This window comes from Psychrobacter sp. 16-MNA-CIBAN-0192 (assembly GCF_040309565.1).
GTDB lineage: Bacteria > Pseudomonadota > Gammaproteobacteria > Pseudomonadales > Moraxellaceae > Psychrobacter.
The window spans coordinates 1-57,671 of sequence record NZ_JBEOOX010000007.1; the positions used below are offsets into that span (position 1 = coordinate 1).

At 42.0% G+C, this 57,671-nt stretch carries 46 protein-coding genes, 1 tRNA gene, 2 pseudogenes and 2 riboswitches (1 of these 51 running past the window's edge); of the genes and pseudogenes, 29 read left to right on the plus strand and 20 right to left on the minus strand.

The window, feature by feature from the left end; translation table 11 throughout:
- Positions 1-77, plus strand: a tRNA-Asp gene (locus AAEY78_RS07415).
- A 154-nt stretch (positions 78-231) separates the two neighbouring features.
- Entirely contained in the window at positions 232-1,323 is a 1,092-nt protein-coding gene (locus AAEY78_RS07420; RefSeq protein ID WP_352338610.1) for an endonuclease domain-containing protein, read from the plus strand.
- A 180-nt stretch (positions 1,324-1,503) separates the two neighbouring features.
- Here AAEY78_RS07420 and AAEY78_RS07425 read toward each other — a convergent pair whose 3' ends face one another.
- Both AAEY78_RS07425 and AAEY78_RS07430 read right to left on the minus strand, forming a co-directional pair.
- Positions 1,504-2,820 carry a lytic murein transglycosylase gene (locus AAEY78_RS07425; protein ID WP_502943719.1) on the minus strand — a complete coding sequence of 439 codons (1,317 nt, stop codon included), beginning with the start codon at positions 2,818-2,820 and terminating at the stop codon, positions 1,504-1,506.
- Between the two features lie 294 nt (positions 2,821-3,114).
- Positions 3,115-4,323, minus strand: coding sequence for a globin domain-containing protein (locus AAEY78_RS07430; RefSeq protein ID WP_352338614.1), 1,209 nt, complete (start codon positions 4,321-4,323; stop codon positions 3,115-3,117).
- 405 nt (positions 4,324-4,728) lie between these two features.
- Between AAEY78_RS07430 and AAEY78_RS15310 the strand changes: the two are divergent.
- Together AAEY78_RS15310 and AAEY78_RS07435 are read left to right on the plus strand one after the other, a co-directional pair.
- Positions 4,729-5,214, plus strand: a pseudogene (locus AAEY78_RS15310) (glycine zipper domain-containing protein); the annotation flags it as partial.
- Between the two features lie 54 nt (positions 5,215-5,268).
- Positions 5,269-5,454 (plus strand): annotated as a pseudogene (locus AAEY78_RS07435) (glycine zipper domain-containing protein); the annotation flags it as partial.
- Between the two features lie 743 nt (positions 5,455-6,197).
- Here the strand turns inward: AAEY78_RS07435 and AAEY78_RS07445 are convergent.
- From AAEY78_RS07445 to AAEY78_RS07460, 4 genes are all read right to left on the minus strand, one after another.
- Entirely contained in the window at positions 6,198-7,433 is a 1,236-nt protein-coding gene (locus AAEY78_RS07445) for a vWA domain-containing protein (RefSeq protein WP_352338616.1), read from the minus strand.
- Between the two features lie 81 nt (positions 7,434-7,514).
- A complete protein-coding gene (locus AAEY78_RS07450) occupies positions 7,515-8,372 on the minus strand; it encodes an AAA family ATPase (protein ID WP_352338617.1) in 858 nt (285 codons plus the stop codon).
- 226 nt (positions 8,373-8,598) lie between these two features.
- Positions 8,599-9,516, minus strand: a complete 918-nt coding sequence (locus AAEY78_RS07455) for a hypothetical protein (RefSeq protein WP_352338619.1) — start codon at positions 9,514-9,516, stop codon at positions 8,599-8,601.
- Between the two features lie 236 nt (positions 9,517-9,752).
- Positions 9,753-10,073, minus strand: a complete 321-nt coding sequence (locus AAEY78_RS07460; protein WP_352338621.1) for a YcgL domain-containing protein — start codon at positions 10,071-10,073, stop codon at positions 9,753-9,755.
- Between the two features lie 358 nt (positions 10,074-10,431).
- Positions 10,432-10,560, plus strand: a riboswitch (glycine riboswitch).
- Between the two features lie 56 nt (positions 10,561-10,616).
- Positions 10,617-10,784: riboswitch (glycine riboswitch) on the plus strand.
- 170 nt (positions 10,785-10,954) lie between these two features.
- On the opposite strand from AAEY78_RS07460, the gene gcvT reads away from it, so the two are divergent.
- The 5 genes from gcvT to AAEY78_RS07485 all read left to right on the plus strand — a co-directional run bounded on the left by gcvT (position 10,955) and on the right by AAEY78_RS07485 (position 17,687).
- Positions 10,955-12,115: a glycine cleavage system aminomethyltransferase GcvT gene (gcvT, locus tag AAEY78_RS07465; protein ID WP_352338622.1), complete on the plus strand. Its 1,161-nt coding sequence runs from the start codon at positions 10,955-10,957 to the stop codon at positions 12,113-12,115.
- A gap of 135 nt (positions 12,116-12,250) precedes the next feature.
- The gene (gene gcvH / locus AAEY78_RS07470) at positions 12,251-12,631 is read left to right on the plus strand and encodes a glycine cleavage system protein GcvH (protein ID WP_352338624.1); all 381 of its coding nucleotides are present in this window, start codon (positions 12,251-12,253) and stop codon (positions 12,629-12,631) included.
- Between the two features lie 459 nt (positions 12,632-13,090).
- The gene (locus AAEY78_RS07475) at positions 13,091-13,843 is read left to right on the plus strand and encodes a nitroreductase family protein (RefSeq protein WP_352338766.1); all 753 of its coding nucleotides are present in this window, start codon (positions 13,091-13,093) and stop codon (positions 13,841-13,843) included.
- Between the two features lie 129 nt (positions 13,844-13,972).
- On the plus strand, positions 13,973-16,870 hold the full coding sequence (gene gcvP, locus AAEY78_RS07480; protein WP_352338625.1) for an aminomethyl-transferring glycine dehydrogenase: 2,898 nt from the start codon (positions 13,973-13,975) through the stop codon (positions 16,868-16,870).
- A 142-nt stretch (positions 16,871-17,012) separates the two neighbouring features.
- Positions 17,013-17,687: an esterase/lipase family protein gene (locus tag AAEY78_RS07485; protein WP_352338626.1), complete on the plus strand. Its 675-nt coding sequence runs from the start codon at positions 17,013-17,015 to the stop codon at positions 17,685-17,687.
- Here the strand turns inward: AAEY78_RS07485 and AAEY78_RS07490 are convergent.
- From AAEY78_RS07490 to AAEY78_RS07510, 5 genes are all read right to left on the minus strand, one after another.
- Positions 17,677-18,987 (minus strand): ribonuclease D, encoded by a 1,311-nt coding sequence (locus AAEY78_RS07490; RefSeq protein ID WP_352338628.1) that lies wholly within the window; start codon positions 18,985-18,987, stop codon positions 17,677-17,679. The genes AAEY78_RS07485 and AAEY78_RS07490 overlap by 11 nt on opposite strands.
- 124 nt (positions 18,988-19,111) lie before the next feature.
- A complete protein-coding gene (recR, locus tag AAEY78_RS07495; protein WP_352338629.1) occupies positions 19,112-19,705 on the minus strand; it encodes a recombination mediator RecR in 594 nt (197 codons plus the stop codon).
- Positions 19,686-19,853 (minus strand): hypothetical protein, encoded by a 168-nt coding sequence (locus tag AAEY78_RS07500; RefSeq protein ID WP_352338631.1) that lies wholly within the window; start codon positions 19,851-19,853, stop codon positions 19,686-19,688. Before AAEY78_RS07500 ends, recR begins: the two co-directional genes overlap by 20 nt.
- A 62-nt stretch (positions 19,854-19,915) precedes the next feature.
- Positions 19,916-20,245: a YbaB/EbfC family nucleoid-associated protein gene (locus AAEY78_RS07505; protein ID WP_352338633.1), complete on the minus strand. Its 330-nt coding sequence runs from the start codon at positions 20,243-20,245 to the stop codon at positions 19,916-19,918.
- A gap of 116 nt (positions 20,246-20,361) precedes the next feature.
- Positions 20,362-21,654 (minus strand): O-succinylhomoserine sulfhydrylase, encoded by a 1,293-nt coding sequence (locus AAEY78_RS07510; protein ID WP_352338634.1) that lies wholly within the window; start codon positions 21,652-21,654, stop codon positions 20,362-20,364.
- A gap of 573 nt (positions 21,655-22,227) precedes the next feature.
- Here AAEY78_RS07510 and AAEY78_RS07515 point away from each other — a divergent pair.
- From AAEY78_RS07515 to dusA, 3 genes are all read left to right on the plus strand, one after another.
- Positions 22,228-23,886: a phospholipase D family protein gene (locus AAEY78_RS07515; protein WP_502943720.1), complete on the plus strand. Its 1,659-nt coding sequence runs from the start codon at positions 22,228-22,230 to the stop codon at positions 23,884-23,886.
- Between the two features lie 214 nt (positions 23,887-24,100).
- Entirely contained in the window at positions 24,101-25,402 is a 1,302-nt protein-coding gene (locus AAEY78_RS07520; protein WP_352338638.1) for an MFS transporter, read from the plus strand.
- A gap of 123 nt (positions 25,403-25,525) precedes the next feature.
- Positions 25,526-26,488, plus strand: coding sequence for a tRNA dihydrouridine(20/20a) synthase DusA (dusA, locus tag AAEY78_RS07525; protein ID WP_352338640.1), 963 nt, complete (start codon positions 25,526-25,528; stop codon positions 26,486-26,488).
- Between the two features lie 21 nt (positions 26,489-26,509).
- On the opposite strand, the gene AAEY78_RS07530 is transcribed toward dusA, so the two are convergent.
- The 4 genes from AAEY78_RS07530 to AAEY78_RS07545 form a co-directional block, all read right to left on the minus strand.
- Positions 26,510-27,286, minus strand: coding sequence for a CPBP family intramembrane glutamic endopeptidase (locus tag AAEY78_RS07530; RefSeq protein WP_352338642.1), 777 nt, complete (start codon positions 27,284-27,286; stop codon positions 26,510-26,512).
- A 94-nt stretch (positions 27,287-27,380) separates the two neighbouring features.
- Positions 27,381-28,262 (minus strand): alpha/beta fold hydrolase, encoded by an 882-nt coding sequence (locus AAEY78_RS07535; RefSeq protein WP_352338644.1) that lies wholly within the window; start codon positions 28,260-28,262, stop codon positions 27,381-27,383.
- Between the two features lie 167 nt (positions 28,263-28,429).
- A complete protein-coding gene (gene sppA / locus AAEY78_RS07540; RefSeq protein WP_352338646.1) occupies positions 28,430-29,488 on the minus strand; it encodes a signal peptide peptidase SppA in 1,059 nt (352 codons plus the stop codon).
- Between the two features lie 279 nt (positions 29,489-29,767).
- A complete protein-coding gene (locus AAEY78_RS07545) occupies positions 29,768-32,746 on the minus strand; it encodes a ComEC/Rec2 family competence protein (protein WP_352338648.1) in 2,979 nt (992 codons plus the stop codon).
- 382 nt (positions 32,747-33,128) lie between these two features.
- Between AAEY78_RS07545 and AAEY78_RS07550 the strand changes: the two genes are divergently transcribed.
- On the plus strand, positions 33,129-33,743 hold the full coding sequence (locus tag AAEY78_RS07550) for a DUF2062 domain-containing protein (protein WP_352338650.1): 615 nt from the start codon (positions 33,129-33,131) through the stop codon (positions 33,741-33,743).
- 64 nt (positions 33,744-33,807) lie between these two features.
- Here the strand turns inward: AAEY78_RS07550 and lolD are convergent, their stop codons facing one another.
- Entirely contained in the window at positions 33,808-34,488 is a 681-nt protein-coding gene (lolD, locus tag AAEY78_RS07555; protein ID WP_352338652.1) for a lipoprotein-releasing ABC transporter ATP-binding protein LolD, read from the minus strand.
- A gap of 164 nt (positions 34,489-34,652) precedes the next feature.
- A complete protein-coding gene (locus AAEY78_RS07560) occupies positions 34,653-35,891 on the minus strand; it encodes a lipoprotein-releasing ABC transporter permease subunit (RefSeq protein ID WP_352338654.1) in 1,239 nt (412 codons plus the stop codon).
- A gap of 496 nt (positions 35,892-36,387) precedes the next feature.
- Here AAEY78_RS07560 and AAEY78_RS07565 point away from each other — a divergent pair, with 496 nt between their 5' ends.
- Entirely contained in the window at positions 36,388-37,368 is a 981-nt protein-coding gene (locus AAEY78_RS07565) for a hypothetical protein (RefSeq protein WP_352338656.1), read from the plus strand.
- A 161-nt stretch (positions 37,369-37,529) separates the two neighbouring features.
- On the opposite strand, the gene AAEY78_RS07570 is transcribed toward AAEY78_RS07565, so the two are convergent.
- Complete coding sequence (locus tag AAEY78_RS07570) at positions 37,530-37,919, minus strand: SCP2 sterol-binding domain-containing protein (RefSeq protein ID WP_352338658.1); 390 nt, start codon at positions 37,917-37,919, stop codon at positions 37,530-37,532.
- Positions 37,920-39,215: 1,296 nt separating this feature from the next.
- On the opposite strand from AAEY78_RS07570, the gene ccoN reads away from it, so the two are divergent.
- The 6 genes from ccoN to AAEY78_RS07600 all read left to right on the plus strand — a co-directional run bounded on the left by ccoN (position 39,216) and on the right by AAEY78_RS07600 (position 45,428).
- The gene (gene ccoN, locus AAEY78_RS07575; RefSeq protein WP_352338660.1) at positions 39,216-40,697 is read left to right on the plus strand and encodes a cytochrome-c oxidase, cbb3-type subunit I; all 1,482 of its coding nucleotides are present in this window, start codon (positions 39,216-39,218) and stop codon (positions 40,695-40,697) included.
- A 9-nt stretch (positions 40,698-40,706) separates the two neighbouring features.
- Positions 40,707-41,345, plus strand: coding sequence for a cytochrome-c oxidase, cbb3-type subunit II (gene ccoO, locus AAEY78_RS07580; protein WP_352338662.1), 639 nt, complete (start codon positions 40,707-40,709; stop codon positions 41,343-41,345).
- Positions 41,345-41,527 carry a cbb3-type cytochrome oxidase subunit 3 gene (locus AAEY78_RS07585; RefSeq protein WP_352338664.1) on the plus strand — a complete coding sequence of 61 codons (183 nt, stop codon included), beginning with the start codon at positions 41,345-41,347 and terminating at the stop codon, positions 41,525-41,527. The genes ccoO and AAEY78_RS07585 overlap by 1 nt, the downstream gene beginning before the upstream one ends.
- A complete protein-coding gene (gene ccoP / locus AAEY78_RS07590; RefSeq protein ID WP_352338665.1) occupies positions 41,524-42,657 on the plus strand; it encodes a cytochrome-c oxidase, cbb3-type subunit III in 1,134 nt (377 codons plus the stop codon). The genes AAEY78_RS07585 and ccoP overlap by 4 nt, the downstream gene beginning before the upstream one ends.
- 501 nt (positions 42,658-43,158) lie before the next feature.
- Entirely contained in the window at positions 43,159-44,568 is a 1,410-nt protein-coding gene (ccoG, locus tag AAEY78_RS07595) for a cytochrome c oxidase accessory protein CcoG (RefSeq protein ID WP_352338667.1), read from the plus strand.
- Positions 44,569-44,840: 272 nt separating this feature from the next.
- Positions 44,841-45,428: a FixH family protein gene (locus AAEY78_RS07600; RefSeq protein WP_352338668.1), complete on the plus strand. Its 588-nt coding sequence runs from the start codon at positions 44,841-44,843 to the stop codon at positions 45,426-45,428.
- Between the two features lie 120 nt (positions 45,429-45,548).
- Here the strand turns inward: AAEY78_RS07600 and ttcA are convergent, their stop codons facing one another.
- Together ttcA and AAEY78_RS07610 are read right to left on the minus strand one after the other, a co-directional pair.
- On the minus strand, positions 45,549-46,577 hold the full coding sequence (gene ttcA / locus AAEY78_RS07605; RefSeq protein WP_352338768.1) for a tRNA 2-thiocytidine(32) synthetase TtcA: 1,029 nt from the start codon (positions 46,575-46,577) through the stop codon (positions 45,549-45,551).
- 314 nt (positions 46,578-46,891) lie between these two features.
- On the minus strand, positions 46,892-47,056 hold the full coding sequence (locus AAEY78_RS07610; protein ID WP_352338670.1) for a hypothetical protein: 165 nt from the start codon (positions 47,054-47,056) through the stop codon (positions 46,892-46,894).
- Positions 47,057-47,095: 39 nt separating this feature from the next.
- Here AAEY78_RS07610 and queC point away from each other — a divergent pair, with 39 nt between their 5' ends.
- The 9 genes from queC to AAEY78_RS07655 form a co-directional block, all read left to right on the plus strand.
- Positions 47,096-47,836 (plus strand): 7-cyano-7-deazaguanine synthase QueC, encoded by a 741-nt coding sequence (queC, locus tag AAEY78_RS07615; RefSeq protein ID WP_352338672.1) that lies wholly within the window; start codon positions 47,096-47,098, stop codon positions 47,834-47,836.
- A 321-nt stretch (positions 47,837-48,157) separates the two neighbouring features.
- On the plus strand, positions 48,158-48,487 hold the full coding sequence (locus tag AAEY78_RS07620) for a hypothetical protein (RefSeq protein WP_352338674.1): 330 nt from the start codon (positions 48,158-48,160) through the stop codon (positions 48,485-48,487).
- Positions 48,488-48,687: 200 nt separating this feature from the next.
- On the plus strand, positions 48,688-49,191 hold the full coding sequence (locus AAEY78_RS07625) for a peroxiredoxin (RefSeq protein ID WP_352338676.1): 504 nt from the start codon (positions 48,688-48,690) through the stop codon (positions 49,189-49,191).
- Positions 49,192-49,224: 33 nt separating this feature from the next.
- Positions 49,225-50,727: a dihydrolipoyl dehydrogenase gene (locus tag AAEY78_RS07630; RefSeq protein ID WP_352338678.1), complete on the plus strand. Its 1,503-nt coding sequence runs from the start codon at positions 49,225-49,227 to the stop codon at positions 50,725-50,727.
- 60 nt (positions 50,728-50,787) lie between these two features.
- Complete coding sequence (locus AAEY78_RS07635; protein WP_352338679.1) at positions 50,788-51,987, plus strand: mechanosensitive ion channel family protein; 1,200 nt, start codon at positions 50,788-50,790, stop codon at positions 51,985-51,987.
- A gap of 132 nt (positions 51,988-52,119) precedes the next feature.
- Positions 52,120-54,414: a bifunctional 23S rRNA (guanine(2069)-N(7))-methyltransferase RlmK/23S rRNA (guanine(2445)-N(2))-methyltransferase RlmL gene (rlmKL, locus tag AAEY78_RS07640; protein ID WP_352338681.1), complete on the plus strand. Its 2,295-nt coding sequence runs from the start codon at positions 52,120-52,122 to the stop codon at positions 54,412-54,414.
- A gap of 266 nt (positions 54,415-54,680) precedes the next feature.
- A complete protein-coding gene (locus AAEY78_RS07645; RefSeq protein ID WP_352338683.1) occupies positions 54,681-55,256 on the plus strand; it encodes a TerD family protein in 576 nt (191 codons plus the stop codon).
- Positions 55,257-55,553: 297 nt separating this feature from the next.
- On the plus strand, positions 55,554-56,654 hold the full coding sequence (locus AAEY78_RS07650) for a DUF475 domain-containing protein (RefSeq protein ID WP_352338684.1): 1,101 nt from the start codon (positions 55,554-55,556) through the stop codon (positions 56,652-56,654).
- A 308-nt stretch (positions 56,655-56,962) separates the two neighbouring features.
- Positions 56,963-57,671 carry the 5' portion of a cation:dicarboxylate symporter family transporter gene (locus tag AAEY78_RS07655; RefSeq protein ID WP_502943709.1) on the plus strand. It continues 680 nt past the right edge of the window, so 709 of the gene's 1,389 nt are visible here — the first part of the coding sequence; the start codon lies at positions 56,963-56,965; its stop codon lies beyond the right edge, outside the window.

Sequence of the window (57,671 nt, forward strand, 5' to 3'; positions counted from 1 at the left end):
GCAGCGGTAGTTCAGTTGGTTAGAATACCGGCCTGTCACGCCGGGGGTCGCGGGTTCGAGTCCCGTCCGCTGCGCCATATTTAAAACTTAGTTAACTTTTTAAGTTTAAGCGAAGTTTCAGCCCCAAGTATTTATGTACTTGGGGTTTTTTTGTGTCTGTATGCTTTATTTAAAATATTCATTTATATAACGTATTTCCCATTAATATAAACTTATAACTAAAAGATAATTATGCCTATTATTAGTAATGATATTGAAAATAGACCTGAAGAATTACGGGGCTTACCACATTACAGTTGTTTACCTGAAAGAGCGTTTGAAATTGATCTCAAAGGAGCGATTGGAGAATTTCTAGCAAATGATATTTTTGATCTAGATGGTATTCAACCCATCGAAAATACAATAGTTGGACTCTCAAAAAAATTATTTAATAGTCTTCCTGTTATTGGAGTGAACCCTTCTGAAGAAGCTACTAAGTTTTATGAGGTTCGAGGAGATCAATTTCAAATGGTTAATATTGTCATTTGTTGTTATGGATTCGAAGAGGTAGATGGTCAACTTTATGGTTTACCCTATCATATATCTCTACGACCAGCTCAAAAAAGAGGTCAACCCTCAAGTATAGGAGTTGAATGGTTCAACAATATAAATCTTGAAAAAATTCTAGAAGGCTCTCCACGTTATATGGGATTTAATCCTTTTACTAACGCATTTGGCTTTTATACATCTGGAGACGTGCATTTGAATGGAGCCATATGTTCTGATGTTATCGGCTTCGTTTCTAATACGTATTTTTTAGCTAATAAATATGATAAAAATGATGTAGCATACCCTGGAATATGTACAAATCTACTAGGTGAAAACAGATCTGCTTGGAGTGATTATAGGAAGTTTCGTTTTTCTCGTTACTTCAAACCATTTACAAATATCACACCAGTAAAAATATGGGGTTGTGATTCGCCAATTGAACTATTTCTTTTACAAGCAATGAATAGCTTACATTTAAGACCAAAAATACAGATGATTATCTTTTCTGACGGAACACTGTTTCCTTCTTTACAGTCAATGTGGGAGAATGGAAAGAGGACAAAAACATTATCTAAGATGATATCTGAAGCTGATTTCTATTTTGAAGAGCAAAGGGTCGCTATATTTTGTGACTCTGTAGCGCATCACTCATCAAGCGAAGCGATAGCAAAAGACAATGTAATAGATCAAAAACTTGAAGAAATAGGTATACGTAGTATTCGTATATCAGGCTCAGATATTGTGGCTTCACCTTTAGAGTGTGCCAGAAGAATCCGCAACTTTATCAGAATATAAGTTTAACTCATTATTATCGTATTAAAATCTTAGATAATTCACAGTTTTAAAACAATCAGCGATTATTCTTTAATAAAAAAGCACCCAATATTGAGTGCTTTTTTTATTTTGTTATCTTAGATTACGATTTATCAGCTGCTGCCAATAGTCACTCGCAAAGAATGGCAAGGTTAAGTCATTTCACCATGCAGTCAACGATGTAGCACTGCGCTGAGTGATAAATCCATCCGGCGTTTGCCCATTATCTGCCTGCCAGCGCTGAAATGCTTTACGGGTATTGGTACCAATCACTCCGTCCGCGCCTTGAGTATCATAGCCTGCACGAGTTAAGCGTTGTTGCAAATTAGTCACTTGTGTGGTAGACAGCGGACGCTCATAGCGTGGCCACGATTGTTGCAGACCGCCTTGACGTGCAATGGCTTTACCCAACAAGCTCACACCAAGCGCATAGCTGTTCGAGTTGTTATACACCTTGATAGCATCAAAGTTTTTACTGAGTAATAGCGCAGGACCGTCTTTACCCGCAGGTAGCCACAGCTCCATCGGTGTATTCGCGTTTAATGAAACGTCAGCAATGGTATCAATACCCAGCGCTGCCCACTGAGCAACAGATTGCTTAGTGCCAACTGCATTATAATTAAAACCAGCAGGCAATCTGACTTCATAAAATGGCGCTAAGCCACGTACCCAACCGGCATTGCTCAAATAACTGGCCGTTGATGCCAAAGCATCTGCCGTTGACCATGGATTTTTATGTCCATTATTATCGCCATCAACCCCTTCTTTGAGCCAAGTTGTCGGTATAAATTGTGTCTGCCCCATGCCGCCTGCCCAAGAACCGTCAAGCTGTGACCATGATACATCACCGCGTTGCAACAGCGTGATTAACGACAACAGCTGAGACTCTGCAAAGGCTTGGCGACGACCATCATAAGCAAGGCTTGCTAGCGCACTGGGCAAATAGCTATTGCCTGTCACTACACCATATGCCGACTCCATACCCCAAATTGCCGCGATTATCTCAGCATTCACGCCATATCGTGATTCTAGCGTCGATAAATAAGCGCGCTGTTCCGCAAATTTACTGCGTCCTGTATTGACCCGTGCATCAGATACCGCAGAGTCTGCATAATCCCAAGGCATCTTAGAGAATTCAGGCTGCCCAGAATCCAATGAAATCACTTGTTGATTTAAAGATGCCGAACCCATTAATCGCTGAACATCTGAGCTATTGTAGCCCGATGCAATGGCACGCGTAGTAAAGTCTGCTTTCCAATCGGCAAAGCTACTGTAGCTTGCTTTTGGCGCTGGTGCGGGCTTTACCACCTTATTTGGCGGTACGATAACAGGCGCTGGTCGCACAATGGTTGTACTTTCAGTAACTTGCACATTGCCATGGCGCACCGGTTTATTCGTCTGCGTTTGGGTTGCACAACTGGCTAAAAACAGCACCGGTAACACAGCTGGCACTAAAGCAAAATGGCGCTTTATCGACATCATAAAAACCTCTAATCATAAAAGTAAGCAAAAAATAAGGCAAATTTATTACAAAGTTAGGCAAATAACAGGACTGATAGTGGTAAAGTCGAGGCTCAACCATGGCTAAGTTATTCATCTCTTAACCTATCAGCTGCACTGTTTCCATATAAAAAACACTGTAACAATAATCAGGGCTAAAGTCGACAGAACCTTTACAGCAAATACAGACATGAAAAAGGCAAAGTTATCGGATAACTTTGCCTTTTCAATATCATGATATTGTTTTAACGCGATTTAAATATTTAAAAATGACTAGCTTGCTTTGATATCCAAACTCATCTTTGGACCAAATGGCTCATAATGAACGTGATCACCGCTATGCTCAAGAACCGTTAAGCCCTCAATGATACACTCCATAAACGGCATAGAACCACAAACATAAATATCAGCCGGTTTTGGCAATGAAGCAAGCCAAGTCTGGTCTAATATCTGCCCTTTATCAAAATAGAAGATATGTTTTGCAACCGTTTCTGCGCGAGCAAGTAATGCAGTAACTTCAGCATTAAAAGCATGATGTTCCTCATTCTGACAGGCATATACCCAAATAATAGGACGTTGAGGATTGCTCGTGACTTGTTCTTCTAACATCGATAAAACGGGTGTTACCCCAACCCCTGCACTAATGAATACTAATGGTATCTCGTTTTGTTTCATAAGCTCTTTATCTAGAGCAAAATCACCAGCAGGCGCTGACAACCATAGCGAATCCCCAACTTGTAATTGGTCATGTAAATAATTAGACACTAAACCATGATGCGCGTTGCGGTTATCGCGTCTGACCGCAAACTGAATACCTGTATCCGTATTAGCAGAATATAGCGAATAATGACGTAAGGCGACATGTTCGCCGTCTTTAGGTTCAACCTTTACCGTAATATATTGCCCAGCGGTTAGCTTGAGCTTATTTAGGTCAATAGCTGACTTGTTATCTGCTGAGCCAGCATTAGCAGGAACTACCGTAAATGCGGCAATATCTGTTGCCGTTGCTACCTTTTCAGCGACTGTAAATTCGGCAAAACCATCCCACATCGCTTCTTCATACATGCCATGTTCAATCTGGATAAATATCGATGCAATCTCATCGTACGCTTCTGTCCACGCGGTAATAATATCGTCATTTGCCGCCTCGCCTAACACTTCTTTGATCGCGCCAATTAAATGCTTACCAACGATTGGATAATGCTCCGGCAAAATCTGTAAAGCACGGTGCTTATGACTGATTTGGGTCACTTGCGGCAATAAAACTGCTAAATGCTCAAGATGCTTAGCAGCTGCTAACACCGTGGTTGCCAATGCCGTTTGCTGGCGACCTAGCTTTTGATTGGTCTCATTAAAAATATCTAATAGTTCTGGATGCTCAGCGAACATATTTTTATAAAAAACGGTAGTAATTGCATTGCCGTGTTCCTCAAGTACAGGAACCGTTGCTTTTACGATTGCGAGTGTTTGTGCAGTAGCCATGATATGTCTCTTGTCGGGTGGATACAGGAATTAACGGATACTTATTAGGCGAAAATCACTAAACTCTATAAGCCACGTTATAAAATCGTCTTTTAGGGTCATTTAAAGTAAAAACTGCTATAAAGATTCATTTTAAATGAATGTTAACAGATTTTTTCCAAAATGCCAATATTTGCGTTGCTATTTATTTAACCTAATTGCAGTTTAGAGCTTACTTTCAGTTTATTGATAGGCGCTAATTAACATGAATAGCTATTTGGGCAATATCATTTACTCAACTACTGTAGAGTTATCATCTATTCACTACATACGAGGTTCGCGCTCTAAGATATAGTACCCAGCGACTCATCAGTGCTTTACCCTTTTCCATAACTCATACAATAATAGTCAGAAGGATTCCCGCTCATGAATAATACTAATCATAATATAAATAACCGTGTAAATGACAATGCCGACCCTATTACAGGCGAGCCAGGCTCACACCCAATCGGTACTGCCGTTGGTGGTACGGGCGGTGCCGCAGCAGGCGCGGCTATTGGTGCCATTGGTGGACCACTAGGTATGCTGATTGGTGGTGCTATTGGTGCTATCGTGGGCGGCGTCGCTGGTAGCTCAGTTGGTGAAATGTTAGATCCAACGGTTGAATATGACTATTGGCAAGAGGTGCATACTGATCGCCCTTATTATGTGGCAGATTATGACTACGAAACGGATTATCACCCTGCTTACGCCGTTGGTTATGCAACCCGCGCACAGTATCCAACTGCAGCGCGTTTTGAAGATTATGAATCTGAGCTTGAACAACGCTGGAATGAAGTTAAAGGCGCGTCACGTATGACTTGGCTACAAGCGAGAGGCGCGGTACGTGATGGTTGGGACAAAACTCATGCACGTATGAATGGTGAGGTTTATGAGCCAAAAGCTTATGCTCATCATGCTGGTCAGGGCGAGGACAAGCCGCATCCAGTAGCCACTGGTACTGGTGCTCTTGGTGGCGCAGCTGCTGGGGCGGCTGTCGGTACGGCAGTTGGTGGTCCAGTTGGTACCGTTATCGGCGGCGCTGTTGGGGCGATTGCTGGCAGTAAAGTTGGTCATGAGACTGGTGAGCTGGTTAACCCAACTGACAGTCAAGAAGCTCATGAAAAACCGCATCCTATCGCTAGCGGAACAGGCGCATTAGGCGGTGCAGCGGCAGGCGCGGCTGTCGGTACAGCCGTTGGTGGTCCAGTTGGTACCGTAATTGGCGGCTTAGCAGGTGCAGTTGCTGGTGGTGCTGGCGGTCAAGAAGTTGGTGAAGCTATTAACCCTACTGACCAAAATGAAGTACAACGCGAAGCCAATCCTGTGAGTAGTGGCACAGGTATGGTTGGCGGTGCAGCAGCAGGTGCCGCTATCGGCGCGGTAGGTGGTCCAGTTGGTTCAGTCGTCGGCGGTGCCGTTGGTGCAGTCGTTGGTGCTACAGCGGGTAACGCGGTTGCTAATGCCTTTGAAGGTAATATGGAAGAAGACACCTATTGGCGTACTCAGCATGTGACCACTGGTTATTATAATCCGCAATACGATTATGATACTGACTATCGTAATGCTTACGGTTATGGCTACGCACAGCGTAAACATTACGGTCACAATCAGTCGTTTGATGTGGTAGAGCAAGACTTGCAGCGTGATTGGGTAAATTCACGTGGTAACTCACGCTTAGAATGGGTAGATGCTAAGCATGCGGTACGTGATGCGTGGAATCGCCCTTTGGTGTAATGGATAATACTAAGGCACTACTTACCTTTTATAAATAACTAAAGCGTTATAAAAACAGCCTCTATTTGATATAGAGGCTGTTTTTTATTTTGATTTAAAACCCTAAAACCACGGCAATACTAGCGCGCCATATAATTGGTCATATCTTCTACGCCATGTAAGGTCATGGGATACATTTTATTATCAAACAGTTTTTTAATCTCAACGATGGTTTGAGTGTATTGCCAATAGCTAGGGTTTTCAGGATTGAGCCAAGCGACTTTATCAAAATGCGCCAGTACCCTTTTCAACCAGACAATACCAGCTTCGTTATTCATATATTCAACGCTACCACCGACCGTCATCAGCTCATAAGGCGACATTGAAGCATCTCCCACAAAGATAACGCGATACTCGCGCCCATATTTATTGAGCAGCTCAAAGGTTGGTATCGGTGCGTTATGACGACGGTTATTATCTTTCCAGACATAATCGTATAGGCAGTTATGAAAGTAAAAAAACTCTAAGGTTTTAAACTCATTTTTCGCCGCAGAAAATAGCTTTTCTAACGCTTCAACATGGGTATCCATACTGCCACCGACATCAAACAACATCAGTACTTTGACGCGGTTACGACGCTCAGCTTGCATGTGGATATCGAGCATGCCCTTTTTGGCAGTGCGTTTAATAGTTTCATGAATATCTAGCTCGTCAGCGCTACCTGTACGTGCAAATTGGCGTAGGTTACGCAGTGCCATCTGAATTTGGCGGGTGCCTAACTGACTGTCATCATCGAGATTGCGGTATTTCCGCTGCTCCCAAACTTTGGCAGCGCTGCGTTTGCGCGATTCACCGCCGACACGCACGCCCTCTGGATGATCGCCATAAGCACCAAATGGTGAGGTGCCACCGGTTCCAAGCCATTTACTACCGCCTTGATGACGCTCTTTTTGCTCCTTAAGACGCTCTTCAAGCGCTTTCATCAACTCTTCTAGCGAGCCGTATTTTTTTAGCAATCGGCGCTGCTCATCAGTTAGATTTTTTGGGTCGAGCTTTAAATCCAGCCATTCTTTTGGAACATCAGTCAATTTAGCCAACAGCTCATCCATATCAAGACTATCAACACCTTCAAAATAATCCGCCATTGCCCGATCAAACTTATCAAAATGGCGCTCGTCTTTGACCATACAAAGCCGAATCAACTGATACATATCTTCGCGACTGGCAAAGGTAGATAACTCGGCATCTTCCTGCTTTGATGAGAGAACTGGCTGCATCATCAGCCCTTGCTCAAGCGCCGCATTTAAGTCAAGCAGCTCACGCGTACTGACCGGCACGCCGTAAGTACGCAAGGTATAGAACAGTTTGATAAACATAAGAGTCGCATCACTTATTGGCTGATATGGTTAAGATTTAAACGTTTGCATAAGCTTCAATCTTCGCTGCAAAGCTTACACTTAGCGACGCATCATATTGGCAAAACGCTGTAATAAATTCACATCCGCTTCATTTTTAAGCAGCGCCCCATATAACGGTGGAATAGACTTTTCACCGCGCAAGTTCTCTTCTAATTCTGCTTGCGCCATGTCATCCGCCAATAATAGCGTTAGCCAATCGACCAATTCAGAGGTTGATGGTGGCTTTTTGAGTCCTTGGACATTGCGCAATTTATAAAAAATATCAAGCGCATCATTGACCAGTTTTTCTTGAATATTAGGAAAATGCACCTCAATGATTTGGCGCATGGTTTCCTCTTCAGGGAAATCAATATAGTGGAAGAAACAGCGACGCAAAAACGCATCTGGCAACTCTTTTTCATTGTTTGAGGTGATAATCACCACAGGGCGTTGCTCAGCGGTGATGGTCTCGCCCGTCTCATAGACATAAAACGACATCTTATCCAGCTCATGTAGCAAATCATTGGGGAACTCAATATCAGCCTTATCAATCTCGTCAATCAATAATACACTACGCTCTTTACTGGTAAAAGCATCCCACAATTTACCCGGCTTGATATAATTGCCAATCTCATAGACTTTGTCATCGCCCATTTGCGAGTCACGCAAACGCGATACCGCATCATACTCGTACAAACCTTGCTCTGCCTTGGTAGTCGATTTGATATGCCACGTAATCAGCGGCATACCTAAACTCTCGGCAACTTCTTCTGCCAGTAAGGTCTTGCCCGTACCCGGCTCGCCCTTAATTAATAACGGCTTTTGTAACGTCATCGCCGCATTGACTGCCAATTGCAAATCATCAGTAGCAATATAGCTTTGCGTGCCGGTGAATTTTTTGGTTTTTTTATCAGTCATAATATAATCTCGGTTATTGTTTTATAGTAAAAAGAATTTATAAAAGGTTAAATGGCAAGTTAGTAAATACTGTATTTAGATTAGCATAGCCGCTTTGTTTGCCAAAATACTCATGCGTTCGCAGATATTTCTCATATAAAAAAAGACACCTTGAGGTGTCTTTTTTATTTATCTCATTTCATTAAAAAAATTAGAAATAAGTGGTTATTAGCTTAACCAATAAAATTTACTTTAGGTCTTTTACCGTCTCATTTTTGGCATCAGAATGGGGTAAAATACTGTTATCAGCGTCAACGACAATAGCATCGCTAACGTCCTCTTTATCTACTATGCTATCTTTATTATTATTGGTTTTAACTGTTTTTTTACTATAAAAACCCTCAATTTTAGGTTTTTTAGGTGTATCTACAGCTGCTTTATCATTGGCAACTGTTTTTTCAGTGACAGGATGCTTAATAGCAATACCTTTAGGTGCGATAGGTTCAGTAGCGACAGCTTTAGAAACGTCATGCTTAAGCACTTTATGCAAACTCACCTGAGTGGCGCTAGACTCATCTTTATTTGACTCAGGCTTTGAGCTGTTGACTGGCATGAATATTGGAGTAATAGGTGCTTCAATCGACTGAGTGTCAACCTCTTCATGTTCAGCAATATAGTTGCCACCTGCTAATTGAAAGTTGGCTTCATTATCTAGCGCCATGCGTCGACGAGCTTCTTCCAAACTTGATTCAAATGCTCCGCGTATCAGCTGCCAAACAAAGCCAATAAACAAACCCACAACCAGTACCACTAAAATAGGCAAGCTATTACTTACCGCCGCCGCGATATCTTTCATCATCACGGCATACACCACACTGATACTTGCCGGTGCAATAGTACTTGGGTCACTAAGTGCTGTACCGGGCGCAAATAGCACGGCAAACAATATCACCCAACTGATACCGCCGAGTGGTTTTGGTAGTACACGGGCAACCAAAACCCATAATGCCAACACCACAATACCGCCACCAACATAGGCATACGTTGGTAAATCAGTAGGCGGAACCCCTTTTACCATTTGGCTCCACCAGATAACAATCTCACCGAGAATGTCACTGATTTTTTCTAGCGGTAAGCTTTGTAAGATACTTTTTAACCAGTCCATGCGTATTTAGATACCTGCGTTATAATTCATACGTCAAGCTCACCAAATCCTATCCGTTGCTACCATAATGACTAAGTAGTAACGCTGATAATAGAGAACGGTAAACTTGTACGTTTAATAATTGTCTAGTTTATCACGACTTTATAGCAAAATGCATCATACAGCCTTTTTTATGCCTACTATACTTATATATCTAATACACCTATATCTAATACACTTAAGTTAGCATTTTGGCTTTAGTGATATTTGCTATCTTGTGCCTCAAGTGCGCGCAGTTCAGCTTGTTTACGCATTACATCTTGTGGTGGCATCTGCACAAAATATCCTTGCGTATTTAGCTTAGCGATTACCTCATCCTTATCAACACGCGCCAATGCCTGAGTAGCATTTAAATCTAAATGCATCACAAATTTACTCACGCCTAAACTGGCACGAAATTCTTTTGGTAACACACCCAGCCAATCCTTAATTTCGTCAGTATCATTTGGATAATCAGGACGCGCAATATAAACGTACATATCATCATGTTTGGGAAATTTATAAATATCACAATGCATAAAGTAAAACCTGTCAGTGGCTCAAGAATTAAAGATTATCATCAATAGATAATAATAAGCTAGCGTAGCATAATTTGCTGCGATATCAGTAGTGGCTTTACGTATTAGCCGCCTATGTACCATGATAAATGCCCAAATCTTTAGCTATCATAATCTTTAGCTATTATAATCTTTAGCTATTATAATCTTTAGCTATTATAAATTTTTTATAGCAGGTTTTTATAGCCAATATCGAGCGCCTAATTGAGACCGTAGCATCACCTTTGAGTCTTATCGTTGGAATTAAGAATCCGCCCTAGTAAGTACATTTTAATCGGTTTGATGGCTTGTAAAACAATCGTGAACGTTTCATAATAAAAGCGTTTTTTCAGGAGAGCGTTTTATAGCAAAGCTGAGTGCGTATTAGCCCTCGTTACTATTTGTTATAACACCACCGAAGGCGCATACACCCTGCCAATCGCTCAGGTAAAAGGACTGAAAAAACACATGCATTCGGGTTTATTGATATCGCGCTGTTTGGCGTATTGCGCTTTAAACCTGAGGCATAACAAATCTGGAGAGCGGTAAAGACAGACGATGTTTTACCCACCGAAGGGGAGAAAACGTGTTGCCAATTAATATTAGCGAACAGAGTTATGCTTAATAAGTAACTGAGTTAGATAATATTGGGTAAGCGTTGAAAATCTCAGGTCACAGGACAGATGGGGCTTTTCCTTCAACAGGCGTATGGCGTTTGTTTGGCTTACGGCTTTATTTTTTTTGTGTTACCCTTTATCGCAATCGTTGCACGGTGCAATTTTGCTCTTCACGCTATCATGGCTTACTTAAGTTAAGTGTGCACTTAACTTAAAATTTGTCAGGCGTACTTTTAAGGATTTGTTATGACCGATACTAATAATCAAGCCCCTCAGCGCACCCCTCTTTATCAGTCTCACGTCGATAGTGAAGGTAAATTGGTTGATTTCTCTGGTTGGGAATTGCCTATTCATTATGGCTCACAGATTGATGAGCACGAAGCGGTGCGTACTGATGCCGGCATGTTTGATGTCTCACATATGGTTATTGTGGATGTTAAAGGGGCGGATAGTAAAGTATGGCTACAAAAGCTACTCGCTAATGATGTCAATAAACTAAAAGTAGTGGGTAAAGCCCTTTATTCTCCAATGTTAAATGAAGATGGCGGTATCATCGATGATTTGATTGTGTATTTATCAAATACTGATGAAACTGAATATCGTATCGTGTCTAACGCAGGAACCCGCGATAAAGATATGGCGCATTTCGAAAAAGTAGCAGCAGACTTTGACCTTACTTTAAATGAGCGTAATGATTTAGCGATGCTTGCCGTGCAAGGTCCTAAAGCCGTTGAAAAATTAGCTCAAGCCAAATCCAACTGGGCAAAGACGTTAGAGAAAATCACGCCATTTGTTGGTGCTGACTTAGCTGATATTGAAGCACCAAATTGGTTCGTTGCCCGTACCGGTTATACGGGTGAAGATGGTGTTGAAGTCATTCTACCTGCTGACGATGCGGCTGAATTTTTTGCATTGCTAAAAGAGCACGGCATCAAGCCTGCTGGTCTTGGCGCACGTGATACTCTACGTATGGAAGCTGGCATGAACCTATATGGTCATGATATGGATGAAACCATCAGCCCTTATGATTGTAATATGGCGTGGACGTTGGCACTAAAAGATGAGCGCGACTTTATTGGTCGTGATGCTTTGGTTAGCAAACGCAAAGACGCTAAAGAAAACAACACTGCTATGAAGCAAGTGGGTCTATTGCTCACCAGCCGTGGCGTGTTACGTGAAGGTATGGAAGTGACTATCAATCAAGGGACAGATAACGAGCAAAAAGGCGTTATTACCAGTGGTACGTTCTCCCCTAGTCTCAAAAACTCTATTGCCATCGCCCGCGTTCCTGATAGCTTATCTGATGACGATAACGTACAAATTGATTTGCGCGGTAAAGGCAAATTTGTTGATGTTCGTGTTCTTAAGCTGCCGTTTGTGCGTAATGGCAAACAGCAATTCGCCTAATTCTTATCTTGACTACCCGTCATGAATAGTATTTGATTGGTGGTTAATTAAATTGTTGATTAGCCACTACTGACAACTCGCTGTATTTTTATATCTTGTCTCTTTTATTTTTAACCGTCCTGAAAGGAACTTCTCATGAGCAATATCCCAGCAGAATTAAAATACATCGCCAGCCACGAATGGTTACGCTTAGAAGACGATGGTACTATCACTGTCGGTATTACTGAGCACGCGCAAGACTTACTTGGCGATGTCGTTTTTGTTGAGTTACCAGAAGTTGGTGCTAACATCACCGTTGACGAAGAAATTGCAGTTGTTGAGTCTGTAAAAGCGGCTTCTGACGTTTATGCCCCTATTTCAGGCGAAGTAATCGCTATCAATGAAAACCTTGAAGATGAGCCTGAAACCATCAACTCAGACCCATATGGCGAAGGCTGGTTGTACAAAATGAAAGCAACCAATCTTGAAGATTATGAAAGCTTACTCAGTGCTGAAGAGTACGAAAACGAGTTATAATTTTTATTATAGCTTTAGCATTAGTAGTATCGATAGTTATGCTTTATAGATAAATAGTTAATCAGGCAGATATCAGCACATCGTTGATATCTGCTTTTACACTATCATTACCGTGTTAAAATACTGGTGATAGGTTATTGCTATTCAATATGATGTGAAAGATTAGAGAGCAACAGCTGTGCTATTATTAGTAAAAGTTGCTTTGTCTCTCTTTATTAAATGTCTTTAATATAGCTCATGTATATTTTGGATATATCACATTATTAATCTCATTCAAAACAACTAATCACTTACTGCTAGCATTTATGTTAATCAGCAGTTTGTTGTTTAGTTCTGGAGTCCTGTGTGAAATCAGCGGATACTCATACCAGTTTTCATAGTGTAACTGATAACCCTACTTCGCAGACTACTGAAGATAATGTCAACAGCAATGGTAATATCTCTAGTGACCAAACTGTCATGGGTCAGAATGAATCAGACAGTTTAATGACACCAACGCATACCCCCCACTTACAAGCGTTTCGTCAAGTGGTGGAATCTCGTCGTTCGGTACGTCGCTTTACCAATACTCCCATCCCTGACGCGGTACTTGAAGACTGCTTACGTTTGGCGATGATGGCACCAAATTCCAGCAATTTGCAGCCTTGGGAATTTTATGTGTTTGATAGTGCCGATAAACGCAAACACGCGGTTAAAAACTGCATGAATCAGAACGCTGCTAAAACCGCAGTGCGCTTAATAGCCGTTGTGGCACGCACAGACAATTGGCATGCGCACGCTCAGCAAATCTTGCAGGAATATCCGGATACGCCAGTACCCAAAAAGGTTAAAAGTTATTACGCTAAGCTTGTACCAATGGATTTCTTACGCGGTCCAATGAATGTGCTCTCTGTAGCAAAATGGGGCGCAACTCAAGCCATCAGGCAGGTAAAAGGTCCGATTAAATCACCTTATTACACCTTTGAAGATGTTAAAAATTGGGCGACCAATAATACCGCGCTTGCTGCCGAAAACTTAATGTTAGCCTTGCGCGCTTATGGTTTTGATAGTTGTCCAATGGGCGGCTTTGATGAACCTGCGATGAAGCGGCTGTTAAATTTAGGTAAGGATCACCATATTGTTATGATGATTGGTGCTGGTGAACGCGCTGATAATGGTATTTACGAGACGCAATTTCGTTTTAATCAGGCGCAGTTTGTGCATCATGTTTAATCAGCCATATCTATTGAAATCATACCCATCTGCTACAAGCTATGTATGCACGTTATACGCTTAACTCATTTTTATCGTGAATTTTTATTTTCTTTATTGCTTGTACTATAAACCCTAACAAGGATTATTATGTCTACTTCTCAAAATCCAACCCTTGACACGTTCAAAGGTTTATTTAATGAATCTGAATTCGTTTATCGCCATTTAGGCTCTAACGGTGACAAACAAGCCGATATGCTCAAAGAAATCGGTTATGACGATATGGCAAGCTTTATTAACGCAACTGTTCCTGATGCCGTTCGTCTCAAAAAAGAAATCGATTTGCCACTAGCGATGAGTGAGCATACTGCACTTGCTAAATTACGTACTATGGCAGACAAAATTACGGTTAATAAAAGCTATATCGGTCAAGGCTATGCTCCTGTACGCATGCCTGCCGTTATTCAGCGTAATGTGCTTGAAAATCCAGGCTGGTATACTGCTTATACCCCTTACCAAGCTGAAATTGCGCAAGGTCGCCTTGAAGCATTGCTTAACTTCCAACAAGTTTGTATTGACCTAACTGGTCTTGAGCTTGCTGGCGCATCTCTACTTGACGAAGCAACTGCTGCTGCTGAAGCCATGGCAATGTCAAAGCGCATGAGCAAAAGTAAGTCTGATCAGTTCTTCGTTGATGAACGCGTTTATCCGCAAACACTAGACGTTATCCGTACCCGCGCCAAATATTTTGGTTGGGACGTTATCGTTGGTGATTTTGACTTAGCAAAATCTGGTGACTATTTTGGTGCCTTATTCCAATACGTTGGTGAAGAAGGCGACGTTAAAGATTTAACCGATGTTATTGCTGCGGTTAAGAAAAATAAAACCTATACGTCAGTTGTCAGCGATATCATGAGCTTGGTGTTGTTAAAATCACCTGCTGATATGGGCGCAGACATAGCGCTTGGTAGCACGCAGCGCTTTGGTATTCCAATGGGCTTTGGTGGTCCACATGCTGCCTACTTTGCATTTTCTGATAAAGCAAAACGTTCCGCACCGGGTCGTATTATTGGGGTATCAAAAGATTCACAAGGCAATACCGCGTTACGTATGGCATTGCAAACTCGTGAACAGCATATCCGCCGCGAAAAAGCCAACTCTAACATTTGTACCTCGCAAGTATTGCTTGCCAATCTTGCCGGTATGTATGCCGTTTATCATGGTCCAACGGGCGTAAAACGCATTGCGACTCGCATTCATGCCTTTGCAACCGCGTTTGCTGACGTTATCAAAAACGCTGGCGATAATAACTTAAATGTCGTTCATGACCAGTTCTTTGATAGTGTCGTTGTTGATTGTGGTTCAGAGAAATTGGCAACCCAAATCTTTGAAAACGCTGACAATGTTGGTTATAACTTATGGCGTTTGGGCGAGACTAAAATCAGCGTTGCCTTTAGTGAAACCAGTGATCAAAATGACTTTAATGTATTAACGCAATTGTTTGTTAATAAGTCACATGACTTGCCAGAAGCTGCGACTGTTTCACTTGATGCTGAGCATTTACGTACTGATGCCATTCTAACGCATCCTGTCTTTAACTCGCATCACACTGAACATGAAATGCTACGTTATTTAAAGTCGCTTGAAGATAAAGATTTGGCGATGAACCGTAGTATGATTGCACTTGGCAGCTGTACTATGAAGCTGAATGCAACCAGCGAGATGCTACCTATCACATGGCCTGAATTTGCAAACGTGCATCCTTTTGCACCGGTCAGTCAAGTACCCGGCTATATCGAAATGATTGATGGTTTGCAAGAACAACTAAAAGCCATTACTGGTTTTGATGATGTGTCGATGCAGCCAAACTCAGGTGCCTCTGGTGAATATGCCGGTCTGTTAGCCATTCGCCGTTATCATGAGTCATTGGGCGAAACGAATCGTGATGTCTGCTTGATTCCACAGTCGGCGCACGGTACGAATCCTGCAACGGCGATGATGATGGGCATGAAAGTTGTGGTGGTCAGAACCGATGACAATGGTAACGTTGATATCGCTGACTTAACCTCTAAATGCGAAGAGCATAGCGACAATCTTGGTGCCTTGATGATTACTTATCCATCAACGCATGGTGTATTTGAAGAAGGTATCCGTAAAATTTGTGACCTTATTCATAGTCATGGCGGTCAGGTATATATGGATGGCGCGAACATGAATGCACAGGTTGCGATTATGCAACCGGCTGACGTTGGTGCTGACGTACTACATATGAACCTGCACAAAACCTTCTGTATCCCACATGGTGGCGGTGGTCCAGGTATGGGTCCTATCGGTATGCAAGCGCATTTGGCACCATTTATGGCAAATCATAAATTGTTCCCTGTGCATAATGCTCAAAAAGATTGCTCAGCAGTATCAGCAGCGCCTTATGGTTCTGCGAGCATCTTACCGATTTCATGGATGTATATCGCCATGATGGGTCGTGATGGTTTGCTTAAATCAACCAACCTTGCGCTATTAAATGCCAACTACGTGGCAGCGAAACTAAAAGACGACTACCCGGTTCTATATGCTGGCAAACAAGGTCACGTGGCGCACGAATGTATCATCGATATTCGCCCACTCAAAGAAGAGACAGGCATTACTGAAACTGATATCGCCAAACGTCTAATGGATTATGGCTTCCATGCGCCAACCATGAGTTTCCCAGTAGCCGGAACGTTAATGATTGAGCCAACTGAGTCTGAATCGAAAGAAGAGATTGATCGCTTTATCGATGCGCTAAAATCTATCAAAGCCGAAGCGTTAAAAGCAAAAGCTGGTACAGATGGTTGGACGCTTGAGAATAACCCATTAGTGAATGCGCCGCATACTGCTGCAATGATTACTGATGGCGAGTGGGCTTATCCATATAGTCGTGAAGTAGCGGCATTCCCATTATCGTACATCCGCAACAACAAGTTCTGGCCAAGTGTTGCTCGTGTTGATGATGTGTATGGTGATAAAAACTTGATGTGTTCTTGCCCAAGCATCGAAAACTATATGTAGTCTTTAGGCAAATACTTTTAAACTGTACATACTATAAACCGCCAAGTCAGCAGCTGATTTGGCGGTTTTTTATGGCTCATAAATCCTAAAATCTCATGCTACAATCAGATAAAACCTCATAAAATACATTTTGGACTCTCTTATGCCGCAACAAAACCCAGTTATTTTGCTCCACGGTTTGCACCACGCACCGTTTATTATGCGTCCTTTGGCTAAAAAATTACAAGCAAAAGGTTTTGATACCCATCAATACGGTTATCGTAGTATGCGTGATGGTATTAAGATAAATAGTACACGTCTAAACAGGTGGCTTGAGAAGCACTATAATCCTGAGCAGCCAATAGATTTGGTCGGTCATAGCTTGGGTGGACTGATTATTCGGGATTTTATTGTTGACTATCCACAGTGGCAGATTGGACGTTGCGTGACGCTGGGAACGCCGCACTTAGGTAGTGTGTGCGCGGATTATATCTCGCAGCTTGCCCCTGTTGTTGTGGGGCGCTCGTATAAGGACGCATTGGATGGGACTGTTGCGCCGTTACCTGAACATATTACCCTTGGGATAATCGCTGGCAATCAGCCATTTGGCTTGGGACAATTTGTGTTGCGTTATCATAATCGTAAATTACGCCAACAAAACAGTCCCCTATTAGATGATTATCTGATCCATGACGGCACGGTATATTTAAGAGAAACACAGCTTGAATCTGCCGCTGATCATTTAATTTTGCCTGTATCGCATACCGGTATGTTAATGGATGCGACAGTTGCTGAGCAAACCGCATATTTTTTAACCAACGGTACTTTTAAACGTTAATGCCCATGCCTTGTTGCAGCTCAATTTTATGCGCTTCAATCACTGGAATTAAGGTTTGCGTGACCCACTGATAACGCCAGCCTTGCAAGCCTTCTGGCAACTCGCTTAAGCCTTTATCAAAGGCAATCACTTCATATAATTGACTCAGCCATTTCTTACGCATAAGCACACTTTCAGGCACCCCAATTTGCTTGGCATGTTTTGCGATTGCTGCTTCTACAGCTTTTGAGAGGATTTTATTTTTTGAGCGGTATGGCGGCAACAGACAATCAGGACATTCTGCCAACGTCAGCGTTTTTGCATCATTAATAACCTTGAGAAGCTCTTCACCATACAGACGGAGCATACTGCGATGCATGGTGGTTTTATGAGCAAGCTCACGCATATTGCTGGGCTTTTCAGTAATAATCTCGCGTACGGCTTGTTTTTTAATGACAAAGGTGCGTGGCTGATTGGTTGAGCGTGCCAGCGCTTCACGCCATGTCGCCACTGCCTGCAAGATTGCCATTTGCTGTGAATTATAGCGATAATCTGCCATGGTCAAATACATGGCGTCATCTTCAACATGCTGAGCATTGTACAATTCCTGCGCATACAATTGGCAATCTGCCCACACATAATCATACAATCCTTGTGCCTTTAACGCCTGCTCAAGCGTTAAATATAACGCTGGTAAAAAGCGCACATCATCAATCGCATATTGCTCTTGCTCATCGGATAATGGACGCTGTAACCAATCAGACTGGCTGTGCTCCTTATCAATGTGCATATCCAACTGCTCATCTAATGCCTGCTGATAACCCATTTGTAATTGACTGGTTAAATAAGACAGCGCAATTTGCGTATCAAAAATATTGGTTAGTGGTGGGCAGCCAGATAATAAGTAAAAAATCCCTAAGTCTTCCCCGCAAGCATGCCAAATCGCCACATCTACTTGAATAAGCGCTTGCCATAAGTCTGCTAGTTGTAGCTTTGGCGCATCGATTAAATAAATATGCGCGCCGGTATTAATTTGCACCAATGCCAAGCGGGGATAATAGGTATCACGTTTAATAAATTCGGTATCTAACGCTACGCGCCCGCAATGCTCTAAAGCTGCAATCACCTCATCAAGCTGATATTGCTCTTTTATCCAACTGACTGGCACCTCATCTGCGGCATCTAGCAGTGCATCGATATCAATCTCTGCTGCGTCAATGATGGTAGATAAGGCAGCCGAGGACTGAGTATTGGCAAGCGTAGAAGGCTGGTCAACAGTCAAGTTATTATCAATAGAATGGGCAGTACAAAGGTCAGACACGGGCAGATACCTGCATAAATAGGAAATTAAAAGGATGGAAATAAGGAAGTATATGAATAAAGAAGCTTAACGCCAAATTATAGCAATATCACTCTATAAAAGTGCAACTAATAGAAAGTTAGCGTTATAAAAATGAGCGATTTTGCAATGCTTGCCCCAAGGTCATGCTATCAAGATATTCAAGCTCACCGCCCATTGGTACTCCTTGCGCCAAACGTGTCACTTTACGGACATGGCGGCTGACCGCTTCACTGATAAAATGGGCAGTCGTTTGACCTTCAACCGTGGTTCCTGTTGCCAATATCAGCTCATCAATTGGCTCTTGGGTCACGCGCCATACCAATTGAGCAATATTTAAGTCATCAGCGTTGATACCATCAATTGGTGATAAATGCCCGCCAAGCACAAAATAGCGCCCACGATAACCCGCTGTTTGCTCAATCGCCATCACATCAGCAGCCGTTTCAACCACACACAATATACTATCATCACGCCGTGGATCTTGGCATAACGGACAGATATGATCATCACTAAAACTATGACAGCGCTGACATTCCACAATATCACGCATCGCCTCATCCAGCGCTTGAGCCAGCGCGATACCTTGCGGGCGTTTTTTGGTGAGTAAATGAAGTGCCATACGCTGGGCGCTTTTTTGACCAACACCCGGTAAAATACGCAGCTGTTTGACGAGCTGATCAAATTTGGCTGTAAGCAAAATAACTTCCTTTATAGGTCGCATAATTTTTAGATTCTAGTGCCATATTACTAATACCTGCATTAAGCTCAGGATGGATAATATTTGCCATAAAATCTAAAATCGTACCTATAAAAATGGGGTCATATCCGATAGATAACAACCCCATTCTTTGTATCAATATGACCTAATTAGTCATTGTTAACACCTAAAACAAAACTCAAAAACGTCTTAGAATAAACCTTGCATACCTGGTGGTAGACCCATGCCTGACGTCGCGCCAGCCATCGTTTGCTCATACAATTCATCCGCTTGACGTACAGCATCATTGATTGCTGCAGCAATCAAATCTTCAATCATATCCGGCTCATCTTCTAACAAGCTAGGATCAATACTTAAACGCTTAACCACATGGCGACCAGTCATTGTGACTTTTACTAAGCCACTACCAGATTCTGCGTGTACTTCTTTATTAGCCAAATCTTTTTTTGCTGATTCCACGTTGGCTTCAACTTTCTTTTGCATGGTTTGAGCTTGTTGCATTAATGCCTGAATATTCATAATAATCTCTTATAAGGAAGTTAAAATATAAAAATAGTACAGTAAAAATCAATAATGTTAAGTATAAAGATGTTAAGTGTGACATATAAATACGAGCTGTGATTATACCGATAACTTTACAAGCTGTCTAAACCGCGTGCCAAATCTTGGATAATATCTTCAACATCTTCTAAGCCAATAGATAAGCGAATAAGCCCATCTTCAACGCCCGCTTGCGCCCGTTCTTGGGCGGATAAGCGGAAATGCGTGGTAGTCGCTGGATGAGTAATGGTGGTTTTGGCATCGCCTAGATTATTGGTAATAGAAACCATACGGGTAGCATCAATGACGTGCCAAGCCGCCGATTTTGGATCAAGTTCGCCTTTACCTTTTACTTCAAAGCCCATAATTGCGCCAAAGCCGTTTTTCATATGGTGCTGTCGCTTAGTCAATTCATGCGATGGATGATCGGTCAATCCTGAGAAATGGACGCGGCTGACATTAGAATGGTTAACCAAAAACTGGGCGACTTGATTGGCATTAGCACAATGTGCTTGCATCCGCAATTTGAGCGTCTCAAGTCCTTTGGTAAATACCCACGCATTAAATGGGCTCATGCTGATACCGCCTGAACGCACAACGGTGAATGCCTCTTGCATCAGCGTATCACTACCAACCAACGCGCCGCCAAGTACGCGACCTTGACCATCGAGATATTTAGTCGCTGAATGAATCACGATATCCGCGCCCAAATCTAACGGACGCTGTAGCGCTGGCGTACCAAAGCAATTGTCCACTACCAATAAAATACCATTGGCTTTACACAGCTGACTTAAAAATTCAATATCACAAATTTGCGCTAACGGGTTGCTTGGGCTTTCACAGTAGATAACTTTGGTATTAGGCTGGACAGCATTTGCCCAAGCATCATTATCAAAGCAATCAACATAGCTGATTTCAACCTCGTATTTCGCCATATAGTTATTAAATAAACCAATGGATGAGCCAAATAATTGGTTTGCCGCCAACAGATGGTCGCCCGCCTTGAGATACGCTAAGCACATGGTCAAAATCGCGCCCATACCTGAGGCAGTTGCAACCGCACGTTCGCCATTCTCAAGCGCAGCCAAACGTCGCTCAAAGGTGCGGACGCTTGGGTTGGTATGACGCGAGTAGACATTGCCAGTTTTGGTGCCGTCAAAATGGGCAGCGGCATCTGCAGCAGATTTATAGACATATGAGCTGGTCGTAAAGATTGGCTCAGAGTGCTCGCCCTCATCAGTACGATGCTGCCCTGCACGCACGGCGATGGTTTGCATACCATAATCGAGCCCTAAATCTAGGGCATCAGAACGCCAGTTGGGATCTAATCCTTCGTCTACCTTGTTCTCAGATAAAATATTGTCTTCCTGCACTTGCGACTGACTCATAACGATTCCGTTGTTATTAATGTTAAGTTATTAGTGATGATATTGATTGTATTAAATGATAGTTACAAAAGGTGTGCCATATATCATAATTATTAGGTTTTATTAGTACACTCTTTAAACTTTGGTGACTTTAAACTTTAGTGAATACTATTCTAGTTGTTTTACTATAAACTTGTTATATTTGCTTTTAAATTGGGTTCTCTAACCGATTTTTTAATCTCAGTTATGATATCACGCCCCATTATTTTGAACACCTGCTACGCGCTCTTTTTATATGATATATAAATGGCAACTAAGAATAGGTAAAGGAACAGGCAGAGGCAGAGGCAAAGGTTTAGAATGAAGCTTATATGTATAACCTAGCTAAGAAAAGTAACGTATTTTTGATAGGCAGACCTCGTTACACCTGCTAAGCTTAGCACCCGATACCAGTACCACTAAATAATGAAGACTCTGAGCTATCAGTGCTGCTACATTCTTATTATTGCAAACCTATTTTAGACCGTTTTTACGCTAGAGCATTTCTATTGTAAACACCCATTAAGCCTATAAAGGTCATCCGCCGTTATGTCAATGTTGAATCTAGACCCAAGTAGCTTATCGCTAAGTTTGACACTTGGGTTAGCCTTGAGCTTAACTGCTTGTCAAGTGCTGCCAAAACAGCCCCATTTACCCGCCAGCCAGCAGCTATCAGCGCGGGTTAATGCGTTATATCATCAAGACAATGGCAAGCTGGTGCAGCATACGCCTACCCATGTTGGTCAAGCGAACCATAACCAGCCAGCAAGAATTGATTTGGTAAGCGCGATTAGTGCCCAAAAGGATATCCATCCGGATTTATCTGGCTATCATCCGATTGTCACTGGGGCAAATGCCTTTGCCTCGCGCAGCATTTTGACAGGTATGGCAGCTGGCAACATCGATGCGCAATACTATATTTGGCATGATGACCAAGCAGGACAATTGCTATTAAAAGACTTATGGGAAGCCGCAGAGCGCGGCGTCATTGTGCGCTTGTTACTCGATGACTTTAATAATAGTGGCGCGTTTGATCAGCATTTACTGCGGTTTTCTAGCCATCCTAATATTGCCGTGCGTATTATCAACCCTTTAATGCACCGTAAGTTTCAAGCACTAAATTTTGTGACCGGATTACCGCGCATTAACAGGCGAATGCACAATAAAAGCATGACTTTTGACAAACAAATTACCATTATTGGTGGGCGTAATATTGGCGATGAGTACCTGAGCAACAGTCAAAACAGTCAATTTGCCGATTTAGATGTCTTGCTCATTGGTAAAGTCGTAGCCGATATTGACAATAGCTTTAACAGCTATTGGTCAGCGCCAATCTCTTTTGATATTGAAACGTTGGCGACGCTGAATAAAGGCGAAACGACTGACTTTTTAAAAGGTTTAGATAAGTTATATGAAAACGAGAAAAACAATACGCGTAGTAGCTTAACCGTCTACAAAGATGCGATTGAAGACTCGTCTATTGATTCTGATTTGCTTAATAAGCGCGTGCCGTTTCGTTGGACGGACATGCAATTCTTAAGTGATGATGTGGGCAAATTAACCAAAAGTGTATCAGCTCAAACTAACTTGGTGCAGCAGCTACGCACCTTACTGGGCACACCAACCAAGCAGCTAACCATTATTTCATCCTACTTTGTGCCTACCAACGATGGGGTTAATACGCTAGTAAAGCTGGCAAACTCTGGGGTTGATATTAAAATTTTAACCAACTCGTTTGATGCAACCGATGTGACTGCTGTTCATTCTGGCTACAGTCAATGGCGACCGAAAATGCTGCGCGCTGGTATCAAAATTTTTGAGCTAAAGTCGACAGCAAGCGAAGAAAAACGCGAGAATAAGCTATGGAAAGCCCGTAGTCAGTCTTCAACCAGCTTACATGCGAAGACTTTTGCCGTTGATGACCATCAAGTTTTTGTTGGCTCATACAACGTCGACCCCCGCTCTGCTAACATCAATACAGAAATGGGCGTGATTATTAATGATAATGAGCTTGCTCGGCAGCTACATGAAGCGCTCAGTGAAGATTTGTTAAATCAGGCTTACGAGGTGAAGCTGGGCGATGATAATAAGCTACAGTGGCATACTGTCGAGCAAGGCAAAAAAGTCATTTATGATACTGAACCTCGCGTTGATATTGTGGATCATGTATGGTTGACGATTATGTCATGGCTGCCTATTGATTGGCTGCTTTAAACGCTTCTGTTTATCCTAGTTTAAATATTTTTTATTTATTATTTGTCTTCTTTAATTGTGCGGTAAATTATCTTGGCAACGGGATTATTTACCGCTTTTTATGGCGCGTGATTACTTCAGGTTTAGTATCGAAATTTTAAGCTTTAAGTTTCTGCCTTTATCTGTTGATTGACCACAACTGTTGCCATATCAATATATGTATAAGTGATTGTCTATGCCTGCCCGTCCTCAATATGAACTGATGTCTTCAAAAGATAAAAACATGGTGATGTTTGTCTGCTTTAGTAGCGCTATCATGTTTTTTGATTTCTTGATTTATTTGTATATGGCAGATATTGTCTCAGCGACCTTTTTGCCAGATACCATAGATTCAAAGTTTGCGCGCCTGCAAGGACTTGGCTTGTTTGCCATTGGCTATTTAGCCCGTCCATTGGGCGGTATTCTGTTTGGGCGCTACGGTGATATCAAGGGGCGCAAACCAGTTCTGTTATATAGTATGCTTGCGACCATGCTGTCGGTACTAGCGATGGCGTGTTTGCCAACTTATGCGCAGTGGGGCTGGGTTGCGCCTGCGTTATTTATTACCCTGCGGCTGATACAAGGCATGTCATTCGGGGTTTATGTGCCACTGGCATGGATATTTATTGCCGAGCATGTGCCGCGTCAATATCTCTCCCTTGGCTGTAGCTATGCCACCGCCAGCTTTTATGTGGGGGTGCTATTTTCTAACGCCTTTTTTATCTGGCTAACCAGCTCTATGACGCCTGACCAGTTGATGAATAATGGCTGGCGTTTGCCGTTCTTTATCGCCGCGATACTCAGCTGCTTGCCTTTATTAACATGGCGCTTGGTCAAAGAGTCTCCATTTTTTACCGACTTAACGTCCCGTAAGCCAGATAAACAGAAGCCAAAACCCTTTACCCTGCTGTTGAAACACTGTCGCCAATCCATCTTTATCGGTTTAATGCTGACCCTGATTATCTCAAGTATCACTACTGTGATTATCTTATTATTGCCTGATTTAATGGAGCTTCGCTTCAGTGTCGATAATGATTTATTTAGCTTTGCGCACAGTCTTGGCATCGTGTTTATGATTTTTGGCTGTATCTTTTATGGATTAGTATCCAACTATCAAAACTTTGGTAAAATTCTTATCGTGGGCTCCTTATTATTAATAGCTCAAATGTTTGCTTTTTATTATCATCTGCAGTCAGGTGGCGACTACATCTTAATTATGTATGCCTTATTAGGATTTTTTGCCGGCATTATTGGCATGATACCCGCTATTTTTGTGCTGTTATTTCCCACCAACGTGCGCTTAACGGGCATCGCCTTTTCTTATAATGTGATGTATGCGGTCGTGGGCGGCTTAGTGCCCTTTGGTCTTGCTTATGCAACGATGTACATTAGCTTTGCTCCAGCATTATATATCGCGTTTATTGGTTTTATTGGCGTTATCATGGGACTGTACTTCTATCATTTACCAGAGTTTAAAAAGATAGATACGGTTATCTAGGTTAAGTGATTGCCTAATAATCGTGCGATAATAGTAGCGCTTAGTCGTACTATTATTAGACTAACGATTCATATGCCCCATAATACTACCCGTTACAAAAGGCTGTAAAGAATGACGATAAACATGACCCATAAACGGCTATCGGTCGCGCCGATGATTGACTGGACGACGACAGATTATCGTTATTTTGCACGGTTATTCAATCCGCAGGTTTATTTATATACTGAGATGATTAGTACTGGCGCGCTGTTATATGGCAATCGTGCCCGTCATTTGCGCTTCGATAAGAGCGAGCATCCGATTGTGTTGCAATTGGGCGGTGCTGATATTAATGAGATGACTCAATGTGCCGAATTTGCGCAGCAACATGGCTATGATGAGGTGAATATTAATGTTGGCTGCCCTTCTGATCGGGTGCAGCATAATAAAATCGGTGCCTGCCTAATGGCAGAGCCGCGGACGGTAGCTGATTTGGTTAAACACATGCAAGCTGCAGTTGATATTCCAGTAACGGTCAAGCACCGTATTGGTATTGATGATTTTGATAGTTATGAGTTTATGAGCGACTTTGTGCAAACGGTAGCAGCAGCAGGCTGTACGCGTTTTATTGTGCATGCGCGCACGGCATGGCTACAGGGTCTTAGCCCCAAACAAAATCGTGAAATTCCACCGCTACGCTATGATGATGTCTATCGTTTAAAACAGGATTTCCCTGAGCTTAGCATTGAGATTAACGGTGGTATTGAGTCGATAGCAGATATTGAGCAGCATTTACAACATATCGATGGTGTGATGATTGGTCGCGCGTTTTATCACAACCCGTATTTGCTGGCAGAAGCCAATGTCCTGTGGGGACAACTAATTCCAAAACGTTCAGATATTATAGCGCAGTTGTATCCAAAGCTTCGCGCCCAAGCAGCGCAAGGCGAATCCTTATCAACGATGACGCGGCACTATTTAGGGCTGTTTCAAGGCTTAACTGGCGCGCGCAAATGGCGACAATCGCTTAGTGGCAAGCCGCATTTAACCATTGAAGATATTGAACGCGCAGCAGATGAAGTATTGCAGTTGAACCCTGATGCCTAGTAAGCGTTTTTAGCAGCAAAATTAATTAACTTGCATTAAATACTGCCCCATTGCGACGCCATTATTAATCATATGCAGCAAAATGGGCAGTAAGACTGAGCCTGACTTGATACGCGCGTAGCAAAATATCAAAGCCAATAGCATAATGGTCGTGATTTCATACAGTCCATATTGCAAGTGAATCACCGCAAAAATAATACTGGTTACAGTACTGGCAATAATAGTGCCACGCTGCATAGAAAACTGCTCACTAATCGCTGACCATAGCAAGCCACGAAACACCAACTCTTCATATATCGGTGCGACTATCACCATCGCAACGACTAGCAACCATACCGAACTTACCGATTGATAAAGTGGATCCACAAAATCAAGCGGCGTTTTATCCAGCCAATACGTCACTATTTGACTGACAAGCATAAACAGCACAAGGATACCCATCATTGCCGCTGCAGTCAGCCATGAAAATGAATGAAGCGCGAGATACTGACGAAAGTTTCCACCTTTGACACGGATAACTGCCATCATTAGCAGCGTTAACAATACGCAGCTGATTAAAATAGAGGCACTGACGATAGTGCCATCCATGCTACCTAAAAAGAAAATATCGCCTACTGTCAATGTGTCTACTGCTGGCAGTAATATGCTGCCAGCAAGATAAATGCCTATCAACTGTGTCACAAAAAACGCGATGACCATACCCACAACTAGCACTGGTACACCAAAACGTGAGAATAATGGACGCGGCGTCAACGGTGGTGATTTTTCTAGGGGTTTTGATTTAGCATCATTGATCATAGCGTAAGGCTCAGAATAATGGCAAAAGGCATCTTATTGACACGAATAACTTAACGACTAGGCTCAGCACAACTAGGCTCAAGCCACTCAACCGTTATAGTTGCTGAGCAATTAGGGTTAAGACGCGCTCAGATACGGATTCCGGATGCTCAAGCGGAAACATATGACCGCCTGCATGCGTCTCGTAAGGGATACCTAAACGAGCATTGATTTGTTGCGGAAAGCGCTGCTTAAAAAACACACTGTCTTCACCAATGATTAAGGTAAGTGGTACTTTTGGCGCACGGTTTGGAGTCAGCCAGTACCATGACGGATTGCTTCGAAACACCGCCACTTCATTTGCTTTAGGAATTGCCAACGTCACTTTGCCATCGGCACGCTCATGTAAACCATGCTCAATATAACCTTGAAAACTGCGCTCATCAAAATGCTTAAAAAAGCCTTTGTGACGCAACTTATCATAAGCATCTTGGCGACTTTCCCACACATCACGGCGATACTTAGAGATACCAGACGGCGATAACTTATCCATACAGCGATGATTCATAAACGGTAGGCGATCAGCAGTTTTTGCCAGATGCCATAGCAAACTGGTTTTACCATAAATCCACGGCGGATCAAGCAGTACTGCTTGGCTAAAGCGCTCAGGAATACGATAAAGTGCCTGCAAAGTACACATCGCTCCCAGTGAGTGTCCAACTGCTACCACTTGTGCCACCCCATGCTGCTGACAAGTACGCTCGACACTATCTACAATCTGTTGGGTTAAGCTGCGCCAATGATTGTCTACCGGATAGTCAGGATGACCGCCTAGCATGGACACATATTCAATGGTAAAAAATTCTGCTAGGTGGGCAAAAAACACCTGATATATTGGACTTGGCATGCCATTAGCATGAGCAAAATGTATCACTGGCTTTTGCGTTAGTTGGGAAACAGGCAACGACGCAAAGGTCTGTGCATTGATCACACTCATGGCTTATTCTCACTGGTTTTATAGGATTATTATTAAATTTAATGAATGGTTATTAAGTAAATAGAAGCTCATAAACCAACAAAACCGAGCCGTTACACATGACTCAGTTTTGTTGATCATTATGTTAAGCAGTTACTAGATATAAAAATCTATATAACACTTTGATACTAACGCATCTTCGCATTGCCATCTTCTTGCGGTAAGACGTCAAGATTGACACTTGAGCCAATCCCTGCGCCCATTTTTACAGCAAAGCGATCCATAAAGAATTGGAAAGGATCTTTTGGCGTATAGTTCACCACACTTTTAAGTTTAAGCTGTTTTTCCAAACTTGAGATACTGCCCGTTTTATCGGCTAAACCTAAGGCAATGGATTGCTCACCTGTCCAGAATAATCCTGAGAATAGCTTGTTTGCTTCAGGGTCTTTAAGACGATCACCACGACCTTTTTTAACAGCATTAATAAAGTGCTTATGGGTATTAGCCAGCACCTTTTCTACGTGTTGTTCTTCATAGTCGGTCAGTGGACGCGACAGGCTTAAGATATCTTTATACTCGCCTGCAGTGATAGTGCGATCTTTTACGCCCACTTTATCCATCAGCCCTTCAACATTATAGCTTGGCATAATCACGCCAATAGAACCAACTAGACTTGACGGATTGACATAAATCTCATCGGCAGCAGAGGCAATATAATACGCACCGGAGGCGCCGATATCACCAATCACTGCATATAGTTTTTTATTGGGATATTTTTTACGCAAATCCATCATGGTTTGCCAGATTTCATCCGATTGTACCGGTGAGCCGCCAGGAGAGTTGATATCTAGCGCGACAGCTTTAGAATTGCTATTTTCAAAAGCTTGCGTTAATGCATCACTCACATCATAGGCATTGGCAGCATCGTCATTGCTGATGGTACCTTGTAACTCCACTACCGCCAAATGTGGCTTGCTGGTATCTATTCCTTCCAGTCCCGCTGGTGCCTTGGTGCTACAGCCACGACCTAAAGTTAGAAAAATTAATAGAATATAACCAAAGGTCAATAGTTTAAAAAAGATACTCCAACGCCGAGCACGGCGCTGCTCTACCACACTGGCTAGCAAGGTATTTTCAATCAGTCGCCATTCTTGCCCAGTAGGCTGGCTTGGCGGCTGGAGCATGGGTGCTGGCTGGTTCGACGAGTTATCAGAGCGTTTATTCGGGTCTGGCGGCCAGTTGGGCATAGTACTTCCTAAGTTAGAAACAGTATAGTTAGAGACAATATGGCTAGGTAAAAATAGCAGTAACAGTAGTGGTAATACCGAAAAATCACTACAGTGCGAATAATCGGGTTAATCCCAATTATCAGTTTGTATCTCAACGGGTAAGTATGGTGGTATTTGTATCATGGTTCAATAGGAGAGATAAGCAAATTATAAAATAGACAAAATAGGATAATGGCTTTGCTCTATTAAATAACGGTTTACCTTAAGTGCTGATTCATTTTATATATTTATAAGTTATTAATCAGCTGAATTTAGTGACAAAGCAACTTCCAAAGGTTCATTATTATAGGTAACTACCTTATTAATGGGCTGAGCTGATAATACGTCAGCGGATACTTGCGATGCGCTGTGCGCTAGCCAAGTGGTCGCATGTTTGGGACGATTAAGACTAGCATCAGAATTAGCTAGTGGATTTATACCACACAATAATGACCACAATTGCCAAACACGCGCATGGGTACTCGTATCTACAATTAAGCGAGATTGTGCATGTGGCGGTGCGGTTATAATATTTTGAGCCGTTAAAGGCAGCGATTGCTGCGGTGCGCTAGAATTATATTGAACAATCTTTATTGGTAAAGCACTTTCAATAGCTAAGCTACAATCCCATACGCTACTATCATCTATCTCACTCCAGCCGGTTAGTGCCTGCAGCGACAACGTGCCATTCGGCAGCTGCCATTTTTTATCTTGCTCACAGCGCTGCGCGGTAATCGACGGCTTGCGCGTAGCACTTTCGTTCATATTATTCATGGCTATGTTCGCCCAGCGCTCACTACGCCCTGCTTGCCAATAATGACTGCTAGGCAAGTTCTGCGTCAGCTTAGCAACTGTTAATGGTAGCAATAATGAGGATTCATTATTTGCCGCACGCTCGTTTTTAACCGGTAAAGGTTTACTTAAAGTTGAAGGTTTGGTTAAATCTGTTACTTGCGTCTGAACCACAATGCCTTCTAAACGACTGATAGATAATGTACGTAGCTGCTGCTCTAGTGATGCCGATAATTTATCCGCGGTTAAGTGACTGGGCATGGTGCGTTCACCTTGTAGCCGGTGGTCTGCTAACAATAGCCAACTGACGTTATTTTTTGCTTTGTTATTGCCAGTGTCATTATCTTCGAGCACAGGATATTGCAGTACGGCTGCGGTCACATAACGGTCACTCGTGGGCAAAATATAGAGCGTTGGAGTCAATGTCAGTGCTTGCTGATTGGCAAATAGAGTCGTCGCTAGTAATGTCAAAGGCGGCAACGATAGCCAACGACTCAGCAAACCACGTGGCAGCAACCAAGGCAGCGCAACCAACAGTGCCACCAATAGCATGCCAGTATTGAAAGGGGTATAAAGCCATGCGCTTTTTAATACTGGCAATGTCGTAAGTGCACTAATAAGCTCATGTAACCCAGCAACAATAGCGCTTACCATAGACCAAATAGCATCTGCAACGACAGGGGCTATTAAATAGCAAAGTCCAGCAAGCAAATTCAGCGGTACGATTATCCAGCCAAATAAACCAATGGCAAACAGATTAACCACCAAGCCCCACAACGATGCCTTGCCAAATAACAATAAAGTTATCGGCAGCAAGGCAATAAATAACCAGCACTGTAATTTAAATAACTGCTTAAAGCGTAGCCATAGCTGTTTAGTAAAAGGAGCAGCAGTAAGTGAATATGCAGTAATTGGCAAGGACGTTGAATTATTAGACGGCGATAATAGCTGACCATTTTCTACGCTGTTTTTAATTGGCAACTGTGAGCTGTCGTCATATCTTAATAATAATGCCACAGCGATAAAAGACAGCCAATAACCCGCCTGCCATAAGACATAAGGATCCTGCCACGCCATGATAACTGCCAATACCAATAATACCCGCATGGTACTAATGGGCAATAACGTCAAACGTACCGCGCCTATCGCCAGTAACATCCATGCCGTACGCGCAGCAGGCACATCAAATCCCGTAAATAGCGCATAAATAAATGCCGCGCTAATCATCACCAGCCAGCGAATCTGCGAACGCGGCACAGTGCGATATAATATCGCTGCTTTATTATCCAAAATTATCGTTGCAAGCCCTGCCAAAACAATAGCTAAAAACAAGACATGCGTACCAGAAATCGCCAATAAATGCGAGATACCTGCCAGCTGATACAAGTCTTTTGTCTCGCGATTAATCAAGCTGCGATCACCCGTCAGCAAACTTAATGTCACCGCACGCGCTTGCTGTTCTGCGCTCGAATAACGCGCCCATCCTTGATAAAAATGCTGACGCAACTGCCAACGTCCTTGGTCAATGCTCAGACGAAAACGCTGCAGATAACTAGTAGAAGTCTTGAGCGTGGAAGTAGCTAAGGTAGAATACTCAGCGGCAGATTGCACGGGCGTGCCGATTGCAATGATATTGGCAACGCCATCAATATGACGGGCGCGCAGCCAGCGATAACTGTCAAAGCCTGTGGCATTATTTACGTCTTGTTGCGATGTTTTTAGCGGTGCAAGCGTGAGACTCATCAATAACTGATCGCCCGGTTTTAAATTATTTAAGGCATCCAGCTTCACCGCTTTTTTATTATTACTAGGATAGGCATTGAGCAGGATACGATATTGAATGTCGTCAATGTCGTTGTCTATACGCCCATTTTTAGACTGTATTTTAAAAACATCTGATTTGAGATAGTCAGAGGTCGCTTTATTTAAATCTTGCGCGGTCATATTGGCTACTAACGGGGTTATAGAGCGTAACTGCGCCACTTGTCGATAACCGCTATTATCGCCATTTTTACCACTAGTATCATAAACGCTGTCACTAATTCCCTCAATAGTTACCCATGCCATGACGCGCATCGTGTCATTTATTTTAGTGCTTTCTGCTTGTTGATAATGCTGAAGCGCTTGCCAAGCACTGCCGACAATCAAAGCGCCTGCTAAAAATGCCATCAACGTATAACGTATGACGGACAAAAAAACACAAATAGTTGAGAATGGAAGCTGAAATTTCGGAGCTGTATTGAGTACTGTAACTGGCACAGCAGACCGTCTACCACGCTGGCTTATAAATAAAAGCAATATTGCCATCACCATAAGAGAGGGTATACTAAACAAAGCAGAATTTATGTTCAGCAGCGCGGTGCTATCCGGCATGCCGCCAGTGGTCGACACACTTAGCACCGCCAGCATCACAGTGAGGATAATTATTCCAAGTAATCCGTACACCAGCACTCCTTGCTTGATGTTAAGAAGAAATAGATGAGTTGTTTTAAATACAGAAATTTTGAGTAACAGTAAGATATGAACAAAGCTATGAATTGAATAATATCAGCGCTAAGATATGCGGACAGCCTAGAATAAACAGCTTAAAAAATGTGGGTTAGAATAAAAAAGCATAAGCATTTGCAAGTGATTACTACTATAACAAGCACTATCGTTTGGTTCCATGTTAACAAACAAAGCTCGCAATAGTATTCCCCACGCGATTACCCTATACTTATTCAAAACGTTGCAGCATTAACCGACACTATTCTCCGTATCTCTCATCCTTTCTACCACTCATATTAAGAATGATACTAGAACTTAGATAGTAGTGTCTAAGATTGCAATGAGCCGATTATATTCCTTGATAGAAGGCAAGCCTGTGCCAAAAAACCGACTAAAAAAACTGTTGCCTACGCCTGAAAAAATATTGGAAAGTCGCTCATTAAAGCTGTTAGCGCCGCATTTAGTAGATCCGCGTCTATGGCAATTTAATCGTCATAGTTTAAATAAAGCGGTTTATATTGGCGTACTGAGTGCATTTTTTCCATTACCCGGGCAGATGCTCCTTGCCCTAATTGGCGCGCTGATTTTTCGTGCCAATGTACCTATGGCGCTTGGGCTGACGTGGATCACCAATCCCGTAACGACATTACCAGTTTTTTACGCTGCTTATTATGTTGGTGCTAAAATTCTAGATGTGCCGATGATTAGCTTGCGCCTGATTGGCAAAATGATATCGGACTTTAGCTTATGGATATTGGCAAGCGGTCCCAATCCATTCGAGACCTATCGTGGCGCTGTCTCACTTTCGGCATTTTGTTTGGGATTAATCATCTTGGCGGTGCTAACCAGTATCATTTGCGGTTTAGCGTTTAAAGCCATTTGGCGTTATAAAACTATTATTACTTGGCAACAACGCCAAAAAGATACTAGTAACAAAACGCCTAAGGATTTATAAACCTTTAGGTTTTAGCGCTTATATTAATTTACATCACTGGATATGATGTCTCATGAACTTTTGGCTAATACTCTTCCCAATGCCCATTACGTAACAGGAGCTGTCGATCGGCAAGTGCTGCCAAATTACGATCATGAGTCACCATCAATAGCGCCGTTTGCATGGTACTTTGTAACTCAGATAGCAATCCAAAGACACTTTGCGCATTGTCATAATCTAAATTACCCGTTGGCTCATCGGCTAGTATTAATGATGGTTTTGTCACCAATGCCCGTGCAATCGCCACGCGTTGACGTTCACCGCCCGATAGCTCACCCGGTCTATGCGCCAAACGATGCTCAAGACCAACACTGGTCAAAATATCTATCGCTTGTTGGCGTGCTTCAGTCGTTGAGACCTTTGGACGCATTAATAATGGCATCGCGACGTTTTCAATAGCAGTGAACTCTGCCAATAAATGATGAAACTGATAAATAAAGCCCAAATGCTTATTACGCATCGCGCCACGTTCGGTTTCATTCATACTATTTAACAACTGACCATGTAGCCACACCTCGCCACTGGTTGGTGTATCAAGCCCACCAAGCAAATGAAGCAAGGTACTCTTTCCTGAACCACTGGTACCGACAATCGCAATACGTTCACCCGCATTTACCGTCATATCTAATCCGGTTAATACTTGCGTGCGTACCGCGCCTTCATCATATATCTTACTTATATTGCTCGCCTTTAATATGACAGACATAGCGTATCCTTTATTCTTACTTAATAACCGCTGGAATAAGCATTTAAGCTTAAATGGCTTGATGGCTTGGGTAATGAGTAAGTACTAACGCAGATTTGGTTATCATAAAAACGGCGCTATTACTTACTAGCTCTTACTTACTAGATATCACTTATTAATAGCTATTACTCATAGCGCAAGGTTTGTGCTGGTTGAATCTTAGCCGCACGCCGTGCCGGATAAATAGTCGCTAAGAAACTCAATACAAATGAGGCACCCGTAATTAACGCCACATCTACCAAGCGCAGCTGTGAGGGTAAATAATTAATAAAATAAGCATCGAATAAATGCAAACCAAAACTTTGATTGATAAAGCCCAGAATATCACTGATGGTTAGCGCGAATATGACACCCAATATCGTGCCAGCAACTGTTCCAATCACTCCAATAACCACGCCTTGTACCATAAACACTTGCGTAATCAAGCGCGGTGACGCACCAAAGGTTTTTAAAATAGCAATATCGGCTTTTTTATCGGTTACCAGCATTACCAAACTTGAAACAATATTAAACGCCGCAACTAGAATAATTAAGAACAATAGCAAGCCAACCATCGCTTTTTCCATTTGAATGGCGCCAAATAAATTGCCATGGGTTTGCGTCCAGTCATTGGGATAAAGCTGATCTGGCGCAATTGCAGCGGCTTTTTGTGCGGCTATCGGGGCAGTAAAGATATCATTTAGCTTTAGGCGAATGCCTTGCGCGCCATCTGGCAAGCGCAACAGCTTAGCAGCATCATTCATCGGAATAAATGCCATGATGCTATCTACTTCTGGGCTGATGCTAAAGATACCGGTTAAGGTAAAACGCTTAAAGCGCGGGATAACCCCTGCTGGCGAGGGTGACGCTTCTGGCAACACCAAGGTGACTTTATCGCCGATAATCAGACCAAGTGAATTCACCATCTCTTCACCGAGTACAATACTAAAATCGCCGCTTTTTAGCGTATCAATACTGCCTTCCGTCATGTGCTCATTGATAATAGAGACATTTTTTTCGTATTTTGGGTCAATACCAGTGACCATAATCCCAGCGACTTGACCGTTGGATGTCAACATTCCTTGCAGCTGAATAAAAGGAGCGACAGCCACTACTTCTGGGTCATCCGCCTTAATCTTATCAGCCAACGCTTCCCAGTCACCGATAACCTCAGTTGCCGTAACCGTGGCTTGTGGCACCATACCCAAAATACGAGTCTTAAGCTCACGGTCAAAACCATTCATCACTGATAATACGGTGATTAATACCGCTACCCCAAGGGTCAAACCTATCATCGAGATGAGCGATATAAAAGAGATAAAGCGATTACTACGCTCGGCTCTGGTATATCGTAATCCGATAAATAATGCTAAAGGACGAAACATATTCAAACTCTTTATCTTGTCTACAAGCAGCACGACATAATACGTAAGTCGACACTAACTCATATGGTTTTAGACCGCCCTGATTTTACACAGTAGACAGTCATATTATTTATCTTATTGGTTATTTAACAAGACTGGCAAAAGGGGAACAGTTTGACACAAACTGCTCACCATGTGCCATTCATTCACTTATTTGTTCATAGAAACTGCGCGTATTTTCCCCCAGAACGCTAGGCTTTGTTATTATTTTTTGTGAGGGGCTTGCTATTATGCATATCTATACCTATATATTATAGACTAGGGATCATTATCATTCACCCATCATGACTGTTTGCTACCGTTATCTTGATTATATAACGCTATTTTTAGGCTAATGACTTGTCACAAGAGTCAATATTCAGCTGATTATTGCTGGATGTTTGCGCATTGTATAATAGTTAAGAATATAATTACTAAACGCTCAAGCATCATAGCTGACCTAATTTTGAGTATTTTCATGACTATTAATTATCAATATAAAAATATCCAATCTCCTATTAAAGTTGTCTTAACGGATGAACAATCTGCCGGTCATGCTGATCATTGGCGTATTTTGACTGATGATATGAGTAATGACGTGCCAGAATGGCTACAAAAAATGATTGAGCAAGCAGCCATGCCAAAAGGTCTCAACGGTAATGTCAGCTCGAATGATACCTGCTTATTATTATCAGAAGATCAGCCTTGCCATATCAATCAAGTCCTTGCCATGAAAGATGGTAAGCCTGAGTGCTTTATTAATGCTTATCCTTGCGTTGATGGTCCTTATGGTCTGACCTGCCGTATCGAGCGTATGATTGTAAATGAAAATACCAACGATGCAGTGCTTCGTATGCGCACCGCAGATGGCAGCATTATTTATGCTTTTGATCAGCTGTATACGGCTAACCGTCACCTTTACCAACAAGGTACTGATTATTTTGTGAATTTTAGCGGCTGGGCTCATGAAATCACTTTGAGTGAGCAAAACGAAGTCATCATGGTAGAAGACCCTGAAGCTATTCGTTATCACCGCGCCTTTAACGATATCGTAGCGGCAAATGATGGACAATTGCCAAACGATTTGCAAGAACAAATAAAGCAATGGCAACCGACAACCGAAGCACAAAAGCAGCCGGTAGAAATTAATCTTGGTCATATGTGTGCGTATTTATTCGGTGATGCATTAGGTCAAGAAGACGAAGCATGGTGCCAAGGTCAGGTATTGGGTAAACAAGAAACCTCATTTAATGGTAAGACGGTGATTTTATTTGACGTCGTGATTTTACGTGAACAAAATGCCACTCCATTCGTAGTACGTATTGGCGCAATGAAACACGCTGGCACGGAAGCCATTCAAGTCCATGATTACGTGCAAGCCAATATATGGCTTCAAGCTGCTATTTATAAAGAGAATCAAGCAGCAGCACAATCATTGCAACAGTCGCAAGCCAGCTAAAAGCCTTCATCCTTGCGCGATAATCGTCTTTGCTCCCAATAAAAAAGCCCCTAAATGATTTAGAGGCTTTTTTATTATTCCATTATCTATAATTACAATACAGATTTATGAGTTATGTCTTTATCAATAATAAACGTACTTACCATTTATCATGAGTAACATTAACCCATATTGGTCTCTGAACGAATACGTTTAAACAGCTCTTTTTGCTCAGTGCTTGGACGCGCTGTTTGTAATGCCATTAATTGCGACATATCGCCTTCAACACGAATTTTGCCACCCATAAAGGCGCCCATAATTTCATTCATGTCAAAATCAGTAATGATAGATTGCAACAATTCACGATCCAATAACAAGGTAGTGGTCGCCTTGTCATTCAATCCGCGATGCAAATAGCCGTTAGCAAAATTGGCTTCAATATCTTGGTCACTATCAGCAACTTTAAGATTAATCACCATATCTGCCAATGCAGGTGGCAAATTCAATTCACCGGCTTCTTGACCAAGCTGTTCCACTTGTTCAAACCAAGGGTCTGATAAAAAATCTAACATAATACTATCCTTAATGAATATCACACATTAAACGCTATAACGGCAAGGCCATTGCGTTCTTAGCGCTAGATATTGTATAAAAGTTATTTATCGTTTACCTGTCATAAATATCAACACCTATTTCACGCTTACCACTCTAGGTCAGATAAAAATCGACAGTTGCTATTAACAGGTACTATTAATCAGACACATTATGGCGCGCTTTTAAAAGAAGTAAAACCTATAATCAGCGTTATTTGCGAAAGTGTAACAAACCTACTTTAATCCGTAGCTTTGTTAACGCAACAAATCATAAAAACTAAAATACTTAGCCATTTAGTTAATTGTTCGATTCTACGGATTTTTAGCTAGCCAATCACCAGTAAAGCTATGTTATTACCCTTATCTATGTAATCCCCTTCATATTGTATTGATATGTTGCCGTTTTTTGCTATTATACCTTCCACTACATGCTTATCTCGTTTATATATCTTTTAAAACCTTGCTCTACACTCTTATATTTAGACTTGCTTACAAGGGTCATAAAGTATCAACAGGTATTTAAATCTTAACTTATCTGATAGATAGGCGTATTATGAGTTTAATTATATTGTTAACGTTATGTTAGTGAATGATGACAAGGTAATATGCGCTTATAAACAATCCTTGATATATTTTCTATCATGACTCTTGTTTAACAGTTATATTGACCATTATTTTTTTCGGTAAAAACAAGGACTTACATATAGTTGGTGTTCTTTACAACCATTATTTTGGAGCTTTGTTTTTATTAAAGAGTTTGTATTTTAGCGCAGAGTTCTGATGATATTTGCTTAATATTGCGTTACAATACCTTAAACAGAATCGGTAGTTTTAACTAAACATTACGTAAACATGCTTCTGTCAGTCATAGCCTGCATTGCCATCTATTTAAAATCCGGTTGATTTATAAGGCTTTTTCTTGATTATCGAAGAGCTAGCCTTACCAAAAATGCCGTCAATTGTTATGAATAGAGGGGTGCGGCTTTAAAAGAGTCTGCTCTTTTAGTTACTCATTTAACACCTTAACAACCGTATTAATTATACTATCCCCGCTTAGTCGCATGCGCCCTTGTTAATGACGTTTGCCTATCAGCAACAGCTGATAATCAGTAAGCTGAGCCGTTAGTTAATACCGTTTGTGAGAGTGATGAGGTCAGACACTAGCATGTACTAAGAGCACCTGTGTATCTGGTTATATCGTGTTTTTTGCTAAAAAACGATATCGTAAGCATGAGTTAATGCTCCTGATAAATCGGGCTGTAAAGGAATCATCCAATGAGTTTACAAAACACAGCAGTCGCCCCAGTTGATCGTGAATATGAAATCACCATCATACGATTCTTTACGATTATGGCCGTAGTATGGGGCATCGTCGGTATGGGTATCGGTGTCTTCATTGCGTCACAGCTGGCATGGCCAGCACTTAATTTTGACATTCCCTGGATCACATTTAGTCGTCTAAGACCACTGCATACCAATGCGGTTATTTTCGCGTTTGGTGGTAGTGCCTTATTTGCAACGTCTTATTACATCGTTCAGCGTACCTGTAAGACGCGGTTATTTGCTCCGTATTTAGCATGGTTTACCTTCTGGGGTTGGCAGGCGGTCATTGTATCTGCTGTCATTACCCTACCATTAGGTTTGACCTCAACGAAAGAATACGCTGAGCTTGAGTGGCCGATTGATATCTTAATTGCATTGGTATGGATTTCTTATGCGATTGTGTTCTTTGGTACGTTAATCAAGCGTAAAACCTCACATATTTATGTGGCTAACTGGTTTTTCGCTGCCTTTATTATTACCATTGCCTTGCTTCATATCGTCAACAGTATGGCAATTCCGGTCAGCGCCTTTAAGTCTTATTCGTTATTTGGCGGTGCAACGGATGCGATGGTGCAGTGGTGGTATGGGCATAACGCGGTAGGTTTTTATCTGACGGCAGCTTTCCTTGGAATGATGTATTACTTCGTTCCAGTACAGATTGGTCGTCCTATTTATTCTTATCGTTTGTCTATCGTTCACTTTTGGGCATTGATTGCTTCATACATGTGGGCTGGTGGTCACCATTTACACTATTCAGCGCTGCCAGATTGGACTCAATCTCTAGCAATGGTCTTCTCTATTATCCTATTTGCACCTTCTTGGGGCGGTATGATTAACGGCGTACTTACGTTATCAGGCAGCTGGGATAAATTGCGTACCGATCCTATCATTCGCTTTATGATTGTCGCGTTATCTTTCTATGCGATGTCAACGTTTGAAGGTCCAATGATGTCTATTAAGACGGTCAATGCGCTATCGCATAATACCGACTGGACAGTAGGTCACGTACACTCAGGGGCACTTGGCTGGGTTGGTATGATTACTATTGGTTCACTATATGTGCTATTACCACGTATTTATAATAAACCAAAAATGTATTCTATCAGCTTAATTACGACGCATTTCTGGTTAGCGACTGCCGGTACGATCTTCTATATCGTTTCTATGTGGATTTCAGGTATTGGTCAAGGCATGATGTGGTTGGCTACTAATCCTGATGGTACTTTGGTATATAGTTTCGTTGATACCGTTGAGTTCTCGCATTTCCCATATATTGGTCGTGCGTTTGGTGGTCTGCTCTACGTATCTGGTATGTTTGTTATGGCATATAATGTCTATAAAACGCTTAAGATGCCAGAAGGTAAGCCAGTAGATATTGCTGATCCGACTGATCATGAACCTAGTGTCGATCAAACTTCGACAGCTAAAGTATAAGGAGCGATCATGGCTGGTACACCGCATGAAATTATTGAAAAAAATACAGGCTTGTTGGTCATCGGTATCGTTATTGCCATTAGCTTTGCAACGCTCGTTGAGATTGTACCGCTAATATACGATTATAAGGGTGCTGAAGAAGGCGGGGTTAACAAGCCCTTGCCTGCTATGGAACCTTGGACTGCGCTTGAATTTGAAGGTCGTGACATTTACATCCGTGAAGGTTGTCACGTCTGTCATACCCAAATGGTGCGTCCATTACGTGCAGAAGTTGAGCGTTATGGACCTTACTCGCGTGCTGCTGAGTCGACGTGGGATCACCCTTTTCTTTGGGGATCGAAACGTACTGGTCCTGATTTAGCACGTGTTGGTGGACGCTATTCTGAAGATTGGCAAAAGCAACATCTTATCGCACCTCGCTCTCTTGTGCCTGAGTCGGTTATGCCAGGTTTTCCTTGGCTTGCCAAAAACGAAGTCAACGGTACGAATGTTCAGGATAAAATGCGCCTGTTCCGTGATCGCTTCGGTGTACCTTACACTGATGAAGACATTGAAGGCGCACCTGATGCTGTGCTTGGTGCTACCGAACTTGATGCTTTGGTTGCTTATTTGCAACAGCTAGGTACGGCTATGGAAGGACAGCGCTAATGGGTATTGGTGAATTACAAACAATTGCGACCGTTTCTGCCTTTATTGCCTTCGTAGGTGTTGCATGGTGGGCGTATTCGCCAAAAAACAAAAAACGCTTCGAAGAAGATGCACAACTTGCGCTTGATGACAAAGACATTGAAGCTTTGTCTGAAGAGCAGCGCAATAAGGATGAACAATGACATTTTTTTGGAGTTCTTGGATTACCATCTTAAGTTTTGGGTGTTGGCTTTTCATCCTTGGCGTTTTATTGATGGTATTAAAATTTAAGCCAGAAGTAGAAGAAGATGGTACGACAGGTCATGAATATGATGGTATCCGAGAGTATGACAAGCCTTTGCCAAAATGGTGGTTAGTGATCTTTTTTGGTTCTATCGTTTGGGGCATCGCTTATTGGATATTTTTTCCAGCAATGTTTCCAAAGCATTGGGATGGTATCTCAACTGTACAAGTGGATGGCGAAACCGTACCTTGGACGTCGCATAACGAGCTAAACAGTGATCTTGAAAAGAACAACAAGGTATTCACTGATAACTTTGAGAAAAGTATTTTGGCTCAAGCTGGTGCAAGTGGCGCAACAAAAACGTTAGCAAGCTTGTCTGGTATGCAAGCAACACTACGTCGTAGTGAAACGCCGCCTGCGGACTTGCAAACGAAGATTGATGAAGCTACGGCAGAATTAGCACCCTATGTGGAAAAACTGGCTGAAAACCCAAATGCATTGAAAGTGGGTAGTCGTCTGTTTTTACAGAACTGTTCGGTTTGTCACGGTTCTAATGCTAAAGGCGCCACAGGCTATCCTAACTTGACTGACAATGATTGGTTGTATGGCGGTGAAGCTGACCATATTCTAGCTACCTTGCATAAGGGTCGTGTGGGCGGTATGCCAGCATGGCGTGATCAAATCGGTGAAGATGGCGTACGTGCAGCATCTGAATACGTGCTATCGTTATCTTCTAGTAAGGGCAGTAAGAGCAATGGCGAGCTGGATAAAACCCTTGTCACACAAGGTGCAGCTATCTTTGATCAAAATTGTGCGCTTTGTCATGGTAAAGACGGCAAAGGTATGACTTCAGCGGGTGCCCCTAACCTAACGGACAACGTGTGGTTATATGGCGGTGAGCGTGAAGTCGTTCGTGATACGTTGCGTTATGGTCGTGCGGGCGTCATGCCACAGTGGGAATCAAAGCTAGGTAATGAGCGTATTATGTTGCTTGCAGCTTATGTCTACTCGTTATCGGATCGCAATACAGCGGCGATGAAAGCACCTGTAGCGACAGCCGTTAAAACTGCGCAAGCTCCTGCTCAGTAAATTAGTTTAACTTAATAAAATCTAATGCATTACAACAAGGAGGACTGTCATTGCAGTGCTCCTTTTTTAATGGATATTTTTTTAAATCCTTTTTTATAATTAATTCTTGCTGCTTATTTTTCTGATATTGCTTATTGATTACTAAGCAACAGTAATTAGCCGTGTAATATAATTTAATAATAAACAAGCGTTTATAATCAATATATTTCGGTACTGATAACTTGCATGCTATACATAATATAGGCTGCAGTTTTATATTAACTACTTTCTAATATTGCTTTTGTGGATTATTCCCCCATTTATATCAGAGGGAGTGTTAAAATAATGACTACTGATTTTCGTTATTTATAATTGCTCATTTGTTTGTTGTAATGTTCTATTGATTTAGAATTTCACTACTTACTGACATTGATAACAGTACGACCCCTTCATCTTATCTGCACTATAGATGTTTGTTACCCATGCCAGCAGACTGATTCTTTTTTTTAAAGAGGCACGTTTATGTCAGCACCACAACCCAATCGTATTCCCGTTATTGAAGTCGATCTTAACGCCACTAAAAAACGTATTCATCCTCGTTTTATCACGGGTTTTTATCAAAATATCCGTGTTATTAGCATGTATGCGTTACTTGCGCTGTTTTTGATTTTGCCGTGGCTACGCTACAACGGACGACAGGCCATTTGGTTTGATGTGCCATCTCAGCATTATTATATTTTTGGTATGACTTTTTTAACGCAAGACTTTTATTTTATTGCGGCGTTTGCGTTGATTGCCGCCTTCACACTCTTTATGGTGACCGTATATGCAGGTCGCGTTTGGTGCGGTTATGCCTGTCCACAAACTATTTGGACGCATCTGTTTCAGTATGTTGAAAAACTAGTGATTGGCGACCGTAACAAACGTATTAAGTTCGATAAAGAGCCGATGAGCGCGACTAAAGCTTTTAAGCGCTTTTTGGTTTATTTTATTTGGTTTGTATTCTCGATGATTACTGCGACTACTTTCGTCAGTTATGTATCAGGAACCGATGCCTTATATAGCAGCTGGCAGATGATAGGCTTTATTCCGTTTCCTGATTGGTCAACGTGGATATGGGTGTCAATATTTATCTTTGCATTCTCAACCTATGTTAATGCCGGCTACATGCGCGAGCAAATGTGTATCCAAATCTGTCCTTACGGTCGCTTCCAAAGTGTGATGTTTGATAAAGATACATTGGTAGTTTCATACGATTATGAACGCGGTGAGCCTCGTGGTACCCGTAAAAAAGGTACCAATCCTGAGAATTTAGGCGACTGTATTGAATGTATGATGTGTGTGCAGGTCTGCCCTACTGGGATTGATATTCGGGATGGTTTGCAGGTGGCGTGTATTCAGTGTGCTGCCTGTGTTGATGCTTGTAACGATGTTATGGATAAAGTGGGCTATCCTCGCGGGCTGATTCGTTATACAACCGAGCGGCAATTGGCAGAAAAAGAGAAGAGCCATGTATTCCGTCCGCGTTTCTTTGCTTACCTCACCTTATTAACCTTGCTATGTGGCGGTGTGGTATATGCTTTGACCGATCGCGTACCGCTTGAGATTGATATTCGCCGCGACCGCAATCAGTTGTCAGCACTCAATGCGCAAGGTATGATTGAAAACAGTTATATCGTTAAACTGACCAATAAAACTCAAGACCCTCACACCTATAAAATCACCTTAGCACCGCAAAAGGGTTTAAGTTTACAATTGCGCTTCAATGATGTGCCACTAGAGCCCGGTGAAAGTTTCGATATGCCTGTTAGTATTTATGGCGACCCTGATACCATTACTGAAGGTCAAACAGCGGTCACTTTAAATGTGGTCAGTGAAAATGGTCAATATAAAGTCAGTAAGCAGAATATCTTTACCACTCAGGGACAATAGGTTTATTAAGATTGTAGCTAAGTATTGATTATCAAATGCTTAGCTGATGCTATGCGACTCTAATCGCGCTATACTGATCTGCAATTATTTGAGTTATAAGTATTTCAGTTATAAACATTTAAGCTTCATTATTAGAGCCGTCTTTATTAAAGTAGCCGTTATTCAAGTACCTGTTATTCAAGTATTAGTTAGCTAAATTCCAGTTATTGATGATGTTTAGAGGCACTATATTAAATAGTGACCTTGATACACATAGGTTAAATAGGTCTATTATGTCTCAACCCATTCAGTCCTCAAATTTCAAACAGCAAGACCGCCAACCTTGGTATAAGAACTATATGGTGGTGATTTTTGTTATCGGCATGCCTGCTTTTGTGGTTATTGCCTGTATTTGGTTCGTCTATTACTCTTATCAAATCCGTGATAGCGTGGTACGTGACGACTGGTATATGGATGGTAAAACGTTATATCATGATGTTGGTCGTGATAAGCTAACTTATGATTTGGACTTGCACGGTAAGATGCAGTTTTCACCGACCGGTGAAGTGACGTTTTATCTAAACTATCCTGAGCAGAGCTTAAAAACGGGCAAATTACTCAATGGTGAGACGTTAACTTACCCTGACACGTTAGACCTTTCTATTTCTCATGCAACAGATGTGCATAAAGATCGCGATGTGGTACTGCAGCACCAAAGCGGCAATAAATATAGCGCGCAAGTAAAGTTAGATGAGGTGAAAGCTAAATATTATCTGCAAGTTAGCCACGATGGGAAAAGCGACTGGCGTATGAAAGATGTGGCAAAATTACCACGTTCAGAAGTAAGTTTTAATCCGTTACCAGTCTTTGCAAAAAGCTAATACTTTTTAAAAGCTCGTTTTCAACAACTGGCTTTTAATATCTGTTTTGAAGGTTATAACGCAAAAAAGCCAGCTCATATCAGCTGGCTTTTTTGATGCAATACTTACTTGTTATAGCGTCTAAATAACTGGATTGATGGTTGGAATTTTTTTTAGCGTTTTACTAGATTCATCAGCTGGTTGATTAGCATGTGTCTTATTAGCAAGCGGCTTATCTGCATACTTAGGGTTAAAAGTGCGTGATTGTGGTGCAACGGGTAAGCCAATTTCAGCTAAACTGTCCGTCTGCCCTGCTTGAATATTATCCCCTTCAAACAAGCGTTCTTCATCATCACGCGCTAATGTTAAGCCCTCAAAGTCAAACAATTCACGATCGGCTAATTGCGACGGGGCAACATTTTGCATGGCTTTAAAAATAGAGGCTAAACGCTGCGGATGGGCATTGTCCCATTCTCGTAGCATGTCATTAATAATGGCGCGTTGCAGATTAGTCTGACTGCCACATAAGTTACAGGGAATAATCGGAAATTGCTTTAAGCGCGCATATTCAATAATGTCTTTTTCTTCAACATAAGCAAGTGGACGAATCAGCATATTTTGCTTATCATCGCTAAGTAGCTTTGGTGGCATAGATTTGAGCGCGCCGCCATGAAACAGATTTAAAAAGAAGGTGGCAAGCATGTCATCACGATGATGACCCAAGGCAATCTTGGTCGCACCAATTTGTTTGGCAAAGCCATACAGCGAGCCACGGCGCAATCGTGAACATGCCGAGCAGTAAGTTTTGCCCTCTGGTACCACGCTTTTAACAATGCTATACGTGTCTTTTTCTAAAATATAATGGGCAATGCCTTGCTCATTTAGGTAAGCAGGTAAGATATCTTCAGGGTAACCGGGCTGTTTTTGATCAAGATTAACTGCTACCACATCAAACTTGATAGGAGCCGCACGTTTTAGCTGGAGCAAAATATCAAGCATGGTATAGCTGTCTTTGCCCCCAGAGACACAAACCATGACCACATCGCCATCTTCAATCATATTAAAATCACGAATCGCCCATGATACTTGCTTGCGCAGTCTTTTTTGTAGTCTGCGTAACTGAGCTGAGTCTATAGCCGCTTGTGCAAAACCAGGCACACCATTGTTCATTACAGTATTTAAACCATCCTGTTGTTTTTCGCTGTCTTTATCGGTTTCGTCATCACTGTCGTTATCATCATAATCATAATTGTCTATTTGCAAAAAATCTGACGCTTGGGCAAACTCGTTATGAAAATCAATGTCGGTAGAAGCAGCAGCTTGGGGCGCGGCATTGGGCGTAAACAAGGTGGCTGAGGTCATAAATTACTCGTTGTCTAGACAATAAAAGGGTTGCGCTAAAAAGCGTTTACTACGCAAAATACAAGGCAGAATAGGATAAAAACAGGCGCTATTATAGCAAAATTTACCCATATATTGAAAAACTAAGTGAGCGAGGTATCAGCTTGTTTTATGTCACGTGATGGACACTTATGTTGCATATTAAGTGGCAATGATTTCCAGCGTTGCCGATTACGGATTTCAGCCTTTTTTGATAGCATCATAAAGTCACAGTTTTGTAATGACGTGAATTTTGATAAGATAGCCATTAATTTTCATCCTCCTTCTTAATCATAATAGAATCAACTATGACCGACGCTACCTCTACTCCTATTTATCATACTCAAAATGCCGTCGTGCTGTTATCCGGTGGGCTTGATTCTGTCACTTGTCTTTATTGGGCAAAAGCGCGCTATGCTGCCGTTACAGCGCTTAGCTTTAATTATGGACAGCGTCATAATAGCGAGTTGGTCGCGGCAAAAGCTATTGCGGATGCAGCAGGGGTCAATCATCGTATTATTGATATTGATATTGCCCAACTTGGCGGCTCATCGCTCACCGACCATAGTATGATTGTCCCTGACGGCGACACTGATAAATTCCCAAATAAAAAACACGATGAAATTGATAACGACGCCATTCCTAATACTTATGTGCCGGCACGCAATACTATATTTTTATCGTATGCGCTGGCGGTGGCAGAAGTGACCGATGCCAACCATATTGTCATTGGGGTTAGTTCAGTAGATTATTCCGGCTATCCGGATTGTCGTCCTGAATATATTGCTGCTTTTGAGCATATGGCAAATCTGGCGACCAAAGCGGGCGTAACGGGTCATCATTTAAATATTCAAACACCATTACAGCAATTATCAAAAGCACAAACGATTGAGCTTGGTTTGTCCCTTGGCGTAGATTACGGTCAGACGATTTCCTGTTATCGAGCCGATGCACAAGGTCGCGCCTGCGGTGTATGTGATAGTTGCGCGCTACGGCGTCAAGGTTTTGCTCAAGTAGGCATTACCGACCCAACACGTTATCAAGCTTAAAAGTAGACAGTAGTTTTAGTGGTCGCTGGTGACTTATTTCGCTTATTAAGTATGTTGATTGTAGCCATTATTAATTTGGCTATGCATGATGATTAATGACCAATTGATAAATTAACGACTGGTTAAATAAGTATAACTTACATATATTTAAACATAGGCGTAACATTCGCTTGCATCAATACAGCAAGCGCATAGTATTTCTTAGCAAAAATAATTGCTATCTTGTAGCCGATTGCCTTTATAATCAATTTTCGTTTATTTATTTTTTACTCCAGTTATTTCTTCAATATATTTATTGATGCCGCCTTTGAGAGAACATTTATGAAGCTGCTAAAATTTTTACCACTAGCGTTTATTGGTATGATGATAATGCCACAAGCCAATGCTTTAGATATCAAACAAGAAAATATTAACAACTGTGTTAATGGTGCTGTAAAGTACAAAGTTGCTGATAAAAATACAGCGACCAAGCTATGTAATTGTACCATTGGTGTTCGTAGCCAAATGACCATCGGTCAAATGTGGGAAATTGAAAGCTACGCGCAGAGCAAAAAAGACCCCTCTAAACTATCCTATGTGAAAAAAATGCAAAAAGACTTACAACAGTGCACCGTAGGTCTTGATTTAAAACAGCCACAAAAACCTGCATAACCCTTTATTTTTGGGTAAAGGGTTCATACAACCCTTTACCACTTAAGAGACTGGCAAATGTCAGTCTTTTTTTATGGTTAGTAGTTGCCAATAAACACCCAAAATGTAAGACTGATATTCTAAACCGCTATCTTAGAACTTATAAACAGTAACCTTATCAATAATAACTTTATAAACACTATAATTAAAAGGATTTAATAATGGCAAAGCCTACAACTGAAGCGATTACCTTACCAGATTTTCCAGTAACCATGGTACGTGAGCTGGATGGTAACTTTATTCATGATGATTTAAGCTTGACTGAGATGCTGGCGCATACTGGGAAAGGTTTGATTTTGTACTTTTATCCAAAAGATGATACGCCAGGCTGCACCACCCAAGCGACTGATTTTACCGCCAATATCAATGCTTTTGATAACTTAGGCTACGATATTGTGGGCGTCTCGCGTGATAGCGTTGACTCGCATAAGAAGTTCTTGGCTAAATATGAGCTGCAAATACCGCTTATCAGTGACAGCGATGAAAAGCTGTGCCAGCACTTTGATGTTATTCAAGAAAAAAATATGTATGGCAAAACCACGCTAGGTCTGGTGCGTTCTGTTTTTGTTTTTGATAAACACGGTGTATTAACCCATGCGCAGCGTAATCTACGTGCCGCTGGATATACAGATCGCTTACTAAGTACATTAGAGCCTACATCATAATTCAATCAACTAAACCTGTTATTAGAGAACACTATGACTACAACATTGGATAGCGTTTCAGAAAACGGCTTGGCTAACCGTATCCGTCACGTTGATGTGGCTATTATTGGCGCGGGTACAGCAGGTCAAAATGCCTTTCGCCAAGCCAAAAAAGCCACCGATAATATTGTGATTATCAATGACGGCTTTTGGACGACCACTTGTGCCACCATTGGTTGTATGCCAAGCAAGCTGCTGATTGCTGCTGCCAATCGTGCGCATGAAGCCAAGGATTCTAAAGCATTTGGGATTCATTCTGAGGTAAAAATCGACGGTCAGCAAGTCATGGCTCGTGTGCAATCAGAGCGCAATCGTTTTGCCGGTTTTGTTGAGCAACAAGTTGAGAGTTGGTCTGAAAATCAAAAAATCTCTGGTCGTGCGTATATTAATAATGAAGGCATTATCGAGGTTAATAACGAGCATATAAAAGCCGATAAAATTATTATTGCTACTGGCAGTACGCCTTTTATTCCTGAGGGTTGGACAGAAGAACTTGGCGATAGATTACTCACCTCAGACACGGTATTTGAATTAAATGATTTACCACAGTCTATGGCGGTTATCGGTGCAGGCTCAATTGGCTTAGAGCTAGCGCAAGCCTTTACCCGTTTGGGCGTTGCTGTCACGTTATTTAATCGTAATAATCGAGTAGCTGGTCTAAAAGATGACGCTATTAATGAAAAAGCGGTTGCGTGCTTAAGCTCTGAATTAACGATGCAGCTAAACAGTAAGATTGAAGAGGTTGGCGAGTATGCGAGCGATGATCAGTCTAGTGAGAAAGCAACAACAGCATTTCTCAACTATACAGACAGCGATGGACACGCACATAAATGGCAAGGTGAGTATGTTTTGGTCGCGACCGGACGGCGCAACACGATTGACCAACTGGGCATAGAAAATTTAGGTGTGACGCTAGATGAGAAAAACCGTCCGCAAAATCTAGATATAAATACGGGACAAATCGGCGATTTAGAAGTTTATATTATCGGTGATGCCAATGCCCATATTCCCCTACTCCATGTTGCTAGCGATGAAGGCTTTAGTGCCGGTAGCTCCGTATGCACCAATAACACAGATGCTTATATTCGCTCGCCTGCCATCCCCTTATCCATTGTCTTTTGTGAGCCGCAAATTATAAATGTGGGTATGACGCGCCCTGAAATTGAAGCGTCAGAGCGTGAATATGTGATTGGTAAAGTCAGCTTTGACAATCAAGGACGTAGCCGGGTCATGGGCGTCAACTGTGGTCTATTGCATATTTATGGCTGTAAACAGACAGATAAAATTTTAGGTGCCAGTATGGTCGGACCAGATGCTGAGTATATTGCTCATATTTTAGCCGTTGCCATCACCAATGATTTAAGCATTAAACAATTACTGGATACGCCATTTTATCATCCAACCATTTTAGAGGGTCTGCGCACCGCTCTACGTGATGTGCAAGCGCAAATGTCTATTCCTTACCAAGACCAAAAACCTATACAAGATGGTTTTTAGTTCAGTGCCGAGTACACTTTTTAGATAAGTCTTACTTATTAAAACCCCATGGATAAAACAATGGCAATTGCTGGTATTACTGATTTTTTTCAAGAAATTGCTCGAGACTTACATTCCAGCCTATACCTTGCCATTGGCGGCACCCTAGAAGAAGACAGTCGCGACTGGACTGCGCATGCGGTTGAGTTAATCAGTAGCAGCATCAAAGTCCTCATATTGCTGGTCATTGTGGGGTTTTTTTATTGGCTGGCGATTTATCTGGTCAAACATAACAGCGCTCGTATCCGTCTGAATGAGCGCCGCGCTAATATTGTACGTTCCGTGCTGCGTTATATGTGGGTGGTGGCAAGTATGCTTGCCATTATGAGCCAAATTTATTTTGATCCTAGTACGGTTAAATCAACGGCAAAGGCCAGCGTTTGGGCAGGAATCTACTACGTTCTCTGGGCATCTTCTGGTCAGATTATCCATAAAGTCCTGCAACATTATGGTCTTAATGCCTCTATTGAACAGCTACTCAAAAACATTCTTACGGTATTGATTTTAGTCTTTGGTCTTGCCAGCGTTATGGCGCAATTTGGTTTTGATATTGTCTCATTAGTCGCAGGTTTAGGTATTGTTGGTTTAGCAGTTGGCTTTGCCGCGCAGTCAACATTAGCGAATTTTATTGCTGGGATTACTATTCTAATTGATCAAGCCTTTCAGGTCGGTGACTGGATTAATATTAATGATGTTGAGGGGCGCGTGGTCATCATTTCGCTGCGTACCACTCATATTTTAACCCGTGACAACATCACCGTTATTGTACCAAATGCGACAGTAGCGTCTTCTGAAGTGACCAATTTAACATCGAAGAACTTTATTCGTTTTGATATTCGGGTACGTATCGCCTTAGAAGGTGATATTGATGCGGCGCGTAGTGAGATATTAAAGGTACTCAGTGATACTGATGTGGTATTAAGTCGTCCTGAAACGTCAGCAACGGTAGCCGAGATTGGCGAGTCCGGTATCTTTTTTATCGTGCGCTTTTGGGTCAAGCCTGCTTCGGTGGCGCGCATGCCAAAAATTAAAGAAGACCTTACCGAGAATATTAAGCGCGCTTTTGATGCCGCCAATATTATGACGCCCTACCCGCATATACGCCTACTCATGCCGAAAGATAGCGATTACCCTATCACTGGTCAATCGTTTACGGCTGATAAGCAACCAACAGCTGAAACTGCCACAACAACCCCACTATTAGATAAGAAAAGCAATTAGCAAAGAGCATTAGCCACTACCACAAGGAAAAGTGCTTAGCTCTAAAACATATGCTTTGAATTATGGTAAAATCATCGGTTAAAATCTTTTTTTTACTTTTTGCTTAGCCCATTTAGCCACACAGGTATCCGTATGACCGAACACACCGCGCCCGCTGCTTTATCCACATCGACCGCATTATCGCTTGACCTTATCATCACCTGTGCCGATGGGCTGGAAGTACCGCTACAAACTGAGCTAACCAGCTTCGGTATTGAGAGCGAAATAAAAAGTACGGGACGTCTGACCGTCACCGGCTCGTTACAGGATTTATATCAAATTTGTTTATGGTCGCGGGTCGCATCACGCGTATTGATGCTGATTAAACGCAAAAATATCAATGCTGAATATGATGTCGCTGAGCAGCTGTACGGTTTGGCAAAGTCGGTTGACTGGACAAAAGAGTTTAAACTTGAGCAAACTTTTGCTATTCGCTTGTCTGTCGATAAGCGCGTTGCGGTCAGTCAGCAGTTTGCCATGTTACGTATCAAAGATGCGATTGCGGATACCTTTACTGAAGCTTTTGACAGCCGTCCAAACGTAGACAGTAAAAACCCAGACTTTTCTATTTTTGCTACCGTCAATGATAAACAAGCAGAGTTATATTTAGATTTATCAGGTACTAGCTTGCATCGCCGTGGTTATCGCGTGGCAATGACTGATGCACCGTTAAAAGAAAACTTAGCGGCTGCCCTACTCTATAGCGCAGGCTGGCATAAGAAAAGTGATGAAGGTGATGCGCCTTACTATAATGCCTTAATCGACCCAATGTGTGGCTCAGGCACCTTTCTTATCGAAGCTTTGCTTATGCATTGCGACTATGCGGTCGGTATTGATAAAGCGGCTAATCAATTTGGTTTTTATCAATGGCAACATCATGACGAGACACTATGGTTATCGATGATTGATGATGCACAAACGCGCTTTAGAGAAGCACTAGCGATTGCTTGCGAACAACCTGATACTTTGCCCCTTATTTTAGGCTTTGATGCTGATAGCGGTGCTATTTTAGCGACAGAGAAGAATTTAATCGCTGCTGGTCTACATGACTTATTACCCCTTATCGACCTTGAAACTCGCGCTCTTGACCAACTTAATAGTCGCTTACGTCCGATGGTTAATGACGGCAGATTGAGCAATCCTCTGATTATCACCAACCCACCTTATGGTGAACGTTTGGGTGATGAAGAGATGATTAAGCCGCTGTATCAAGCGATTGGGCTTATTTTGCAAGACAGCTTTGCCGGTAGTGGTATCACGCCAATGCTAGGCATATTAGCGTCGCATGTCGAACAAGTAGATATTTTACCGATTAAAGAGCCAAAAACCTTGCGCTGCCATAATGGTGCAATCACAGTTTATTTCCGTTACGGCACATTGATTGCTGGGAAAGTTGGTCATTTAATGAGCCAGTTTGAAAAACGTGAAATCGTGTCTGAAGAAGGGCAAGATTTTATCAATCGTTTGCAAAAAAACTTGGGTCGCCTAAAAAAACAAGCCAGTAAAGAAAATGTCAGCAATTTGCGGGTTTATAATGCCGATTTGCCCGACTTTAAAGTGGCTATCGACTTATATGGTGATTATGTGCACGTACAAGAATATGCGCCACCAAAAACCATACCACCTGAAACCGCGAAAAAGCGCTTTAATTTGGCGTTAATGGGTATTCGTGAAGTGTTTGGTATTAACCGTGAGCAAATCTTTATCAAAACTCGCGCCCGCCAATCGGGTAATGACCAATATAGCAAACAAGGCAATACGGAAAAGCGCGGTAAGTTTTATATTGCTCGTGAAGATGGCGCTTATTTTTACGTGAACTTCACCGATTACCTCGATACTGGTCTGTTTATTGACCACCGTAATATGCGTGCGCGTATCAAAGCCAATAGTAAAGGCAAGGCGGTTCTTAATTTATTCGCCTATACCTGTACCGCCAGTGTGCATGCGGCATTGGCTGGCGCCAAAAAGGTCACCAGTGTTGACTTATCGCAGAACTATCTAGACTGGGGCAAACAAAACTTTGCGCTGAATGGTCTAAATGTCAGTGGTAATAAATATCATTTTGTCGCTGCAGACATTTTTGAGTGGATTAAAGACAATACGGAGCAGTTTGATATTATCTTTATTGATCCACCGACTTTTTCAAACTCGAAAAAATTCCAAGGCACCTTTGATGTACAGCGCGACCATACTGCGCTTATCAATCGCGCGATGAACCGTTTAACTGCTGACGGCGTATTGTATTTCTCAAATAACTTTACTCGTTTTGAGTTGGATGAGCAATTAACTGAACGCTACAATATTATTGATATCACAGCGCAAACCATTGGCTTTGATTTTGATGTTAAAAAACCGATTCATCAAAGTTTTGAGATTCGCCATCGTTAAGCGTAATACTTTAAAAATACTGTCTTTTAAGACTAGAGATTAGTTGGTTTAACGACTATTAACTTTAAGTTTATTAGCCAATAACGGTTTTAAAACAATAATGACTCAATCGACTTTGATTGGGTCATTTTTTGTTGTTATGATAGAGCGCTACTTTGTAAACTTTTAGCATGATTATTAATGCTACTTTAATAATTTTCATGCTACTTTAATAATTGTTTGCAATAACTGACTCTAATACGTCACTCCAATAACAAGGACATATCATGGCTTTATCATTGAATAAAGGCGGTAACTTATCGCTGACCAAAACTGACCCAAACTTAACCAAATTACTTATCGGACTTGGCTGGGATGAGCGCGCAACGTCCGGTGCTGAGTTCGACCTTGATGCCAGTATTTTCCTAGTCAATACCACTGGTAAAGTGCGCGGCGACCATGACTTTATTTTTTATAATCAGCTAAAATCAGACAATGGCGCGGTTGAACATACGGGTGATAACCGTACCGGCGAAGGCGATGGCGATGACGAAGTAATCAAAGTCAACCTTACCCAAGTTCCCGCTGATGTCGATAAAATCGTCGTCACTGTAACCATCCATGATGCCGCTGCTCGTAGCCAAAACTTCGGTCAAGTTGCCAATGCCTTTATCCGCGTAGTCAATGAAGAAACGGGCGTTGAAGTGGTACGTTTTGATTTAGCAGAAGATTATTCGGTAGAAACGGCAATGGTATTTGGCGAAGTATATCGTCATAACAGCGAGTGGAAATTCCGTGCGGTTGGTCAAGGTTATGCAGGTGGTTTGCAAGCCATGTGTCATCAATATGGCATTAATATTTAGGCAGTTACTGATATTTATATGGTTACTGATATCGTGTCTAAAAGGTAAAGCGCGGTTGGTTGCAAAATAGCCACAATTCGCTATAGCAAAACCTAGAAAAATGCTTTATGTTTCATTTAAAATTATGCACAAAAAGTGGCTAGCGATAGCCGCTTTTTTATGGTCTATCTCTTATGGTAAATATCAGTTTTTTCATATCATATTCCCGATATCCTTTCTTTGATATCTGTTCCTTGATAACTGATCTATCGCTATGAGCGCTAGGCACAAGCTTTACGTAACCAGACAGGATATGTCATGAGACATTTTTATTTAGACTTCATTTTCACAGCAATCGCTTTGGCGGTAGCTGCGTGGTGGGGGTATTCACATGGTGGTATGGGCGGGCTGATAGCCACACTATCAATTACCGCCATTTTGGCTGTGATGGAAATTTCGTTATCATTTGATAACGCGGTAGTTAACGCCTCAGTCCTTAAAGGCTGGGACGAATTTTGGAAAAAGATTTTCTTAACGGTTGGTATTTTAGTTGCTGTATTCGGTATGCGCTTGGTATTCCCGATTGTCATTGTTGCGGTCACCGCAGACCTTGGCATGATGGAAGTTATTAATCTGGCGTTAAATGATCCTAAGGAATACTCGGCAAGATTGTTAGCGCATCATGCTGAAATATCTGCCTTTGGTGGTATTTTCTTATTACTGGTATTTTTAAACTTTATCTTTGACGACAAAGAAGTGCATTGGTTCGATTGGTTAGAGAGCCGCTTAGCGAAACTGGGCAAAGTTGATGCCATGAGTGTTTTTGTGGCGCTTATTGTGCTGATGGTTGCCGTCACGTGGGCCAGTGCTGAGCAAGCCAATGCTGTATTGATGGCAGGTATTTGGGGTATCTTAATCTATCTAGGCGTGCAAGTAGTCTCTGGTATGTTAGAGGGCGACTTAGAAGAAGATTTAGAAAACGAAGCCAGTGGTTCAGGAGCTGCGGCAACGAGCGCGATTATGAAAGGCGGTATTATTGGTTTCTTATACTTAGAAGTCCTTGATGCCTCATTCAGTTTCGATGGTGTTATTGGCGCATTTGCGATTACTAATGACGTTATCGTGATCATGCTCGGTCTAGCAATTGGTGCGATGTTCGTGCGTTCTATGACTATCTTCTTGGTAGATAAAGGCACGCTTGATGAGTTTATCTATCTTGAGCACGGCGCACATTATGCGATTGGTGCGTTAGCCATTATCATGCTGCTATCGGTCAAGTTCCATGTGCCAGAGCTTATCACTGGTCTTATCGGTATTGCCTTTATCGGCTGGGCACTATTAGCGTCACTTAAGCATCGTAAAGTTGAGGCGCTTAAAGAGGCTAACAACCCTGAATTAAAAACCAGACAATTAGATTAACTGCCTAATTTAGCGTTTTTATAGTCATTCACAGGCTATAGCAATTATTTGCTATAGCCTGTTTTTTTGAATATTATTCTATATATATGATTGCAAATGGAATTTTAGAATATAACTTACGCCTCACCTTGTTAAACAATAAATAAGTAAAAACACAACTTGATATCTTGTTACTTATATCTAAATGGAATATCAACATCATCACTTAGTGTTGGACCTCATGCGATAAATGAGGATAATGGCCCACAATATTTTCTATGTCTTTCTTTATATTACTTTGTATTTCTTAGCGGTTTAGGGTGCTCACCATGATTTTATTATTAGTTGCTGTTTTTATAGTACTGCTTTATGGCTTGTGGCGTTACCATCGTCAAAGTGACTCGTTAAGTCGCAGTGTTTTTTTAGGCTTGTTTCTTGGGGTCGTCTATGGCCTGATACTCTCAGCCCTTAACATTGATACTACTGAATTTTTACCTTGGATTAATATCGTGGGTAATGGCTATGTGAACTTGCTCAAAATGATCGCTATGCCGTTAGTCTTTATTTCGATATTGGCTGCAATCGCTCGCCTAGAGAAAGCCTCTATGATCGGCTCGATGAGCTTTTGGATTATCAGCACCTTACTGATTACCACCGGTATTGCCGCCTTAGATGGCGCTATCATTGCCAATCTATTCCATCTTGATGCCAGCTCAATCGTGCAGGGTCAATCAGAAATTGCTCGTGGCCAAAGCATGATAGAGAGCAGCACTGAAGTGGCCGATCTAACGATACCAGGTCTGATTTTAAGCTTTATTCCTACTAGTATCGGCGGCACCTTTGCCGGATTAGAAAGCACCTCCATGATAGCAGCGGTAGTCATTGCTAGCTTATTAGGGGTAGCGGCATTGACCGTTAATAAAAATGAGCCTGAAAAAGGCGCGGTCATTATTCGCGGTATCGACATCTTACAAAGCTGGATTATGGCCTTAGTCCGCTTTATCATTCGTTTGACGCCTTATGGTATTTTAGCGCTAA

Coding starts and splice junctions, on each gene's coding strand:
- AAEY78_RS07500 (WP_352338631.1), bottom strand. CDS start 19,853: ATGGGGTTGTTATCTATCGGATATGACCCCATTTTTATAGGTACGATT.
- AAEY78_RS07645 (WP_352338683.1), top strand. CDS start 54,681: ATGGCTTTATCATTGAATAAAGGCGGTAACTTATCGCTGACCAAAACT.
- AAEY78_RS07530 (WP_352338642.1), bottom strand. CDS start 27,286: ATGATCAATGATGCTAAATCAAAACCCCTAGAAAAATCACCACCGTTG.
- AAEY78_RS07510 (WP_352338634.1), bottom strand. CDS start 21,654: ATGAGTCAGTCGCAAGTGCAGGAAGACAATATTTTATCTGAGAACAAG.
- AAEY78_RS07460 (WP_352338621.1), bottom strand. CDS start 10,073: ATGCATTGTGATATTTATAAATTTCCCAAACATGATGATATGTACGTT.
- AAEY78_RS07585 (WP_352338664.1), top strand. CDS start 41,345: ATGGGTATTGGTGAATTACAAACAATTGCGACCGTTTCTGCCTTTATT.
- dusA (WP_352338640.1), top strand. CDS start 25,526: ATGACCCATAAACGGCTATCGGTCGCGCCGATGATTGACTGGACGACG.
- AAEY78_RS07515 (WP_502943720.1), top strand. CDS start 22,228: ATGTTGAATCTAGACCCAAGTAGCTTATCGCTAAGTTTGACACTTGGG.
- AAEY78_RS07625 (WP_352338676.1), top strand. CDS start 48,688: ATGGCAAAGCCTACAACTGAAGCGATTACCTTACCAGATTTTCCAGTA.
- AAEY78_RS07430 (WP_352338614.1), bottom strand. CDS start 4,323: ATGGCTACTGCACAAACACTCGCAATCGTAAAAGCAACGGTTCCTGTA.
- ccoG (WP_352338667.1), top strand. CDS start 43,159: ATGTCAGCACCACAACCCAATCGTATTCCCGTTATTGAAGTCGATCTT.
- AAEY78_RS07425 (WP_502943719.1), bottom strand. CDS start 2,820: ATGTCGATAAAGCGCCATTTTGCTTTAGTGCCAGCTGTGTTACCGGTG.
- AAEY78_RS07600 (WP_352338668.1), top strand. CDS start 44,841: ATGTCTCAACCCATTCAGTCCTCAAATTTCAAACAGCAAGACCGCCAA.
- AAEY78_RS07635 (WP_352338679.1), top strand. CDS start 50,788: ATGGCAATTGCTGGTATTACTGATTTTTTTCAAGAAATTGCTCGAGAC.
- AAEY78_RS07505 (WP_352338633.1), bottom strand. CDS start 20,245: ATGAATATTCAGGCATTAATGCAACAAGCTCAAACCATGCAAAAGAAA.
- ccoP (WP_352338665.1), top strand. CDS start 41,524: ATGACATTTTTTTGGAGTTCTTGGATTACCATCTTAAGTTTTGGGTGT.
- AAEY78_RS07535 (WP_352338644.1), bottom strand. CDS start 28,262: ATGAGTGTGATCAATGCACAGACCTTTGCGTCGTTGCCTGTTTCCCAA.
- AAEY78_RS07445 (WP_352338616.1), bottom strand. CDS start 7,433: ATGTTTATCAAACTGTTCTATACCTTGCGTACTTACGGCGTGCCGGTC.
- AAEY78_RS07630 (WP_352338678.1), top strand. CDS start 49,225: ATGACTACAACATTGGATAGCGTTTCAGAAAACGGCTTGGCTAACCGT.
- AAEY78_RS07475 (WP_352338766.1), top strand. CDS start 13,091: ATGGGTCAGAATGAATCAGACAGTTTAATGACACCAACGCATACCCCC.
- gcvT (WP_352338622.1), top strand. CDS start 10,955: ATGACCGATACTAATAATCAAGCCCCTCAGCGCACCCCTCTTTATCAG.
- lolD (WP_352338652.1), bottom strand. CDS start 34,488: ATGTCTGTCATATTAAAGGCGAGCAATATAAGTAAGATATATGATGAA.
- ccoN (WP_352338660.1), top strand. CDS start 39,216: ATGAGTTTACAAAACACAGCAGTCGCCCCAGTTGATCGTGAATATGAA.
- ttcA (WP_352338768.1), bottom strand. CDS start 46,577: ATGAACAATGGTGTGCCTGGTTTTGCACAAGCGGCTATAGACTCAGCT.
- AAEY78_RS07610 (WP_352338670.1), bottom strand. CDS start 47,056: ATGGCTATCTTATCAAAATTCACGTCATTACAAAACTGTGACTTTATG.
- queC (WP_352338672.1), top strand. CDS start 47,096: ATGACCGACGCTACCTCTACTCCTATTTATCATACTCAAAATGCCGTC.
- AAEY78_RS07620 (WP_352338674.1), top strand. CDS start 48,158: ATGAAGCTGCTAAAATTTTTACCACTAGCGTTTATTGGTATGATGATA.
- gcvH (WP_352338624.1), top strand. CDS start 12,251: ATGAGCAATATCCCAGCAGAATTAAAATACATCGCCAGCCACGAATGG.
- sppA (WP_352338646.1), bottom strand. CDS start 29,488: ATGCCCAACTGGCCGCCAGACCCGAATAAACGCTCTGATAACTCGTCG.
- gcvP (WP_352338625.1), top strand. CDS start 13,973: ATGTCTACTTCTCAAAATCCAACCCTTGACACGTTCAAAGGTTTATTT.
- AAEY78_RS07420 (WP_352338610.1), top strand. CDS start 232: ATGCCTATTATTAGTAATGATATTGAAAATAGACCTGAAGAATTACGG.
- AAEY78_RS07560 (WP_352338654.1), bottom strand. CDS start 35,891: ATGTTTCGTCCTTTAGCATTATTTATCGGATTACGATATACCAGAGCC.
- AAEY78_RS07520 (WP_352338638.1), top strand. CDS start 24,101: ATGCCTGCCCGTCCTCAATATGAACTGATGTCTTCAAAAGATAAAAAC.
- AAEY78_RS07450 (WP_352338617.1), bottom strand. CDS start 8,372: ATGACTGATAAAAAAACCAAAAAATTCACCGGCACGCAAAGCTATATT.
- rlmKL (WP_352338681.1), top strand. CDS start 52,120: ATGACCGAACACACCGCGCCCGCTGCTTTATCCACATCGACCGCATTA.
- AAEY78_RS07485 (WP_352338626.1), top strand. CDS start 17,013: ATGCCGCAACAAAACCCAGTTATTTTGCTCCACGGTTTGCACCACGCA.
- AAEY78_RS07650 (WP_352338684.1), top strand. CDS start 55,554: ATGAGACATTTTTATTTAGACTTCATTTTCACAGCAATCGCTTTGGCG.
- AAEY78_RS07565 (WP_352338656.1), top strand. CDS start 36,388: ATGACTATTAATTATCAATATAAAAATATCCAATCTCCTATTAAAGTT.
- AAEY78_RS07455 (WP_352338619.1), bottom strand. CDS start 9,516: ATGGACTGGTTAAAAAGTATCTTACAAAGCTTACCGCTAGAAAAAATC.
- ccoO (WP_352338662.1), top strand. CDS start 40,707: ATGGCTGGTACACCGCATGAAATTATTGAAAAAAATACAGGCTTGTTG.
- AAEY78_RS07550 (WP_352338650.1), top strand. CDS start 33,129: ATGAGCCGATTATATTCCTTGATAGAAGGCAAGCCTGTGCCAAAAAAC.
- AAEY78_RS07570 (WP_352338658.1), bottom strand. CDS start 37,919: ATGTTAGATTTTTTATCAGACCCTTGGTTTGAACAAGTGGAACAGCTT.